This window comes from Pseudarthrobacter sp. AG30, from assembly GCF_003116525.1.
In the GTDB taxonomy this organism is placed as follows: domain Bacteria; phylum Actinomycetota; class Actinomycetes; order Actinomycetales; family Micrococcaceae; genus Arthrobacter.
In genome coordinates this window covers 33,036-90,706 of the sequence record NZ_QEHL01000017.1, presented here as the reverse complement: position 1 = coordinate 90,706, position 57,671 = coordinate 33,036, and the positions used below count along the sequence as shown (strand labels likewise).

The following is a 57,671-nucleotide window of genomic DNA, read 5'->3' as shown; positions in this document are numbered from 1 at the left end:
TCCTCGATGAAGTCTGCAACAAGACCTGGGAAGTGCACGACGGCATCGTGGACCCCTTCGAAGGTGGATACGCGGCGTACGTCCTGGCCCGTGCCGAGCGTGACCGGATGGCCTCCGTGGTCGAAGGCAAGCGCCAGCAGCTGGTCAAGAAGGAACTGGCCTGGCTTCGCCGCGGCGCCCCGGCCCGGACCTCGAAACCGAAGTTCCGGATCGAGGCCGCCAACGCCCTGATCGCCGATGTCCCCGAGCCCCGCGACTCCATGGCGTTGAACAAAATGGCCACTGCCCGCCAGGGCAAGGACGTCCTGGACCTGGAAAACATCTCCCTGAACTTCCGCGGCGGCGACGATGGCCGCAAGCTGTTCGACAACATCACCCTGCGCCTGGCCCCGGGAGAGCGGCTGGGGCTGGTGGGTGTCAACGGCGCCGGCAAGACCACCCTGCTGAAGCTGCTCAACGGTGAGATCACGCCCGACGCCGGGAAGCTGAAGCGGGGGAAGACCGTGGTCACCGCGGTTCTCACGCAGGAGGTCAAGGAGCTCGACGACGTCGCGGACTTGCGCGTCATCGAGGTGATCGAGCGGGAAAAGCGTTCCTTCAACGTGGGGGGCAAGGAGTTCACCGCCGGGCAACTGGTGGAGCAGCTCGGGTTCACCAACCAGAAGCAGTGGACCCCGGTCAAGGACCTCTCCGGCGGCGAACGGCGGCGGCTGCAGTTGCTGAGGCTGCTGGTGGGGGAGCCCAACGTCCTGATGCTCGACGAGCCCACAAACGACCTTGATACCGACACCCTCGCCGCCGTGGAGGACGTCCTGGACGGCTGGCCCGGCACGCTGGTGGTGGTGAGCCACGACCGCTACCTGCTCGAGCGCGTTACCGACCACCAGATGGCCCTCCTGGGCGACGGCAAGCTCCGCGGCCTGCCCGGCGGCGTGGACCAGTACCTTGAGCTGCGCGAGGCCGCCCTCGCCGGCTCCACGGTGTCAGGGGGCGGCAACCCCGTCACCAGCGCGGGCCAGGGCCCCGCGGCCCCAGCCACCGGCACAGGCCCCTCCGAGGCGGAGAAGCGGGAGGCCCGCAAGGCCCTCAACCGGATCGAACGGCAAATCAAGAAGCTCGATCAAGAGGAAAAGAAGCTTCACGACCTGATGCTGAAGACCACCGAGGCCGGCGATTTCGACAAGCTCGCGGACCAGAACAAACAGCTCAAGAACCTCACGGACGAAAAGGACGCCCTGGAAATGGAATGGCTGGAGGCGTCGGAGCTCCTGGGGGACTGACAAAGGCGACGCGGGCAAGAGCGAAGGGCCCCTGCGCCGCGTAAGTGACCACGGCGAAGGCGGCCTGGGCTTACGCCTCAGACTGCAGCTCCGGGTCCTTCTTCAGGCCGGTGAGGCCGTTCCAGGCGAGGTTGACCAGGTGCGCAGCGACGGTTTGCTTGTCGGGCTGGCGGCTGTCCTGCCACCACTGGCCGGTCATGGCCACCATGCCAACCAGCATCTGGGCGTACATGGCGCCATCCTCGCCGCTGAAGCCGCGGCGCGAGAATTCGTCGGAGAGGATGTGTTCCACGCGGGCGGTGACCTGGGAGAGCAGGGTGGAGAAGGCGCCCTCGGGCTGGGACGGGGGAGCGTCGCGCATGAGGATCCGGAAGCCCTCGGTGCGCTCCTCGATGTAGGTCAGCAGGGCCAGGGCGGCGCGTTCGACGAGGACCCGGGGTTTGGCTTCCTCGGTGAGGGCGCTATTGATGGCGTCCAGCAGGATGTGGAACTCGCACTCCACCACCTGCGTGTACAACCCTTCCTTGGATCCGAAGTGCTCGTAGATGACCGGCTTGGACACGCCCGCGCTGGCGGCGATCTCCTCAATGGTGGTCCCGTCGAGCCCCCGGACGGCAAAAAGCGCCCGGCCGACGTCGATCAACTGGCTACGCCGCTGCAGGCCGGTCATCCGCATCCGCGGCAGGTTGTTGCTCACAATCCCATCATGCCCCACCGGCCACGGGCCCGATTCCGCCCGGCAGGCAGGGGAGAACCGGCCGGTGTCGCGCGGTGCCCCGAACCCATGGCAAAATAGGGACTTGTGCCCGGGCCTTGAGTCCTCCGGCACGGTCCGCTCTGGTGTAACGGCAGCACCCCGGCCTTTGGAGCCGTGGAGTATAGGTTCGAATCCTATGGGCGGAACTGCTGTGCGAGGAGCGTTCAGTAGGATGGCACCCGGTGCCGGGCGGACATGGCCGCCGGACACCCCAATGCGCCAGCACAACCTAGCAAGGAGAGCCCGTACGTGATCCCCGAGAATGCCGGCCCGGCCGCTGTCATCGTTCTGGCAGCAGGCGCCGGTACCCGGATGAAGTCGCGTACACCCAAGATCCTCCACGAAATCGGCGGCCTCTCCCTGGTGGGCCACGCCCTCCGGGCGGCCCGCAGCATCCACCCGCAGCGGCTCGCCATCGTGGTGCGCCACGAACGTGACCTGGTTGCCGGGCATGTATCGGCACTGGATCCCGACGCCGTCATCGTGGACCAGGACGACGTGCCGGGCACCGGCCGCGCCGTGGAAGCCGCCCTCGAGGCACTCCACGCGGAACAAGGCCTGGCCGGTACCGTTGTGGTCACCTACGGCGATGTTCCGCTGCTCTCCGGGGAACTCCTGGGCGAACTCGTGGCCACCCACGAGCGTGACGGCAACGCGGTCACCGTCCTCACCGCCGTCCTCGACGACGCCACCGGTTACGGCCGCATCCTCCGGGGGGAGGACGGTTCCGTCACGGGCATCCGCGAGCACAAGGATTCATCCGAGGCCGAGCGGCTGATCCGCGAGGTCAACTCCGGTATCTACGCCTTCGACGCAGCCGTGCTCCGGGACGCCCTTGGCAAGGTCACCACCGACAACGCCCAGGGCGAGAAATACCTCACCGACGTCCTGTCCCTGGCGCGTGCCGCCGGCGGCCGGGTTGCCGCCGTCGTCACCGCCGACCGCTGGCAGGTGGAAGGCGCGAACGACCGCGTCCAACTGGCCGCCCTCGGCGCCGAACTGAACCGCCGCACCGTCGAGGGATGGATGCGCGCAGGCGTCACCGTGGTGGACCCGGCCACTACGTGGATCGACGCATCGGTCGCCCTGGACGAGGACGTCCGGCTGCTGCCCAACACCCAGCTGCACGGCGCCACCACCGTGGCCCGGGACGCCGTCGTCGGCCCCGACACCACGCTGACCGACGTCACGGTGGGCGAGGGCGCAACGGTGGTCCGCACCCACGGTTCCGGCTCGGTGATCGGGCCGCGCGCCGCCGTCGGCCCCTTCACCTACCTGCGACCAGGCACCGTGCTTGGTGAAAAGGGCAAGATCGGTGCGTTCTACGAAACCAAGAACGTCACCATCGGCCGCGGCTCCAAGCTGTCCCACCTGGGCTACGCAGGCGACGCCGAAATCGGCGAAGACACCAACATCGGCTGTGGAAACATTACGGCAAACTACGACGGCGAGAAGAAGCACCGCACGGTGATCGGCTCGGGCGTGCGTACCGGCTCCAACACGGTCTTTGTTGCCCCGGTCACCGTGGGGGACGGTGCCTACAGCGGCGCCGGCGCGGTGATCCGCAAGGACGTACCTGCAGGCGCGCTCGCACTAAGCGTCGCTGCCCAGCGCAACGCCGAAGGGTGGGTCCCCGCGAACCGTCCGGGAACCCGCTCCGCCGAACTGGCCCAGGCGGCCACCCAGAACTCCTCCAGTACCCCGGCATCTACAGAAGAGGGCAAGTAAGAATGAGCGAAATTACGGCGCACGGCGAAAAGAAGCTGGTGCTCGCCACCGGGCGGGCCCATCCGGAGCTGGCCCGGGAAATCGCCAAGGAACTCGGCACTGACCTGCTGCCCGTCGATGCCTACGACTTCGCCAACGGCGAGATCTACGTCCGCGCCGGTGAAAGCGTCCGCGGCACCGATGCCTTCGTGATCCAGGCCCACCCGGCACCGCTGAACAACCACCTGATGGAACAGCTGATCATGATCGATTCGCTGAAGCGGGCTTCCGCCAAGCGCATCACCGTGGTTTCCCCGTTCTACCCCTATGCGCGGCAGGACAAGAAGGGCCGCGGCCGCGAGCCCATCTCCGCCCGCCTGGTGGCAGACCTCTACAAGACTGCCGGCGCGGACCGCATCATGAGCGTTGACCTGCACACCTCCCAGATCCAGGGCTTCTTCGACGGTCCGGTGGACCACTTGATGGCCATCCCGCTGCTGGCCGACTACATCCGCACCCGGGTGGACGCCGAAAACATCACCGTTGTCTCCCCGGACACCGGCCGCGTCCGCGTGGCCGAACAGTGGGCCGAACGCCTGGGCGGGGCACCCCTCGCCTTCGTGCACAAGAGCCGGGACCTCACAGTCCCCAACCAGGCTGTCTCCAAGACGGTGGTGGGCCAGATCGAGGGCCGGACCTGCGTGCTGATCGATGACATGATCGACACCGGCGGAACCATCTCCGGAGCCGTGACCGTGCTGAAGAACGCCGGGGCCAAGGACGTCATCATCGCGGCCACGCACGCCGTCTTCTCCGAGCCGGCCGCCCGCCGCCTCTCCGAATCCGGTGCCCGCGAAGTGGTGGTCACCAACACCCTGCCGCTGACCGCCTCGCAGCGGTTCCCGCAGCTGACGGTGCTGTCCATCGCGCCGTTGATCGCCCGTGCCATCCGCGAAGTGTTCGACGACGGTTCGGTCACCAGCCTCTTCGACGGCAAGGCGTAGCGGCTGGTTGCCTGTCGAAACCCGGGATTGCGGTTTCGGCAGGCAACCACCGCCGCCTCACCGTTTTCAATATTCGGCTCCGGCGCTGGTAGGCTTGACCCCGATACCTTGGCGAGGGAGAGCAAAGTCTCCGTTATCGACTGGGTCTGCTTGTCCCTTGATGAGAGGGACTGCCTTCTTGAAGGGCCGCTTACCGGCCGCCCGGCGTTGAAGGTCACACCAGACCTCCGCCCTTGCTGAACACCGTTTCATCTTCAAGGAGATTTCCATGTCTGAGCAGAAGCTCGCAGCAGAACTGCGCACCGAATTCGGCAAGGGCTACGCCCGCCGCGCACGGATGGCCAACCTGATCCCGGCCGTCATCTACGGCCACGGCGCAGAGCCCATCCACGTCACCCTCCCGGCCAAGGCCACCACCCTGGCTGTCCGCACCCCCAACGCCCTGCTGTCCCTGGACATCAACGGCGAAGGCCACCTGGCCCTGGTCAAGGACATCCAGCGTGATCCCGTAAAGCAGATCATCGAGCACATCGACCTCCTGACCGTCCGCAAGGGCGAGAAGGTCACCGTCGACGTTCCCGTGCACGTTGAGGGCGAATCTGCTCCCGGCACCGTCCACAACCTGGAACTGACGGTCGTGTCCCTCGAAGCCGAGGCCACCCACCTGCCCGAGTCCGTCGTCGTGAGCATCGAAGGCCGCGGCGCCGGCGAGCACATCCACGGCTCCGACCTGGTCCTGCCCAAGGGCACCGTCCTGCTGACCGACGCCGAGGCACTGGTCGTCAACATCTCCGAGGCCGTTGAAATCGCCGAGGAAGAGGAAACCGAAGGTGCGTCCGAGGGCGCAGCCGAGGAAGCTTCCGAGGCAGCCGAAGAAGCAGCCGCAGAGTAAGCACTCCGCACTCCCTGACAGTGGCCGGACCCCGCACGGGGCCGGCCACTGTCGTGTCCGCACGGCGCCGTTCCCGCCCCAACCGCCCTCATAGGATTGATCCATGACTGATACCTGGCTGATCGTCGGCCTCGGCAACCCCGGGGCGCAGTACCAAGGCAACAGGCACAACATTGGCCAGATGGTCCTCGATGAACTCGCCTCCCGGTTGGGCGCGGGTTTCAAGGCCCACAAAGCCAGGGCCCAGGTCGTGGAGGGCCGCCTGGGAATCGGGGGCCCGCGGGTAGTCCTGGCCAAACCGATGACGTACATGAACGTCTCCGGCGGGCCCGTGTCTGCCCTCGCCAACTTCTACGGGATCGCCGCCGACCACGTGGTGGCCGTCCACGATGAGATTGACATCCCCTTCAACACGGTGAAACTCAAGCTCGGCGGCGGCGAAGGCGGCCACAACGGCCTGCGCGACATCTCCAAAGCACTCGACACCAAGGACTACCTGCGCGTCCGGGTGGGAGTTGGCCGGCCGCCCGGGCGGATGGATACGGCAGACTACGTCCTGCGCGACTTCGGCACCGCGGAACGGAAGGAACTGCCCTTCCTGCTCGACGACGCAGCGGACGCCGTTGAGTCCTTGCTCCGGGAAGGACTCACTGCCACGCAGCAGAAATTCCACCCCGCCAAGTCCGGATCACGCCAAGCAGAATCGTAAAAGTTCCCTTGTGCCCTGTTTCCTTGTCAGTGGCAAGGGGTACTCTTCTTCCTATGCGGGGGAGCAATGGGGCTACATCCCGCTATTGCAGGATGTAGGGGACAAGTTCATGTCAATCGAGCCACTCAGCTGGGGACGTGGGTCAACACCTCAGGGTGATGGGCTGGCCACGGGATCCTCCGCAGCGCCGGAGGGCCGGCAATGGTCCGTGCCGGCACGAAGTGCCAACCTTGACGCCGTCCGCACAGCGTTGACAAGCGAAAACTCCTTCGGAGCGGTCATCACAGGCGCCCGCGGGGTGGGGAAGTCCTCCCTGGCCAGGGCGGCAGTCGCCGACTTGGGCCCGGACATCTGGTCGCTGCAGCTCCGGAGCGCACCCTCGGGCTCCAATACCCCGTATGGCTGCCTCTCCTTCCTCCTGGCCCGGTTGCCGCAGGCCTACATGGGTTCACCCACTGCCATCCTGCGCGGGATCACCTCCCTGATCCGCAGCGATGCGGCGGGCAGGCCCTGCATCATCACGCTGGACACCTCCGGCACTGTCGACGACATGAGTGCCGGCGTGCTGTTGAACGTGTTGCTGACCGGCACGGCAAGGATCATCGCCGTCGCTCCCAAAGCCAGTGACCTGCCGGCGGATTTCCACTGGCTCCTGACGGACCGCAAGCTCACCGAAGTCAGGCTCAGCAACCTCAACGAATTGCAGACCCGGCAGGTCCTGCTGTCCCTGCTGGGGCACCGCGTCGCATCGTCCCTGGTCACCACCTACCACCAGATGGTGGGCGGCAACCCCCTGCTGCTCAAAGCCCTGGTTACCGAGCAACAGCTTTCCGGGAACCTCGTGCTGTCCGAATCCGTCTGGACGCTCCGGGACAAGGTGGTGCTCGACGGCGCCGCGAGCCTGGATGACATCGTCAGGTCGCGCTGGACAAGGGAAACACCGGAGACCCGCGAAGTCATTGAAATGTTGTCCTGCGCCCGCCGGGTGGAACTGTCCCGGCTGACTGCCATCTATGGCGCCGACGTCGTGGCGGACATGGAGGACGCCGGGCTGCTCGAGATCGACGACTCCGAGTACCGCTGGGTGTCGCTGCGGGAGAAGTACATTGGCGACGTCGTCAGGACCTGGCTGAGCATTTCCCGGCGGCGGGAGCTCCGCTCCGTGCTGCTGGGCGGCGAGGAGCCCGACCCCGCGGCCATGACCGTCGATGAACTGATGTCGTTCGCCGCGTGGACCCATGAATGCGAGGCGGAACTCAGCCCGGCACTGGCGCTTGCGGCCGCCCAGGCCGCCGTCCAGCTCTTCGACCCCCGGTTCGCGTTGACCTATGCGGAGATGATCCAGCGGACGGATGCCGTGTGGGCATCCGCGCAGCGGCAAAAGGCCGCCGCGTACCTGCAGCTGGACATGGCGGTCCAGGCCCTGGCCGCCCTTGAGGACATTACCCAACCTGAACTTGAGGCCCTCGACCTCGAAGAGTACGCCCAGGTGGTGGCCGCCAAGGCGCGGGTCATGCTCTGCCTTCCGGAACGGTCCGGCTCGGTCGGGGAGCTCTTCGCCTCGGCCCGCGAACGCCTGGCCACTGCGGGAGACCACCAGGACTGGCCTGCTCCTGCCGCGGTGGCGGCCAACCGCATTTCGCTAAGCGAATTCGAGTACCAGGCGCACGCGGGAAGGTACGCCGCCATGATTCCCGCCCTTGAGCGGGCCGTTGACCCAGCCGCCAACCCTGACACCGGCTACCGGCTCCAGTGCGCCATCATCCTGATGAGCGCCCTGGCCATGACGGGCCGGGAGATGGATGCCCTGGGCCTCGTGCGCCAGGTCGGTGGCCAACTCAGCGATGCCTCGCACATTGTGGGCCTGCGGGAACGGTACACGCGGGAGGCCTACTTCGTTCTTTTGATGGCCGGCCAGTGGCGGCGCTGCATTGACCTCATGGCCCCGTTCAGCGCCGGCCAGCCCTTCCGGCTTCCTTACCGCAGCGCGGCCACGGAAATCGCTGCCGGAATAGCTTTCGCGTTTTCCGGCCGGGGCGAAGCTGCCCTGGAACCCCTGATTTCTGCCGCAGCGCAGCTGGAGCTGCAACCGGTCCAGGGTGCGCTGCGCACCGCGTACGCGGCCACGGCCCTGGCCTACGCCCAGACCGGAAACGCCGCGCTGTCACGCAAGTACCTGACGAAAGTCCAGCGGATGCCCGGCAGGTCAGGGTTTGCCGTGGAGAGCATCATCGAGTTCTGCACACTCGTGGCCGGACGGTGGCTGGGCGACTCCGACGCCGTCACCAGCCTCAAGCAGGGGGCCCGCGCGAACGCAGAAGCGGGCCGGTATGCCATGGCCGGGATCTACCTGCTGGCGGCAACGGTGAACGGCAGCGATGCCGACTTCCGCTTCCTGGAGGAGATCGCGGGCCACCGGCAAGGCCCGCTGGCCGAAGTATCCCGGCTGATCGCCGTGGGAAGCCGGACAAAGGACGCCAAGGCGCTGCTCGCCGGCGGCGAACTCGCGGCCACCCTGGAACTCGACGCCGTCGAAGCCCGCTGCATGGCACTGGCGGTGGACTTTGCGCGCCAGGACGGGGATGCCCTGTCGGCCCGGACCGCGCAGGCACGGCTGGACATCCTGGCCGCCACGGTAGCCAACCTCCCCATCGTGCCCAGCAGCGGCAGCCCGCTGTTGACCAGCCGTGAGCGGCAGATTGCACGAATGGCCGGCAGGGGTGCCTCAAACCGTGACATCGCCCTGGAAATGGGTGTCTCAGTCCGCACCGTCGAAGGCCACCTGTACCAGGTGTTCACCAAGCTGGGCGTAACTTCAAGGGGTGATCTGACTGGACTCGTCTAATGGCCACAAACCCACATCTGCCCATCGGCTCCTGACCGGACGGCGGGAGCCCGTGGACCGGATCTGCAACCTGGTGCGCAATGGCACCAGCCATGCGGTCTTCGTCATGGCAGGCCCGGGGATTGGAAAATCGGCGGTGACCGACGCCGTCACCGAACGGCTCGCCGGGCACCTGAACGTGGTGCGCATCCATGCCAGTTCCGCGCTCTCCGGGGTGCCCTTCGGGGTCCTGACCCCCTATACCGGGGAACTCACGGCTGAGGAGTCGGTCTCGCCGGTGGCCGTGTTGCGGTCAATGTGGTCCTACTTTGAAAAGCTGAAAGCCGGTAACGGCTCGGCAGTCCTGCTCGCGGTGGACGACGCACATCACCTGGACGAGGCCTCGGCAGGGGTACTGGCTGAGCTGATTTCGGCGGGCTGGGCAACCGTGCTGGCGGCCGCGCGGCCCCGGCCCGGCCTTCCGCAGCCGCTGGAGCAGCTCTGGTACGACGGCCTTGCCGAGCGCGTCGATCTTCGGCCCCTGAACCGCGAGCAGATAGAGGAAGTCCTGGCCCACGTCCTGGACGGGACCGTTCCGGCTGCCACGGTGGATGCCATGTGGAGCGCTTCGAGCGGAAATCCACGGATCCTTGACGCCTTGTTGCATGACTCCGCGGAAGCCGGGGTACTGGCCAAACGCAACGGCATCTGGATCCTGCTCGGGGACCTTCCTGCCGACGGGCCCCGGCTGGCAGCGGTGGTTGCCAAGGACCACCTGCGCCGCGGACCCGAGGAACAGGAAGCCCTGAAGCTTATTGCCCTGGCCGGCCCGGTGGGCCGCAAGGTCATCGAAGACATCAGTGGGGCAGCGGTGGTCCGGTCCCTGCTGGACCAGCAGATGATCGTGGAGACCCCCGGCGTTCCCGCGGAACTTTACCTCTGGAACGCGCTCTTCGCCGGCGCCATCAGGAACACGGTATCGGTCTCCCGGAGCCTCCAGCTCTTGGAGAAGGTCAAGGCACACCAGGACCCCGGATTGCTGCAGGGGGAAGGCCGGCTCCGTTCGGTGGAATGGGCGCTGGAGTGTGGCCTCCGGGTCGGCGACGACGAGTTGCTGGCCGCCGCCAAAGTGGCGTTGCTCGCGTACCGCAACCACAGCGCGCGGTCCATCGCGGCCAAGATCCGCAACCCCGCCTTGATCCCCTTGGCCCAGGCGGTCCAGGCCCGGGCCCTGTATAACGAGGGCTCCTACCAGGAAGCAGCAGCCCTCCTGGACGAGTGCTGGCTCCCGCTGGCCGGGGACCCGCAAGGGCCGGCAGCCCTGGTGCTCCGGGTTTCGGCACACCAGGCCAATGGCCGGCTGCTGGCAGATGTAGCGGAGGACGTGGAGCGGGCCATCGCCCAATTCGGCCAGGATGGCAGCTGGCAGGCGGAGCTTCTGCACGTGCTGCAGCTTGGGGCCGAGGCCAACGTCCAGGCACTTGGCGAGGAAGTCGACAGGATCAGGAAACGCGGCGCAGCGGGCTCCGGGGGAGAGCCGCTGCGTGCCCTGGCTGAGGCGCTCCTGGCCCATGCCCTGGCCGCTGCAGGGCGTCCCGTCCAGGGCTTGGATGCTGCCATGATGGCGGCGTCGGAGCTTCCTCCGCTCGAAGGCAGCCTGTTCTTCTTCCCTGAGTTCGTGCTGGGACGGCTGGTCTCCAACTACCTGGCCATGGGCGAATGGGAATCGGCCGAGCGGGAACTGAACGGCTACGCGGCAGGCCACGGCGCCAGTGCGGCCATTTTCGACGGGAGCCTGAACGTACTCCGCGGCTACTCCCTGCTTCGCCAGGGCCGGATGGAGCGGGCCTACCAGGTCCTGCTGCCCGCCGTGGAAGCCCTGAGGCTCAACGATCCGTTGCAGCTGTACCGGTTCGGTACAGCGCTGGGCTATTACGTGGCGGCCCGTCTCGGGGATGCTGAACAGGCAAGACGGCTGGAACAGGATCACAAGGACGCCTTCGCCGGCGGCCCCGCACATGACCTCCTGGCCGAGGCGTACGTGGCAGCGGGGGCAGAGTACACCGCCCGTGACGGCAAGGGGCTGGCTGCGTTGCAGACGCTCATGACGACGCCGGAGGCAGCCGCAAGGGCCGGCAACCTCCTCGAAGTCCTGGCCATGTGCTGGGACCTCGGGGACCCCTCGGTGATCCCCATGGTCCAGACGGTTGCCCGCGGCGTGGAAGGCCGCTGGGCGGAGGCGCTGCTGACCCTGGCCACGGCGTGGGAAAACGCCGACGGCGACACCCTGATGGCAACGGCTGCCTCGCTGGAGGAAGCAGCCTTTGTCAACCTGGCCCGGGAGGCTTATGCCCGTGCCAGCACGGTGCTGGAACAGGCAGGCGAACGCCGCCGGTCCCGGCAGGCGGTGGCCCAACGGGAAAAGTGCGACCACGAACTCGGCGAGCGCTTCCGCGAGGGACGCTTCATCGCCGCCGCACCCGCGGTCCACCTCACCCGCCGGGAGCAGGACATCGTCGAACTTGCCGTCCAGGGACTGACCGACCGGGAGATCGCCCAGCGCCTGATGGTGTCGGTGCGCACGGTGGAAGGGCACCTGTACCGTACTTACGTCAAGCTTGGCGTCCGCAGCCGCGATGAGCTGGAGACGGCCCTGCCCAAGTAGTCCCGGCCGCCCTTCCCCGGTACCTGCCCGCGACGGCCGCCGTCGGCCGCCCCCTCGCCGTTGGTGCCCTGCGGCGCCGTTCCCACGCGCCGTACGTCACCGTGCCGCGGGTGCCCTGTGACCGCCGTTCCGCTGGCGGCGGAACCACACCCCGGCCGCAGCATGCGCCTGTGCATGGCCACCTGGCCGCGGCCCGGTAGTGCACCCCCGAGGATTCGAGTACACCCTACTCGTGTACGGGAGGGCGCTACCGGATTTACTTAAGGAGGCAAAGCAAAGCGGCAGGCTGGAAGCCGCGGAGCAGCCGATCAGGACATTGAGGCCCCTCATATTTCCGGTCCCCACGGACCGGGCACAGACGGGGCCGGCGACGTCAGAGTCTTCTGAGACCGAGACTCTCCCCCCAGCCGTCGCCGGCCCTCTGCTCCCTCGGCCGAAGCCCGGGGCAGCGGTGGCGGCAGCCCCTCCGGGCGGCCGCCACAGCCGTGTTGTGGGACAATTGGGTGTCAAACATTGGCAGCCCAAGGAGTTCGTTTTGTCCGTAGTATCAACGCCAGCCACGCTGGAACGTGCCCTGCCGGCCATGGACAACGCGGAAGTGCTGCGCATCCGCAACGACTTCCCCGTGCTGAACCAGCTGGTCAACGGCCAGCCGCTGGTCTACCTCGACTCCGGCGCCACCTCGCAGAACCCGGTCAGCGTCATCGAAGCCGAACAGGAGTTCTATGAACAGCGCAATGCTGCCGTGCACCGCGGCGCACACCATCTTGCGGTGGAGGCCACCGAAGTCTTCGAAGATGCCCGGCAAACCATCGCCGACTTCATCGGGGCCGGCTATGAAGAGACCATCTGGACCTCGAACGCCACCGAGGGGCTGAACCTCATCAGCTACGCCCTGTCCAACGCCGCCCTTTGGGCTGCCCAAGGCCGCGGCGATCGCGGCCTGCGGGAACTGGCGCTGGGGCCCGGCGACGAGATCGTGGTGACGGAGATGGAGCACCACGCCAACCTTATTCCGTGGCAGGAGCTGGCTTTCCGTACCGGGGCGAAGCTCCGCCATATTCCCATCAATGACGACGGCAGCCTGCGCATGGACGCTGCGGCCTCAGTCATCGGACCCCGGACAAAGGTCCTGGCCTTCACCCATGCCTCCAACGTGCTGGGCATCATCAACCCGGTGCAGGAATTGACGGACCTGGGCCGCGCCGCCGGCGCCCTCGTGGTCCTGGACGCCTGCCAGTCCGCCCCGCACCTGCCCTTGAACGTCAAGGAACTGGACGTGGACTTCGCGGTCCTCTCGGGCCACAAAATGCTCGCCCCCACGGGCATCGGCGTGCTGTACGGACGGCAGGAACTGCTGGACATCCTGCCGCCGTTCCTGACCGGCGGATCCATGATCACCACCGTCACCATGGAGCGGGCAGAGTACCTGCCGGCACCACAACGCTTCGAAGCCGGTACCCAGCGCATCTCCCAGGCCGTGGCATTGGCCGCCGCGGCCAACTACCTCACCGAGACCGGGCTGGACCGGATCCACGCCTGGGAGTCCGAACTCGGCCAGCGCATGGTGGTGGGCCTTGAGGCCATTCCCGGTGTCAGGGTCCTTGGCCCGGCCGCAGGCAGGGAGCGGATCGGCCTTGCCGCGTTCGATGTCGAAGGCGTCCACGCCCACGACGTCGGGCAATTCCTGGACTCCCGCGGGATCGCCGTGCGCGTCGGGCACCACTGCGCCCAGCCGCTGCACCGGCGGCTGGGACTGACCGCCACCACCCGCGCCAGCGCCTACCTGTACAACACCACCGACGACGTGGACCGCTTCCTTGAAGCCGTGGCCGGCGTCAGGGCCTACTTCCGCGCCTAGCGGAGAACACGAAGGGTGACACCATGAGCCTCGACCAGTTGTACCAGCAGATCATCCTGGACCATTCCAAGGCCCGCCACGGCAGCGGGCTGGCCGCCATCGACGCCCCGGCCGGCGCGGCAACAGGCCAGTCCCACCAGCTCAACCCGGTATGCGGAGACGAAGTCACCCTGCGGCTGGCGGTGCAGGACGGCACGGTGGTCCAGGTGGCGTGGGACGGAGCCGGTTGCTCCATTTCCATGGCCTCGGCGTCGGTTCTCTCCGAACTCGCCGACGGCATGACCGTTGCCGAACTGCACCAGGTGATCGAGAGCTTCCGCGAGGTGCTCCGCTCACGCGGCAAGGTCCAGGCCGATCCCGAACTGCTGGGGGACGCCGCTGCCTTCGAGGGGGTTGCCCGCTACGCGGCCCGGGTCAAGTGCGCCATGATCTCCTGGGTGGCGGCGGAGGACGCGCTCAACCAGGCGGCATAACCGCAGGGAACAGAACAGCCCGGGCCTTCCTCGTTCCGGAGGAAGGCCCGGGCTGTGTCATGCCGGAGCCGTGCTGCCGCGCGGAAGGGTCAGCCCAGCAGTCCCAGGACGCCGATGACTGCGGTGGCGAGTCCCAGCACCATGGAGATGCTGACCAGCACCACGTGCACGGTCAGGAATTTGGTGGCCTTGCCGGCAGTGTCGCGGGCACGGGGATCGTTCATGACCCGGCGCAGGAACTGCGGCCAGACCACCAGCGACCAGACGCCGGCGACAATCAGGACCAGCGCAGCGAAGACGGGCAGCTCCATGTACTAGTGGCTTTCCAGCCAGGCCTGCGCCTGCGTGGCCTGCAGGTTCAAGGCCTTGGCCACCATGGGCTCGGCGGCATCGGCGATCTTGCCGCCCAGGAACGGAACGGAGGACTTCACGGCGCCCTCAAGCTCCACCCGGGTTCCACCGGCGTCGGCCACCAGCCGCTGCACGGCCGTGACATCCACCGGGGCGCCGGCGACCTTCAGCGAGATGTTGCTCTGGCGGGAGCCATCAGCGGCGGGGGCGTCCCAGTTTTCCACCTGGGTCACTTTGAGGTGCTCGCCGACAAACTTGCGGGCAATCTCGGGCAGCCGGGTGGTGGGCAACGTCCGCACCGACGTGGCGCTGAACGCCCCGGCGGTGTCGCCGTCGACCTTGAAGGACTCCAGTTCGCCGCCCACCAGCCGGCTGACGTGGCGCTGGAAATCCTCGTTCACCAGCACAGCGGCAACGCTGTCAACGGAGTGCGGAAGGGTGGTGGTTGCGCTCAGCGCCATGGGTCCTCCTGGGACGTCGGGAAAGGATTTACGCCTCCAACATCCTACGGGGTCACCTCTGCGCGCTCCGCATCGGCCAGTTTTTGGGCTGCCGCGGTGATGTTCCGGGCCATGGCCGGGAAGATCAGGCTGTGGAAGGGAAGTACGGCCAGCCAGTAGAGCCGTCCGCTCAAACCCTTGGGGAAGAAAATGGCCCGCTGCCTGTACCGGCTGCCTCCGCCGTCCGGCTCCACGGAGAGCTCCAGCCAGGCACGGCCGGGCGCGCGCATTTCTGCCCGCAGCCGGAGCAGCCTGCCGCGGTCGATCCGCTCCACCCGCCACCAGTCCACCACCTCGCCGGCGGCCAGGGAGTGCGGGTGCCGGCGGCCCCGCAGCAGCCCGGCGCCGCCGGTCAATTTATCCAGCCAGCCCCGCACCTGCCAGGCCAAGGGCAGCGAGTACCAGCCGTTGCGGCCGCCGATCCCCTCGATGATGGTCCAGACGTGCGCCGGGTCCACGTCTCCGTGGAACGTCCGTTCGTCGATGTAGACCTTGTGCCCGGCCCACTCGGGGTCGCTGGGCAGCGGGTCGGAATCCGCGCCGGCGTTCGCCCACGTGGTCTCCACCTGGCCGTCCCGTTCCTTGCCCAGCGCCAAGGCCACCGCGGTGCGGTAGGGCGTGAGGCCGCCGTCGGGCTGCGGAATGAACTGGTCGATGTCGTGCTCGTTGGACACGGCGTCATGTTGCAACGACTGGACCAGGGGGACCGCCATGGACCATGGGATGGGGGTTGTCAGGGCCACCCACATGCCGGCCAGCTTGGGCGCCGGCACAGGCAGCGCCAACACCACCCGGTAAGGCAGGCCGGCCACGGCTGAGTACTCCTGCATCATCTTGGCGTAGGTCAGCACCTGCCGGCAGCCGATGTCGAAGGTCCGGTTGATGGGACCCTCCAGCGACGCCGCAGCCACCAGGTAATAGAGCACATCGCGGACGGCGATGGCTTCGATCCGGTTGCGCACCCAGCTTGGTGCGGGCATGAGGGGCAGCGTCTCGGACAGGTGCCGGATCATTTCGAAGGAAGCGGAGCCGGAACCGATCACCACGCCCGCCTGGTACACGATCGAATCCACCGGGCTGTCCAGGAAGACCTTGCCCACGGCCTCGCGTGAGCGCATGTGGGTGGACAGCTCCACCCCCTTCGGGTGCAGGCCGCCCAGGTAGACAATCCGGTGGACGCCCGCCGCCGTGGCAGCATCCGCCGCCGTCCGGGCCATCGCCTTTTCCTTCGCCTCGAAACCGGCCCCTGCCGCCATGGAGTGCACCAGGTAGTAGAAGACGTCGACGCCGGTAAGGGCTGCGCGGAGGGCGTCGCCGTCGTCAAGGCTGCTTTCCACCACGTCCACCTCGGTGCGCCAGGGCACACCGGCGATCTTGTCGGGGGAGCGGACCAGGACCTTGACCGTATGGCCCGCTTCCAGCAGCCGTGGCACGAGCCGGCCGCCGATGTACCCGGTGGCACCGGTGACAAGGACGGTCTTTGATGTAGGCCGGGCAGTCATTTCGCTCATACTGGCTCCTGTTCGTCCCTTGTGGTTCGGAGCGGCGGCTTGTCCGGACGGCTGCTCCGACGCCGAATGCGATGGCACTGCCAGCCTAGGCCCGCAATCGCGGGACTGCCATGTCGGTCCCGCGCGGTAGGCTGGAAGTTCCCCGGGATTCGCAGCGAATTTCGGGTTTTCGCGTTGCCTGCGATTTTGATGAACAGCACAGGAGCTACTGCCATGAGTCTTTCCGGCCAGTCCGCCGCCGGCACGTCCAGCACCGGCAAAACCCGCGCCGGCACATCCGGCGCGGTCCCCACGCTGGATGGCCTGCGCCGTGCCTTGGAGCCGGACCGGACATTCGGCCGGGTCCGGGCCGAGGCCGCACGGGGCTTCGAGGTCCGTGGACAGGATTACCAGATCAGCGCCCCTGCGGGCTTGCGGCCCGTGCTGCTGGCGGAGATGGCAGACGGCCTGGCAGCAGCGGCGGACAGCGGTGAACCGGGCGTTGTGCTTGCCGTGACCGCCACGGGCAGGGAAGCCGAGGACCTCGCCGCGGCCCTGCGCGCGTACCTGCCGGCGGACACCGTGGCCGAGTTCCCCAGCTGGGAGACCCTTCCGCACGAGCGGCTCTCGCCGCGCTCGGATACCGTGGGCCGCCGGCTCTCGGTCCTTCGCCGCCTGGCCCATCCGGAAAGTTCGACGACGGCCCGGCTGCGCGTCGTCGTCGCGCCCGTCCGCGCCGTGGTCCAGCCGGTGGTGGCCGGCCTGGGGGACCTGGTTCCGGTCACGTTGAAAGTGGGCCAGGAGGTACCGTTTTCCGATGTGGTGAAGAGCCTCGCGGACGCTGCCTACGCCCGCGTGGACATGGTGACGCACCGCGGCGAATTCGCCGTCCGAGGTGGCATCATCGACGTCTTCCCGCCCACCGAGGACCACCCCATCCGGGTGGAGTTCTTCGGGGACGAAGTGGACCAGATGCGCTGGTTCGCCGTGGCCGACCAGCGCTCGCTGTCCGCACCGGGCATCCACCACCCCACGGAACTGCATGCGCCGCCATGCCGCGAAATCCTCATCACGCCGTCCGTGATGTCCCGCGCCGCCACGCTGAAGGCCGAGCTGCCGGCCGCGGCGGACATGCTCGAAAAGATCGCCGGCGGCATCGCCGTGGAAGGCATGGAATCCCTGGCCCCGGTGCTGGTGGACGCGATGGTTCCATTCGTGGACCAGCTGCCCGCCGATTCCATCGCGGTGGTCATCGAGCCCGAGAAGGTGCGCACCCGCGCCCACGACCTCGCCGCCACCAACGAGGAGTTCCTCGAGGCGGCCTGGTCCACGGCTTCGGACGGCGGGACGGCCCCCCTTGACCTCAGCTCCCAGGCCAGTGCGGCGCTGCACTCGGCGAGCTTCCGGTCGCTGGCCGAAACCCGCGCGTCCGCCCTGGGGCACGGGGTCTCCTGGTGGTCAATCACCTCCCTGGCCCAGGACGCGGAGTTGCTCCCCGAGATCGACGTATTGAACCTGCATGCCCGCGAACCCCGCGGCTACCAGGGCGATGTGGCGGAAATGATGGAGTTCATCGGCTCACATGTCCGCGACCAGTGGCGCATCGTGGTGGCTACCGAAGGTCCCGGCCCGGCCCAGCGCCTGGCCGAGCTCTTCCATGACGCGGACATTCCGTGCGCCCGGGTGGACAGCCTGGACCACGAACCCCAGGCGGGCATCATTGAAGTGACCACCGCCGCCGTCGGCCGCGGTTTTGTCCTTGACGGGCTTAAACTGGGCCTGCTGACGGAGGCCGACCTCCTGGGCCGGACTTCTGCCGGGTCCACCAAGGACATGCGGCGGATGCCCTCCAAACGGCGCAATGCGGTCGACCCGCTGCAGCTGGTGGCCGGGGACCATGTGGTGCACGAACAGCATGGCATCGGCCGGTTCGTGGAACTGATCCAGCGGAAGGTGGCCGGCGGCGGTGACGGCGTGCGCGAGTACCTGGTGCTGGAGTACGCGCCGGCCAAGCGCGGGGCGCCCGGCGACCGCTTGTTCGTCCCCACGGACCAGCTCGACCAGGTGACCCGGTACGTGGGCGGTGACGCTCCCGTCCTGAGCAAGATGGGCGGCGCCGACTGGGCCAGCACCAAGTCCAAGGCCCGGAAGGCCGTCAAGGAAATCGCCGGTGAACTGATCCGGCTCTACTCGGCCCGGATGGCCTCCCGCGGGCACGCGTTCGCCCCGGATACGCCCTGGCAGCGGGAACTGGAGGAGGCCTTCCCATACGTCGAGACCCCGGACCAGCTCACCACCATCAACGAGGTCAAGGCGGACATGGAACGGGAGATCCCCATGGACCGCCTGGTCTCCGGCGACGTCGGCTACGGCAAGACCGAGATCGCGGTGCGGGCGGCGTTCAAGGCCGTCCAGGACGGCAAACAGGTGGCTGTGCTGGTGCCCACCACCCTGCTCGCGCAGCAGCACTATGAGACGTTCACCGAACGGTTCTCCGGCTTCCCGCTGCGGGTCAAGCCGCTGTCCCGGTTCCAGGCTGCCAAGGAGGCCAAGGAGACGGCCGAGGGCGTGAAGAACGGCACGGTGGACGTAGTGATCGGCACGCACCGGCTGCTCTCCAAGGATTTCGAATTCAAGGACCTGGGCCTGGTGATCGTGGACGAGGAGCAGCGGTTCGGCGTCGAGCACAAGGAAGCGCTGAAGAAGATGCGCACCAACGTGGACGTCCTGGCCATGAGCGCCACCCCGATTCCGCGAACCCTGGAGATGTCCCTGACCGGCATCCGGGAAACCTCCACCCTGGCCACCCCGCCGGAGGAACGGCACCCGGTGCTGACCTATGTGGGCCCGTACACGGACAAGCAGACCTCCGCCGCGATCCGCCGCGAACTGATGCGCGAAGGACAGGTGTTCTTCGTCCACAACCGGGTCTCCACGATTGAACGCACCGCCGCGAAGATCCGCGAACTTGTGCCGGAGGCGCGCGTGGAGGTGGCGCACGGCAAGATGTCCGAGAGCCGGCTGGAGCAGATCATCGTGGACTTCTGGGAGAAGCGGTTCGATGTCCTGGTCTGCACCACCATCATCGAGACCGGGCTGGACATCTCCAACGCCAACACGCTGATCGTCGATGGCGCGGACAAGTACGGCCTGTCCCAGCTGCATCAGCTCCGCGGCCGGGTGGGCCGTGGCCGGGAGCGCGCCTACGCCTACTTCCTCTACCCCTCGGAAAAGCCGCTGGGCGAGGTGGCCCTGGAGCGGCTCAAAGCTGTGGCCGCGCACAACGAACTGGGCGCCGGCATGCAGCTGGCCATGAAGGACCTGGAGATCCGTGGCGCAGGCAACCTGCTGGGCGGTGAACAGTCCGGGCACATCCAGGGGGTGGGCTTCGACCTGTACATCCGCCTGGTGGGCGAGGCCGTGGCGGACTTCCGCGGCGAAGCCGAAGAGAAGGCTGCGGAGATGAAGATCGAACTGCCTGTCAACGCGCACCTGCCGCACGACTACGTCCCCGGCGAGCGGCTGCGCCTGGAGGCCTACCGGAAGCTCGCCTCCGCGGTCACCAACGAGGCCATCGACGAGGTCATGGCGGAACTCGTGGACCGTTACGGCGAACTGCCGCTCCCGGCGCAGAACCTTGTGGCCGTGGCCAGGTTCCGGGTGGGTGCACGCGAGGCCGGCCTGACCGACGTCGCGCTGCAGGGCAACTTCATCAAGTTCTCCCCGGCCACCCTGCCGGAATCCAAGGTGATGCGACTGAACCGCATGTACCCGGGCGCCCAATCCAAGCCCGCCCTGGACGCCGTCCTCATCCCCAAACCGAAAACCGCACGGATCGGCGGCCGGGACCTGCAGGACGCCGAGATCCTCGACTGGGCCAACGGCGTGATCCGGAACATCTTCTCCGATGCTCCCCTGACCGTCGGTTAGGGGATGATGGGAGGACACCACGCCGCGTCGGGAGCCGCGGCGTGGGTTGCTGTTGCGTCCACGGGACCGTACACGCTGGGCTGGTATCCGCTGGATCCCACCGGCATCCTCATCGGCGGGATGGCGACGGCGGGCACGGCCCTGGTGTGCGACTGGGACCACCGCTCCAGCACGGTGGCGCACTCGCTCCCGCCGCTGTCCAATGTGATCGCGCGTGGCATCGAGAACGCCAGCGGCGGCCACCGGCAGGGCACGCATTCCATTGTGGGCGCCGCCCTGTTCGTGTTCCTGGCCGGCCTGGCATCGCAGGTCCATATGGACACCCCGTGGGGCCGCCTGTCCGTCGGCGCCGGGCTGCTGTGCATGTTCCTGATCAACATCGCGGCCAAGGCGCTGAAACTTTTTCCCAAGAGTGGATTCATCTCGAACTGGATCTTCGCCCTGGCGATGGCCAGCCTGGTCACGTTCTTCGCGCCGGACCAATGGACCTGGCTGCCCACCTCGATGCTGATCGGAGTGGCGGTCCATATTGTCGGCGACCTGGTCACCACCGGGGGAGTGCCACTGCTGTGGCCGCTGGTCATCAGGCCACCCCGGCTGCTGCGCCGGCTGCCCCTGCTGCGGAACGTCTGGCGCCCCAACGGCGCCCTCTCGGTGCCCCTGCTGGGACGGGCGGGATCCAAGCGGGAGTGGCTGGTGCTGATCCCGGTCAGCGCCTACGCCATGGTGGGCATGTCCATGGCCGGCTGGGCCATCGCCAGGGACCACTGGGGCCCGGTGGCCGCCGCCGCGGGGGCTTGGATCAGGCTGTGGTTCTAGCAGCAGGAAGGCCTCGGGCAGCAGACAGCAAAGGACCCCGGACGGCGTGTCCGGGGTCCTTTGCTGTCTGCGTGGGGATCAGTGCTCGCCTGCGGAGTCAGACCGTCCGAGGATGGTCTGCGGGATCCAGAACGCCAGGGCGAACAGGACCAGGCACACCGCCATCGGCCAGGGGTTGTCCAGGCTGAGGAAGGACAGGGAGTAGATGGCGCCCAGGAACAGGGCGAAGCTGACCACGAAAAGGACAGCGCTGGTGGCCGTGTTGTTCTCGTTCTGCGGGGTGCGGACCATGTCCTGGTTCGACGTCGTGTCCCGGCTGGACGCGTTGATCTTGCTGGACATGTGTTCCTCCTCGGCCCCGCGGGGCTTGGTCTGTGGCGGCCGTCCGGTCCCGGTCAGTAAGCGGCTGAACCCTGTTCACCCTTGACGATGGCAATCCCGGAGCTGGCGCCGATTCGTGTTGCACCTGCAGCAATCATAGCCTGAGCGTCGGCCAGGGACCGTATACCGCCGGAGGCCTTGACCCCCACGTTCGGGCCCACGGCCTTGCGCATCAGCGCCACGTCTTCAACGGTGGCGCCGCCACCGTTGAAGCCTGTGGACGTCTTGACGAAGTCCGCGCCGGCCTCCACTGCCGCCTGGCACGCCAGGACCTTTTGTTCGTCGGTCAGGAGCGCGGTTTCGATGATGACCTTCAGGATGGCGCCACCGGCGTGCACGGTCTCGGCCACGGCGGCGATGTCATCGGCCAGGGCGCCCTTGTCGCCTGCCCGGGCAGCGGCGATGTTGATCACCATATCCACCTCGTCAGCGCCGTCCAGTACCGCGCCGCGGGCCTCGAAGGACTTCACGTCCGTGGGGGTCGCCCCCAGCGGGAAGCCGACCACGGAGCAGGTGAGGACCCCTGAGCCCTTCAGCGCGGTGGTGACGGTCTTGACCCAGACAGGGTTGACGCAGACCGACTTGAACCCGTACTCGGCGGCCTCGGCGCAGACTTTCAGCACCTCGGCTTCCGAGGCTTCGGGCTTGAGCAGCGTGTGGTCGATGTAGGAGGCGATGTTCCCGTCACCGGCCGGTGTGGCGGTGCCTGCGTGAACGGTGGCTTCATTGCTCATGGATGGTCCTCTCGAGGGGCTTTGTGGGCCCGGCGCGTCGGTGACTCGTTGCTGAAACCATCTTGTCACAGCGCGCCGGGGCCGCACCGGCGGCCCGGTGGCGGACGCCGCGGGACAACCCCGGCCGGGCCGGTCAGGCGGCCACCTGCAGTGCCGGCACGGCGGCGGCGGACGGAACTGCGGTGGCAACGGCGGTCAGCAACTGGGTGGCGCAGGCCCCCGCCGCGGACGCGGCCGCCACCAGCAGGCCCAGCCGCACGCCGTCGAACGCCGCAGCATCACCGATGGCCCAAATGCCGGGGACCGACGTGCGGAAGTCGCGGCTGATCACGATGCCGCCGCCGGCGGCCGTCCGCACCCCGGCCGTGGCGGCGAGGCTGTCACGGGAGACCCGTTCCTCGGCCAGGACCACCAGGTCTCCGGTCATGCTGCTGCCGTCCTCGAAGACGACGGCGGAGGAGGCCAGGCCGGAAGCGGATCCGCCCGGAACAACGGAAGGAACGACGGCGGCGGGCCGGGCCGTTGTGCGGATGGGCCGCACGCCTTTGGCCCGGAGGACGGCTTCGGCTTGTCCGGCGGCCGCGCCCGTGCCGACGAGGATGCCGACGGGCCTGCGTCCCAGTTCACGGGTGACTTCCTGGACGCCTTCGGCGATGCGCGGGGCGTCGTCGATGGTGGAGTAGCTCAGGCACTGGGCGGCGCCGTCCACGGGGCTGGCAGCGGGGGCGGAGCCGGTGGCGATGACCAGCTGGTCGTAGGCGAACTCCATGCCGTCGGCGGTGGCCACGGTGCGGTTGGCGGCGTCGATGTGGCTTGCGGGCTGGCCGAAGCGCACGGAAACCTGGGGCAGCATGGCCAGTTCCAGCAGTTCGGCGGGAGTGTCGTCCCGGTTGCTCAGTACGGTAATGCTTCCGGTGAAACGGGCGCGGTCCAGCTGCGCAACCAGGGCTTGGGCGGCCGGTCCGGCCCCGGCGATGACGATGCGGGTTGCCTCGGAGGTGGACGGGGAGGGTGCCGGAGCGGACATGTGCTGGCCCTTTCGCTGGTGGCCGTTAACCGGCCGGAACTTCGTGATGCACCCCAGCGTAGGGGCCTGCTTTTTCGGTTGTGTTACCCGTCCATTGCTGTTTCGGAGGGTGTTGTTCGCCAGTATTTACCGGCCGGTAACAGAACCCGTGACGCACCTCTCATCCGGGAGCCGGCGGACACATTCGGCCGCCCCCGGACCTCAAACGCGGATCCGGTAGCCCCGCTTCACCACGGTTTCGATGAGCTTGCCGTCCGGCAGCGACGACCGCAGCCGGCTCACGGTCATGTCCAGCGCGTGGACGGAACCACGGAGCTCCAGCAGGTCCGAAAGGGACTCGCGGGACAGGACCGCGCCCCCGGCACCGAGCAGCGCCCGCAGGAGCAGCAGCGGGGCGGGGGCCAGTTCCACCTGCCGGCCATCGATGCGAAGGCTGCGGCCCCGGAGCTCGATGTTTCCGGAGCGGGTGTCGAGCCGCCGGACGTGGTTCAATGCCAGGTGCTCGCACACCAGGCGGATGAGGGCTCCCATCCGGAACCGTTCCGGGATCAGCGGGGTCACCCCGGCGTCCAGCAGGGGCTGCGCCGTGACGGGACCCACCACCGCGGTAGTGACATTCAGTTTCAGGCTCTCCACCAGCTGCTTGTACAGGCCCATCTCGTGGGCCGTGCTCCACATCGCGTCCACCGCGGGGGCGCTGGTGAACGTGAGGACATCCAGGTTTCCGTTGCAGGCAGCCTCGATCAGCCGCGGCAGCTTGTCCTCGCCGTCGGGCTTGACCCAGCGGTAGGGCGTCACGGTCAGGACCGTGGCGCCGGACATCCGGAGCCGTTCGATCTGGCGGACGTCGGTGTAGCCGTGCAGCTGCATGGCGACGGTCTTGCCCCGGACGCCTTCGGTGAGCAGCATGTCCACCAGCGTGGCAGTGGTTTCGTCGCTGCTGATCCCGACGTCGGCGAGGCCGGCCGCACGCACGGCCCCGCGGGCCTTGGGTCCCCGGACGAACATCCGGCAGCTTCCCAGCGTTTCCAGCAGTTCGTCGCCGATTCCGAAGGAGTCAGCGGCCTCGCACCACCGGCGCATGCCGTAGGCGGTGGTGGCGATGCACAGGTCCGGTTTGGCGGCGATGATGGCCCTGGTGTCTTCGATCAGGCGCATGTCCTCCTGGACGGGGGCGATCTTCAGCGCCGGAGCATGCAGCACTTCGGCACCCCGTCGCTCCAGGGCCTCGATCAGGTCGCGTGACCGCCGGTCCGAGGTGACGCCGATGCGGAACCCCTCAAGCGGCGATTCCGCGGCATCTGTTGTTTCTTCAGCCTGCGTGGGTTCGGCCGGTGCAAGTGCAGTCATGGGGGTCAATCCTTTCATGATCCCAGCAGCGAGGCCGCCAGCATGTCCAGGTCGGCGGCGGCTCCGGCGTGCTGCCGGTTGGCTTCGGCCACCCGGACCACCTCACCGATCACCAGTACTGCGGGATTGCTGCAGCCGGCAGCGGCGGAGGTGATGGTGCCCAGGTTTGCGATGGTGGTGCGCTGGCCCGGCCGGTAGCCGCGTTCCACCACGGCCATGGGCATGTCCGGGCGCATTCCGGCGCGGCGCAAGCCCGCTGCCAGCTGGTGCAGGGTGCCAATGCCCATGAGCACCACGATGGTCCCGCCCAGGCCGGCCAGGTGGTGGTGCTCCTTCTCAGTCAGCGGCGCGTGTCCGGAGACCACGGTGAACATGTGGCTGACCTCGCGGTGGGTCACCGGGATGCCTGCCGCGGCCGGGACCGAGATGGCGCTGGTAACGCCGGAGATGACGTGCACTTTGACACCGGCGGCCACGCACGCGGCAACTTCCTCCCCGCCCCGGCCGAAGACGTAGGGGTCCCCGCCCTTGAGGCGCACCACGTTGTTGCCGGCCAGGGCGCTTTCGACCATCAGTTTTTCAATGTCCGACTGGCTGACTTTGTGGTGGCCCGGTTTCTTTCCGACGTCCACCAGCTCCGCGGAGGTCAGCAGCGGCAGCTCCTGGTACGGGGCCAGCCGGTCGTAGAAGACGACGTCGGCGTCCCGGAGCGCCTTGACGGCAGCCACGGTGAGCAGGTCGCCCGTGCCGGGGCCGCCGCCCACCAGAGTGACGTGGCCGGCCGGGCCGGCGGCGGGCTCGGCAGCGACCGGGATGCCGGCGTTCCGGCAGCGGTCAAGGAAAGCGCCCCAGCCGTTCTGTCCGTCCTCGACGGCGGCGACCAGGAACAGCCGCTCCGGTACGTGGACGAGCCGCGCCTCTGCGGGGCTTCCAACGCGGTGGACGACGGCGCCCGCGGCTTCGTACCGCCGCACCGCCTGCCGCGCGGCATCCGGGGCGCCGGCCACCAGGACGTTCCGGCCGGTGAGGTCGATACTGAGCTGCATGGCTATGCCTCGTTTCCAGGGGTTTCCGTGGTGGCGGAGCGGACCGGGATGGAAGCGCCGATCAGGACCTTGGTTTTTTCCTCCGGGGTGGCGGGGCGCATCTGGCCGCGCTCGTCCGGGACGAAGGTGATGGAGTCGTCCTTCTGGTCGGGAGCGTTGACGAAGGAGCGGAACCGGCGGAGGCGTTCGGGGTCCTTGAGGGTGTCTGCCCATTCATCCACATACGTGTCCACGTGCTTGGCCATGGCGGCTTCGAGTTCGTTGGCGATGCCCAGGGTGTCCTTGACCACCACGTCCTCAACGTGCTTGATGCCGCCGTCGAGCTCTTCCTGCCAGCGGGCCGTGCGCTGCAGGCGGTCCGCCGTGCGGATGTAGTACATGAAGTAGCGGTCGATGTACTTGATCAGGGTTTCGTCGTCCAGGTCCTTGGCCAGCAGCTGGGCGTGGGCCGGGGTGGCTCCGCCGTTGCCGCCGACGTACAGGTTCCAGCCGTCGGCGGTGGCGATCACGCCCACGTCCTTGCCGCGTGCTTCGGCACACTCACGGGCGCATCCGGAGACGCCCATCTTCAGCTTGTGCGGGCTGCGCAGGCCGCGGTAGCGCAGCTCCAGCTGGATGGCCATGGCCACCGAGTCCTGGACACCGAACCGGCACCAGGTGGACCCGACGCACGACTTCACCGTGCGCAGGCTCTTGCCGTACGCCTGGCCGGACTCGAAGCCGGCGTCCACCAGTTCCTTCCAGATCTCCGGCAGCTGCTCCAGCCGGGCACCGAACATGTCGATCCGCTGGCCGCCGGTGATCTTGGTGTACAGGCCGTACTTTTCGGCGACGGCGGCGATCACGCCGAGCTTCCTGGGGGTGATTTCACCGCCGGCGATGCGGGGCACCACCGAGTAGGTGCCGTCCTTCTGCATGTTGGCCAAGGCGCGGTCGTTCGTGTCCTGCAGGGTGCCGCGGCCGGCGTCGAGGACGTAGGCGCTGTTCTGGCTGGCGAGGATGTTGGCGATGGTGGGCTTGCAGATGTCGCAGCCGTCGCCGGTGCCGTACTTGGCCATGATCTCTTCGAAGGAGGTCAGTTCCAGGACGCGGATGGCATCGAAGAGTTCCTGGCGGGACAGTTCGATGTGCTCGCAGAGGGCCTTGGAAACCTCGACGCCGGACTTGGTCAGCTCGGTTTCCAGCAGCTTCTTCAGCATTGGGACACAGGAACCGCACTGCGTGCCGGCCCGGGTGCAGCCCTTGAGCTCGCCGAGCTCCTGGACGGGCGCGTTGCCTTCGCAGGCGCCGCAGCCGTTGATGGTGTCCCGGATGGTCCCGGCCGTGACGTTGTTGCAGGAGCACAGGGTGGCGTCGTCCGGGAGCTCGGTTTCGGGAGCTTCGCCGCCGCCGGCCGCGGTCAGGAACGCGCCGGGCTCTGCGGGGAGTTCACGGCCCAGGAGAGGCCGCAGGCTCATGTAGGGAGAGGCATCGCCGACGAAGATGCCGCCCAGGAGGGTCTTGGCGTCGTCCGTGGTGACGATCTTCTGGTAGACGCCGCGGGCGGGGTCCGCGTAGACGATTTCGAGGGCGTGCTCGGTGCGGGCAAAAGCGTCACCGAAGCTGGCCACGTCCACGCCGGAGAGTTTCAGCTTGGTGGCGGTGTCGAAGCCGGGGAACGTGGCGTCGCCGCCGTGCAGCCGGTCGGCGACGATCTCGGCCATGGTGTTGGCGGGCGCCACCAGGCCAAGGCACATGCCGCCGAAGTTGGCTACCTCGCCAATGGCCCAGATGCCGGGGACTTCGGTGGCGCAGTAGTCGTTGATGACGACGCCGCCGCGCGGGCCCAGGCTGAAAAGCTGCTCTTCGCCGTCGGCGGCGCGGAAGAGTTCGTCACGGGGCTTGACGCCGACCGCGACGATGACCAGGTCGGCCGGGATGATCCTGTTGTCGGCCATCAGCACTCCGGTGACCTGGCCGTCGTCGTCCGCCAAAATCTCCGACGGGAAGACACCGCCGTGGACCTCGAAGCCCTTGGCTTCGATCAGGCGGCCCAAGGCCTGGCCCGCGCCCTCGTCCAGCTGGGTGTTCATGAGCCAGGGGGCGCCGTTGATGACCACAGGGGTGGCGCCGAGCTGTTCCGTGCCGGCTGCGGATTCCAGTCCCAGGAGCCCGCCGCCAATGGTGACCGCGTTGATCTTGCGGCCGAGTTTCGCGGTGAGGTCGGCGACGGCCTTGTTGATGGCCCACACGTCCTCCAGCGTCCGGTAGACGTGGGCGTGCCCGGCGCCGGGGATGGGCAGGCGGACGGCGTCCGAACCCGTGGCCACGACCAGTTCGTCATATTCGTAGGTGTTGCCGGCGGCCGTCTCCACGGTCATGGCCTCAGCGTTGACCTTCACGACGCGCTCGCCGGTCTTCAGGGTCAAGGAGCCGTGCTCCCACATGGAGGTCGTTCCCAGCGTCAGGTCCACACCGGTGTCCGTGAGGGCCTTCGAGAGGGCCACGCGGTCGTAGGGGAGGTGGGCTTCCTCGGTGAGGACCGTGACATCCCAGCCGTCGAGGCCGCGGGCATGCATGGCGTCCGCGAAACGGTGGGCCGCAGGGCCGCCGCCGGCGACGACGATGCGGCGCGGAGTCTCGGTGCTTGAAGTCTGTTCGGTCACTGTGGGCCTTTCGCATGGGCCGCAGACGGTGCTCTGCAGCTTGTGCTCCCAGCCTAGGGAGGGGCAGTTTCGCCTCAGTTTCCCTTTTGTTTCGTCAACTTAACTTCTGCATCACGAGCGCATTTCCGGCCGCGTGAGGTCTCTTTTACCCGCCGGACACATTCACCGCACTCCTTTGAAACACCCGGAACCTAGCGTTGGACACGGCATCACAAGCAGCCGCTTGCAGGGATGACAGGCACAGGAGAGGAGCCGGACATGACGGCAACACTGGAACTTGGGGCGCTCGCCGCCGAATCAGACACCGCCGGATCCGGGACCGGTTGGCACCGCGTCTGCGCGGTGGAGGACCTTGAGCCCGCCTGGGGCGAGGCAGCGCTGCTTGCCGGCCGCCAGGTGGCGCTGTTCCGCACCGGTCCACGCAAAGTCTTCGCCGTGGCGCATGAGGATCCGGCCACCGGAGCCCACGTCATGGCCCGCGGCATCCTGGGTTCCAAGGGCACGCGCCCCACGATCGCCTCGCCGCTGCATAAAGAGGTCTACGACCTCGAGACCGGTGAATGCTTCACCACTCCGGGCCTGCGCCTGGCCGCCTTCAACACCCGGATCACCGACGGGTTCGTCGAGGTGGAACTCTAGGACTTCCCGCACACAGGAAAGGGGCGCCAGGCGGCGCCCCTTTCCGCGGTTAAAGTCCCAGTGCCTCGCTGACGTCGTGCAGGACCTCGTCCAGGGAGGCACGCGCCGCCTGGCGCGCCTCCGGCAGTTCGGCGGCGGATCCCACGTGGTGGATCACTTCGAGGTAGCACTTGAGCTTGGGCTCCGTGCCGCTGGGCCGGATGATCACGCGGGTCAGGTCCCTGGTGATGTACAGCAGGCCCTCCGTGGGCGGCAGCTGGCCGCTTCCCTCTGCCAGGTCGGTGAAGACTTCCACCGCGGACTGCCCGAACGATTCCGGCGGCGAAACCCGCAACCGGTTCATCATGGCGTCCAGGAGGCCCAGGTCTGCGACCCGGATGCTCAGCTGGTCGCTGGCGTGCAGGCCGTGCTGGAGGTACAGCTCATCGAGGGTGTCGAAGACGGTCTTGCCGGCGGCCTTGGCGGCGGCAGCAAGTTCGGCGATCAGCACGGCGGCGGAAATGCCGTCCTTGTCCTTCACCAGGTCCGGCGCGACGCAATAACCCAGCGCTTCCTCATAGCCGTAGGTGAGGCCGGGAACCCGGGAGATCCATTTGAACCCGGTCAGGGTTACTTCATGGGCGAAGCCCGCGGCAGCGGCGACGCGCGCCAGCAGGCGGGAGGACACGATCGAGTTGGCAAAGACACCCTGGTGGTCCGCTTCGGTGCCGGCGTCCGCGAGCCGGGCGGCGATGTGGGCCCCCAGGAGGGCGCCGACTTCGTCTCCGCGGAGCATCCGCCAGGCGCCGGTGTCCGGGTCCTTGGCGGCGACGGCAGCCCTGTCGGCGTCGGGATCGTTTGCGATGACCAGGTCGGCGTCGAGCCGTTCGGCCGCTTCGAGGGCGAGGTCGAGTGCCCCGGGTTCTTCCGGGTTGGGGAAGCTGACGGTGGGGAATTCGGGGTCCGGTTCGGCCTGTTCGGCCACCATGGTGACATCCGTGAAACCTGCCGCGTTCAGGACCTCCAGTGCCGTCCCGCCACCCACGCCGTGCAGCGGGGTCAGGACGATCCGCAGGTCGCGGGCGGGGAAGCGGTCCGGCATGGCCAGTGCAGCAATCGCCCGCTGGTAGTCGGCGGCCAGCGAGCCGTCCAGCACGGTCCACCCGCCGGCCGCCAGTTCGATGGAGTCGACGGGGCCCACGGCGCTGATCCTCGCGGCGATGCGGGCGTCGTAGGGGGCCACGATCTGGGCGCCGTCGCCGTCGGCGGACACTGCGTGCCGGCCCAGGTAGACCTTGTACCCGTTGTCCTGCGGCGGGTTGTGGCTGGCGGTGACCATGACGCCGCCGTCGCATTCCAGGGCGCGGACGGCGTAGGCCAGCAGGGGAGTGGGGAGGGCTGCCGGGAGCAGGAAAGTCTCGATGCCGGCAGCGGTGAAGATGGCGGCCGTTTCGGCCGCGAAGACATCCGAGTTGTGCCGGGCGTCATAGCCGACGACGGCGCGCGGCCGGGTGCCGGACGCAGCTTCGGCCACGGCGTCCACCAGGAAGGCCGCCAGTCCGGCTGCGGCGCGGCGGACCACCACCCGGTTCATCCGGTTCGGCCCGGGTCCGAGGGCGGCGCGCAGGCCCGCCGTGCCAAACTGCAGCGTGCCGCGGAAGCTGTCTTCCAGCTCCTGCCGTGCCGCGGGGTCGCCCTCTTCAACGAGCCCCACGAGCCCAAGCAGCGATGCTTGTGTTGCGGGATCCGGATCCAGGGCGGCCCATTCCCGGGCCTCGGCAAGCAGGCGAAGTTCGGCATCGGAAGACGTCATGGGCCTAACGCTATCGTCATTGCAGGTCCGTTGCCCGCACCCCGGCGGTCAGGGGCGTTCAGAGCCGGGCGATGATGTCAGCCAGCAACCGGGAGATGCGCGGGCCCGCGGCCTGGCCGGATTCGATGACTTCCTGGTGGCTGAGCGGCTGGGGGCTGATGCCCGCTGCCAGGTTGGTGACCAGGGAGATGCCGAACACTTCCATTCCGGCGTGGCGGCCGGCAATGGCCTCCAGTGCCGTCGACATGCCGATCAGGTCCGCCCCGATCCGCTTGGCGTACTGCACTTCAGCCGGGGTTTCGTAGTGCGGGCCGGGGAACTGGGCGTAGATGCCCTCGTCCAGGGTGGGATCCACCTCGCGGGCCAGTCCACGGATGCGCGGTGAGTACAGGTCCGTCAGGTCCACGAACGTTGCGCCCTCCAGCGGGGACGCAGCGGTGAGGTTGATGTGGTCGCTGATCAACACGGGGGTGCCGGGCGTCCACGCCTCGTTGAGTCCGCCGCAGCCGTTGGTGAGGACCAGGGTCTTGCACCCGGCGGCCGCAGCGGCCCGGATCCCGTGCACCACTGCCCGGACGCCCCTGCCTTCGTAGTAGTGGGTCCGCGCACCCAGGACCAGGGCGCGTTTTCCGTCCTTGGCCAGTACGGACCGGATGGTTCCCACATGGCCTTCCACGGCGGGGGCATGGAAGCCGGGGACCTCCTCCGCGGAGAGGGTGGCGGTGGTCTCGCCGATCAGGTCGGCGGCCTCGCCCCAGCCGGAACCGAGGACGAGGGCGACGTCGTGGCGGTCCACCCCGGTCTCCTCGGCGATGTAGTCAGCGGCGGCCCGGGCGGCGGCAAACGGGTCAGTGTTCAGGAAGTCTGTTGTACTCACCAGTACAAGTTATCCTGCCGCCACTGTTGCCCTCATCACGGCCGGCCCGGAAAACGCCCTGTTTTCTTGGTGGTCAGGCCGGAGATGGGCGAGAATGGATGACTGTGACTACGCATCCAGATTTCAGTTCCCCCCGAATCGCGATCCTGGGAGGCGGTCCCGGCGGATACGAGGCGGCCATGGTCGCCGCCTCGCTGGGGGCAACGGTCACCATCATCGAACGTGCCGGGCTCGGCGGCTCCGCGGTGCTGACCGACGTCGTTCCCTCCAAAACCCTCATCGCCACGGCAGACCTCATGGCCCGGGTGGCCGAGGCGGGCGAGCTCGGCGTGAAATTCGACGTCGACGGCGGCGATTTCGTGCCGGTGATGCACGCTGACCTTAAGCACATCAATGACCGCCTCCTCACCCTGGCCCGCACCCAGTCCCATGACATCCGCGAGGGCCTGGAGAAGGTGGGTGTGCGGATCATTGCCGGGTCCGGCCGCCTCGTGGATAACCACACCATCGAGGTCCTGACCGCTGACGGCACCGAGACGGTGGAAGCCGACACCATCCTGCTGGCTGTTGGCGCGCACCCCCGCGAACTGGAAACTGCCCGCCCGGACGGTGAGCGGATCCTCAACTGGACCCAGATCTACGACCTTGACGAACTTCCCGAGGAACTGATCGTCGTCGGCTCCGGCGTGACGGGTGCCGAATTCGCCTCCGCCTACAACGGCTTGGGATCCAAGGTCACCCTGGTCTCCAGCCGCGACCGCGTGCTGCCGGGCTCCGACGTCGACGCCGCGGTGGTACTGGAGGAAGTCTTCGAGCGCCGTGGGGTCCGGGTCCTGTCCCGCTCCCGCGCCCAGTCCGTGGAGCGTACGGACGACGGCGTCGTGGTGACCCTCGCCGATGGCTCCACCGTGACCGGCAGCCACTGCCTGCTCTGCCTGGGCTCCATCCCCAACACCGCCGGACTGGGCCTTGAAGAAGCCGGCGTGGCCGTCAGCGACAGCGGCCACATCAAGGTTGACGGGGTATCCCGCACCACGGCCCCGAACATCTACGCCGCCGGCGACTGCACCGGCGTCCTGCCGCTGGCCTCCGTGGCCGCCATGCAGGGCCGCATCGCTGTGGCGCACTTCATGGGCGACGGCGTGACCCCGCTCAAGCTCCACCAGGTGGCGTCGAACATCTTCACGTCCCCGGAAATCGCCAACGTGGGAGTGTCCGAGGCGGAGATCGAGTCCGGCAAATACCAGGCGGACATCATCAAGCTTTCGCTGCGCAGCAACGCCCGCGCCAAGATGCGCAACGCCAAGGACGGCTTCGTGAAGATCTTTGCCCGGAAGGGCTCCGGAACCGTCATCGGCGGCGTGGTGGTGGGGCCCAACGCGTCCGAGCTGATCTTCCCGATCGCCATCGCGGTCAAGCAGAAGCTGCACGTGGACGACCTCGCCAGCACCTTCACCGTGTACCCGTCGCTGACCGGCTCCATCTCCGAGGCCGCCCGCCGCCTGCACGTCCACATGTAGGGCAAGGCCGAGGCCCCGTGTGGCCTTGCGGGCTTAGGGGAGGGCCGGGGAGAAGTGCTTCTCGATAAGCCCCTTGATGTCCTCGTGACAGCCGCCGCAGCCGGTGCCTGCCCGGGTGGCCTTGGACACGTCCGCCACCGTTGAGCAGCCGCCCTCCACAGCGCCCTGGATCGCCGCTCCGCTGACACCGGCGCACCGGCAGACGGTGCCTGCGGGGTCGGCGGCGCCGGGGACCAGGTCCGGCCCGTCCAGGCGCAGGAGCAGGGAACGGTCGGCGGGCAGTTCGGCGCCGCGTTCAAAAAGGCCCACCAGTTCGGCCGCGGTCCGCGGCATTCCCACTGACACCAGGCCCTCCAGGACGCCGCCGCGGGTGGTCATCTTGACGTAGCGGCCGTGCTCCGGATCGGCCCACTGGGCGATTTGCAGGCGCGGCCTGCCGTTGACGGCACCTGCGGTGAGCGCTTCTTCGTCCCAGGGGTCGGCGCCGTTGTTCCCGGCCACCGCCATGTTCAGGCCACGGGCCTTCAGCACCACGACGGCCGGTTGTTCCGGTGGCAGGGCCGGCAGCAGGTCCGCCTCCGCCGCTGCCCCTTCGGCCAGCAGGGTGAGGTAGCCGCCCAACCATTCGGCCTGGCGCCAGCCGGGCCCTACCAGCCCGGACGGGCCCATGGCGTTCCTGCATTCGGCGCAGCCCGGATCCGGGCAGCGAACCTCCGCGCAGTCGCCGATGGCAAAGATGTGCGGTTCGTGGTGCGCCCGCAGCCGGTGGTCCACCAGGATCCCGGTGCCGGTGGACAGTCCGCAGCCTTCGGCCAGTTCGGTTCGGGGACGGACCCCGCACGAGATGACCAGGAGGTCGCCGTCGATCGCGGACCCGTCGTCGAGCAGCAACGCGGAGAAGCCGCCGTCGGGCGCGTTGTGCTCAACGCCCGTGGAACGGGCGTTGCCTGCCACCCTCACGCCGCACCGGCGCAGCCCGGCGGCCAGGACGGCCCCGCCGCCGCGGTCGATGCTGCGGCCCAGGGGGTGCGGCCCGTTGTGGACCACGGTGACCGTAGCCCCTTCTTCCGCGGCCGCGAGTGCCGTCTCCAGCCCGAGGACGCCGCCGCCCAGGACCACCACCCGCTTGCCGCCGTCCACCGCCTGGCGGAGCACGTCCGCGTCGCGGAGGTCGCGCAAGGCCGTGACCCCGGCGGGAAGCACGGGGGAGGCGGGATCGGGGTTGATGCCGGTGAGGTTGGGGATGACGGGCCGTGATCCGGTGGCAAATACCAGCCTGTCGTAGTGCACGGCGGTTCCGTCGGAAAGCAGGACCTGCTGCCGCGCCCGGTCCACCCGCTTGACCCGCACGCCCAGGCGGACGTCCACTCCCTCGGCTGCCAGGTCGGCGGCGTCGGCGAGGGCCAGGGCGCCGGCGGTGGTGCGGCCGACGCCGAGGTCCGCCACCAGGACGCGGTTGTAGGCGGCCTCGGACTCCTCACCCACTACGGTGAGCCGGGCGTGCCCGCCGCGGACGGCGGGCAGGAGCTCGTCCACCAGCCTGGCGGCCACGGGGCCGAATCCCACGATCACAATCTGCTCGCTCATGAGGCCTCCGTCTTTTGCAGCATGCGGGCGGAATCGGGGGCGGCCACGGGCCGGACCCACACGGTGTTGAACTTGAATTCAGGCATCCCGGAGATGGGGTCGGTGGCGGCTTCGGTCAGCCGGTTGGCGCTTTCGAATCCCGGGAAGTGGAAGGGGAGGAAGACCGTTTCGGGTCGGATGGCGCTGGTGATTTCCGCCCGGCACACCACCTCGCCGCGTGCGTTGGCCACGGAGACCAGCGAGCCGGCGGTGATGCCGAGTGCCTCGGCGGCCGCAGGGTGGATCTGGGCCTTCGCTTCCGGCTGGGCGGCGAGAAGTTCCTGGACCCGCCGGGTCTGCGCGCCGGACTGGTAGTGCTCCATGAGGCGCCCGGTGATGAGGGTCATTTCCTTGGCGCCGGCCGCCGCGTTTGCGCCGGGGCCCGCAGTGGCAGGGCTGTGGCGGCGTGGAACCACCGGGACCATGACCGCCTTGCCGCCGGGGTGCGCGAAGCCGTCCCCGAAGAGCCGCGGCGTGCCGGTGCTGCCGGCAGGGTAGGGCCAGTAGGCGGCTTCGCCCCGGTCCAGCATGGCGTAGTCGATGCCCGAGTAGTCGGCCAGCCCGCCTGCGGAGGCAAGCCGCAGTTCCTCGAAGACCGTCTCGGGGTCCTCGCTGTAGGTGGAGGGGGCGTCCAACCGCTCAGCCAGCCGGGCCATGATCCACAGTTCGCTGCGGGCACCGGCGGGCGGGGAGATGGCGCGGCGCCGGCGCAGGACGCGACCTTCCAGGTTGGTCAGGGTGCCTTCCTCCTCGGCCCACTGGAGGACCGGAAGGATGAGGTCGGCCTCCGCGGCGGTCTCCGACATGAAGAAGTCGCACACCACCAGGAAGTCCAGGCTGCGCAGGCCCTTGATGACAGTGTTGGCGTCGGGGGCGGCCACGGCGATGTTGGAGGCGTGCACGAAAAGGCACCGGACGCCGTCGGGCTGTCCCAGCGACTTCAGCAACTGGACGGCGGGCAGGCCGGGCCCGGGGATCAACGCTTCGGGGACGCCCCAGACAGCGGCGACGTGGGCCCGGGCGGCGGGGTCGGTGATCTTGCGGTAGCCGGGGAGCTGGTCCGCCTTCTGGCCGTGCTCGCGGCCGCCCTGGCCGTTGCCCTGGCCGGTGAGGGTTCCGTAGCCGCTGCGGGCAGAGCCCGGCAGGCCCAGCAGGAGGCTGAGGTTGATGGCGGCCGTCGCGGTGTCGGTGCCGTCCACATGCTGTTCCACGCCGCGGCCGGTCAGGATGTAGCTGCCGCCTGCCTGCGCCCCGGCGGCCAGCCTGCGGGCGGTTTCCCGGATCAGGTCCGCGGGCACGCCGGTGAGGGATTGCACGCGCTCGGGCCAGAAGGCGTTGACGCTGCGGGCTACGGCGTCGTAGCCCGTGGTGCGCTCCCGCAGGTATACAGTGTCCGCCAGGCCTTCGTGGATGACCACGTGGGAGAGCCCGAGCAGCAGGGCCAGGTCAGTGCCCGGCAGTGGCTGGAGATGGATGCCGCCGCCGTCGGCTGTGAAGGCTGCCGTGGCGGAGCGGCGCGGATCCACCACGATCAGTCCGCCGGCATTGCGGGCACCCTGCAGGTGCTGGACGAAAGGCGGCATGGTCTCGGCGACGTTCGAACCCAGCATGAGGATGGTGCCGGCGGCATCCAGGGCCTCGAGCGGGAAGGGCAGGCCGCGGTCCACGCCGAAGGCGCGCATTCCGGCGGCCGCTGCCGAGGACATGCAGAACCTGCCGTTGTAGTCGATCCGGGAGGTCCCCAGTGCCAGCCGGGCGAACTTGCCCAGCTGGTAGGCCTTCTCGTTGGTGAGTCCGCCGCCCCCGAAAACACCTATGGAGTCGGCCCCGTGGCGGGCGCGGGCATCCCGGACTGCCGAGGCGGCCAGGTCCAGGGCCTGGTCCCAGCCGATCGGCCGGTGGACGCCGTCGGGACCCTTCAGGAGCGGCTCGGTGATCCTGCCCGCGTGGTTCAGGAGCGTGGGGGAGGTCCACCCCTTGCGGCAGAGTCCGCCGCGGTTGGTGGGGAAGTCCCGGCCGGCAACTTCCAGGGCTGCCGCGGGGTTCAGGGCAGGCACGGGGCCTGGCCCCGGCTGTTCAGCCGGGGCCAGGTCCGCGGGGGACGTGAGCGTCATGGCGCACTGCAGGGCGCAGTAGGGGCAGTGCGTGTCGGCGCTTTTGGTCATGTTAGACGTGCCCCATCGCGTTCCGGCCGGCGTTGCGGATGTAGCAGGTCCAGCAGACCACCAGCATGAGGACATACGCGCCGACGAATCCGTAGAAGGCCGGAGTGTAGGAGCCGCTGGCGGTGCTGGAGGCATTCAGCACCTGGGGGATCACGAAGCCCCCGTAGGCTCCGATCGCGGAGATCAGTCCGAGGGCCGAGGACGCCAGGCGCTGGGTGGCAACCGGGTTGGCACCGTTGCGGGCAGCCCGGCTGGAGGTGGCGAAGATGACCGGGATCATCCGGTAGGTGGCGCCGTTGCCGAAGCCGCTGGCGGTGAACAGCATCAGGAAAAGGACCAGGAAGAGCAGGAAGTTCTTCAGCGGGAGGGTCCAAACCATGGTCAGCGTGATCACGGCCATGGAGGCGAAGGCGGCAACGGTCATCCGGGCGCCGCCCATCCGGTCCGCCATGCGTCCGCCGTACGGGCGGGCCAGCGAACCCACCAGGGGGCCCAGGAAGGCCAGGGACAGGGCCACGGTCCCCACTCCGATGGAGGAGAACGCGGGGAAGTAGTCCTTGATGAGCTTGGGGAACACGCCGGCGAAGCCGATGAAGGAGCCAAAGGTGCCGATGTACAGCAGGGCCATGATCCACAGGTGCGGTTCCTTCAGCGCCGCGACCGAGCCGGCCACGTCGCCCTTGGCGCTGGTGAGGTTGTTCATGTACTTGAAGGCGCCGAATGCTGCCAGCAGGATGAACGGGACCCACATCCACCCGGCCATAGGCAGGTTGACGGTGCCGGCTGCGAGGAGGGTGATGACGATCGGGACGGCAAGCTGTGCGACGGCGGCGCCCAGGTTTCCGCCGGCGGCGTTCAGGCCCAGCGCCCAGCCCTTTTCCCTCGCCGGGTAGAAGAACGTGATGTTGGCCATGGAGCTGGCGAAGTTGCCGCCGCCGAAGCCGGCGAGGGCGGCCACCAGGAGCATGACGCCGAACGGCGTGTCCGGGTTGGAGACACACAGCGCCAGTCCGGTGGAGGGGATCAGGAGCAGCAGTGCGGAGACGATGGTCCAGTTCCGTCCGCCGAAGCGGGGGACCATGAACGTGTAGGGAATGCGGAGGGTGGCGCCCACGAGGCTGGGCATCGAGATGAGCCAGAAGATCTCCGAGGTGGAGAAGGTGAAGCCGGCGGCGGGAAGCTGGACCACCACGATGGACCACAGCTGCCACACCACGAAGCCGAGGAACTCGGCGAAGATGGACCAGTTCAGGTTGCGGCGGGCGATGGCGCGGCCGGCGGTTTCCCACTGCTCCTTGTTCTCGGCATCCCAGTTGGCGATCCAGCGGCCGGGGCGGAATTCAAGGGCAGGGGCGTCTGTGGTGCGGGTACGGCCGGGCTGTGCGCTGGCGGATGCGGCAACGGCTGCCGGTCCAGTGGCCTCTTCGAGGTCAAGGGTATTTCCGGCGCCGGCATCAACGGTGCGGTCAACAGTCACGGGTTACCTCCTTCAGGGGATGTTGTTCCTCCAAGGTAGGGACGGCTCGTTTCGCGGACGGACGATGTTTGTTAACGCGCTGTGACTTTTGCCTATCCGGGCCTGTACGCCGGCGTGAGGCCCGGTGTGGAGGCCCGCATGGTGAGACACACAACACGTGTCCGCATGATGGACGATTCGTCCATTGACTGGACGCAGCGAAGTAAGATCGAACTCTAATTATTCGAGCCGGGAGGCGGCCCCGCCTGTGCCCGGCCGGTCTCACGAAAGCGCTTACCTATGTCATTCCCCGATACCACCACGGTGCCCGGTTCGCACCAGCCGGTGAACTCCCGCGGCCGCGTCATCGTGGCGAGCCTGATCGGCACCACCGTGGAGTTCTACGACTTCTACGTCTACGCCACTGCCGCCGTGCTCGTCTTCCCGAAGCTCTTCTTCCCGGGCCAGAACGAGACCACCCAGCTGCTGAGCTCCTTCGCCGTCTTTGGCGTGGCGTTCGTCGCACGTCCACTTGGCTCCATCGTGTTCGGCCACTTCGGTGACAAGTTTGGCCGCAAGGGAACCCTTGTGGCGTCGTTGCTCACCATGGGCATTGCGACCTTCCTGATCGGTTGCCTCCCCACCGCCCTGGTACCGGGCTGGGAATTCTGGGCACCGGCCCTGCTCGTCATCATGCGCTTTGCCCAAGGCCTGGCCCTGGGCGGCGAATGGAGCGGCGCGGCCCTGCTGGCCACGGAAAACGCGCCCGCCAACAAGCGCGCCATCTACGGCACCTTCCCGCAACTGGGCGCCCCCATTGGCTTCATCATCGCCAACGTCATCTTCCTCGTGGCCAGCTACACGCTCTCGCCGGAGGCCTTCGCGGCCTGGGGCTGGCGCGTACCGTTCCTGCTCAGCGCCGTCATGGTCATCCTGGGCCTGTACGTCCGGCTCAAGCTGATCGAAACCCCCGCCTTTACCAAGGTGGTGCAATCCAACGAAGTGGCGAAACTTCCGCTGGGCCGCGTCTTCAAGACCAGCTGGCGCCAGCTGATCCTGGGCACCTTCATCATGCTGGCCACCTACGTGCTCTTCTACCTGATGACCACGTTCACCCTCACCTACGGCACCAAGCCCACGCTGGCCGGTGCGCAGGCGGCCGCCGAAAAGGCAGGAAAGCCCATGACGGAGGCGGCCGCTGCCGCGTTCGTCCCCGGCCTGGGCTACACCCGCAACGACTTCCTCTGGATGCTGATCGCCGGCGTCGTCTTCTTCGGCATCTTCACCCTGGTCTCCGGCCCGCTCGCCGAGAAGTACGGCCGCCGCAAGATGCTGATGGCCGTCACCGCCGGCATCTTCGTGTTCGGCCTGCTGTTCGTCCCGCTGTTCAGCGGCGGGTTCGTGGGCACCATGGGCCTGCTGATCCTTGGTTTCTCCCTGATGGGCCTGACCTTCGGGCCCATGGGGGCGCTGCTGCCGGAACTGTTCCCCACGAACGTCCGCTACACCGGCTCTGCCATCAGCTACAACTTCTCCAGCATCCTGGGCGCAGCCGTGGCGCCGTTCATCGCCGTCGCGCTGTGGGAAGCGGCCAAGGGCAGCCCCGTCCTGGTCGGCGTGTACCTGACGTCCATGGCCGTGCTGACCCTGATCGCGCTGTTCCTCACCCGCGAAACCCGCGACCTTGACTACGAGAACAACGTGGCCTGATTCTCCAACGCCACAATGCCCGGCGAGGCCATCCGGCCCGCCGGGCATTTTCATGCTCAGCGGGCGTAGCGTGCCACGAAGTTCTTCAGGACGGTCATGGGCTCGGTCACGGTGGACCGGCGTGCCGCCGCCATCAGTTCCCCGGCGGATTCCGGCGGGAAGTACCCGGCGTGCCGGTAGATATCGATCCGGGTCACCAGCCCCTCCGCGTCCAGTTCGGGGTGGAACTGGGTGGCGTAGAGGTTTGCCTTGATGCGGAACATGTGGACCGGGCAGGTGGCGGAGCGCGCCAGCAGGACGGCGTGCGCCGGCAGCGACCTGACAGCCTCCTTGTGGCCGGTGAAGCCCGTAAACGTCCGGGGCAGCCCCTGCAGGAGGGGATCCTGCAGCCCCGCCTCCGTCAGTTCGATCTCCACCGCTCCCAGCGGTTCCCCGTAGGTCCGGTCGATCACCGCGCCCTGGTGCGTGCCCAGGGTGCCCACGCCGTAGCAGGCGCCCAGGAACGGAAAGTCGAGCGCCACGAGCTGGTCCAGCAGGCCCGAAAGTTCCCGTTCCACCCGGTGCTGTACTGCGCTCTTGTCCCCGGGCGGGTCGCTGGAGGTGAACGGGCTGCCGCCGACGATCACCCCGGAGTACCGCGAAAGGTCCAGTTCGGGCAGCGGTGCGGCCTCCAGCCTGACCCGGTGAAGTTCGCGCTCTTCCAGTCCGCCGTACCTCAGGTAGGCCGCGTATTCGTCGTCAGCGGCGGCATCCTCGGCGCGGGATGCGAGAAGCAGGAAAGGCAGCATCTGCTAAGTCTGCCTGCTGTTGCCGAGCCCTGCCAGCACCCCGGCCGTCCCGACGGCGAACCGGGTGCGGGGGGCAGGTCAGGCGGCGGGCTGCGTCAGGGAGCGCCGGGACTGGGGCCGGGCGGCGGGGTCCGCGTGCCGGTGCACCAGCTTCCAGTAGCCTTCCTCGCGGCGGAAGATGCTGGTGACGCGCAGGGCGAATTCCTCCGTGGCGGCCGCGGCGTCCAGCCGCGCCCGGAAGTGCTCGGTTTCCACCAGGTAGGCGGTGTCGCGGGCCGTGTAGGAGGTGACGGTGTCGAAGCCCAGCATCTCGCCGTCGCGGAACTGCCGGGCCGCCTGGTCAAGACGGGCCTCCACTTGTGCCCAGCCGCGGGCGATGCCGCCGAACGGGTTGGCCAGGGTCACATCGTCCTGCCGGGAGTACAGGTCCTTGATCGGGGCCGGGTTGCCCCGGGTGATTTCGGGAACCGCCTGGTGGTAGCGGTCCACTTCTTCCTGGAAGCTTGGTGCGAGCATGTCCGGCGCAGCGCTTTCTAGTCTTCGATCGTGGCGATGATGGCGCCGGCGGACACCGTTTCGCCCGCCGTTGCCGTCAGGCCCGTGATGGTGCCGGAACGGTGCGCCGTCAGCGGCTGCTCCATCTTCATGGCCTCCAGGACCACCACCAGGTCGCCCTCGGACACCACGTCACCGTGCGAAACGGCGACCTTCACGATGGTTCCCTGCATGGGGGAAGTGAGGGCATTGCCCGTGGCTGCGGCGGGACCTGCCGAACGTGAGCGCTTCTTGGACTTGCCGGGCTTGCCGGCGGCTGCGGCGGTGCCGGGGGTGCCCAGGGATGCGGGGAGCACCACTTCCAGGCGCTTGCCGCCCACCTCGACGACGACGCGCTGGCGTTCGCCGGCGTCGGCTTCTTCTTCCGTGGCGCCGCTGGGTGTCCAGGCGGGGATGTCGTTGACGAATGCGGTCTCGATCCAGCGGGTATGGACCTTGAACGGGCCCTCCGCGGGAGCGAAGTCGGGGTTGCTGACCACGGCGAGATCAAACGGGATGACGGTGGGAATGCCCTCGACCACCATTTCCTCCAAGGCACGCCGTGAGCGCTGCAGTGCCTGGGTGCGGGTGGCGCCGGTAACGATCAACTTGGAGAGCATCGAGTCGAAGTTGCCGCTGATGACATCGCCCTGCTCCACGCCGGAGTCGATCCGCACGCCGGGCCCGGTGGGGTTCTTCAGGACGCTGATGGTGCCGGGGGAGGGCAGGAAGTTGCGGCCCGGGTCCTCGCCGGTGATGCGGAATTCAAAGGAGTGGCCGCGGACCTCGGGGTCGCCGTAGCCGAGTTCCTCGCCGCGGGCCAGCCGGAACTGCTCGCGGACCAGGTCGATTCCGGTGACTTCCTCGGAGACGCAGTGCTCCACCTGGAGGCGGGTGTTGACCTCAAGGAAGGAAATGGTGCCGTCCTGGCCCACCAGGAACTCGCAGGTCCCCGCGCCCAGGTAACCGGCTTCCTTCAGGATGGCCTTGGAGGATTCGTAGAGCCGCTGGTTCTGTTCCGGGGTGAGGAACGGGGCCGGGGCCTCCTCGACCAGTTTCTGGTTGCGGCGCTGCAGGGAGCAGTCGCGGGTGGAGACCACCACGACGTTGCCGTGTGCGTCGGCGAGGCATTGCGTTTCCACGTGCCGGGGAGCGTCCAGGAAGCGCTCGATGAAGCACTCGCCGCGGCCGAAGGCGGCGGTGGCTTCACGGACGGCGGACTCGAAGAGCTCGGGGATTTCCTCGCGGGTGCGGGCCACCTTGATGCCGCGTCCACCGCCGCCGAAGGCCGCCTTGATGGCCACGGGCAGGCCGAACTTGTCCACGAACTCGAGGATTTCCTCGGCGGATTCCACGGGGTTGGCGGTGCCGGGGACCTGCGGGGCGCCGACCTTCTCGGCGATGTGGCGGGCCTGGACCTTGTCGCCCAGGGCGGAGATGGCCTCTGGGGAGGGGCCGATCCAGGTGATGCCGGCGGCGATGACCTTGGCGGCGAAGTCGGCGTTCTCGGCCAGGAAGCCGTAGCCGGGGTGGATGGCGTCGGCGCCGGACTGGCGTGCGGCGTCAATGATCTTGTCCATCACCAGGTACGACTCGGCGGCCGTGGTGCCACCCAGGGCATAGGCCTCGTCGGCGAGTTTGACGTGCAGGGCGTCCCGGTCGGGGTCGGCGTAGACGGCCACGGAGGCGATGCCTTCGTCCCGGGCCGCACGGATGATGCGGACGGCGATTTCCCCGCGGTTGGCGATCAGCACCTTGGTGAGGGTCGTCGACTGCGTGGGACCTGCGGACTGCTCCAAATTTGCTGACAAGGCGTCTCCTTCTTTCCTTCAGGGAGCCTAGCGCGGTTTTGAGGGTTCCGCCGATATTACTTGCGGAATCCGCGTGTAAACCAGGCTTCCTTTGTAGGGAAGCTACAAGGCGTCCCGAAAATGGAGGACTTACCGCGCGGGCCAGAGATCCGTGATGCGCACATTGGCGGCGGCCAGGAGGCCACGGAGGGTGGAGACGGACAGGCCGACGACGGCGTGCGGGTCGCCGTCGACCTTCCGGATGAAGGCCCCACCCAGGCCGTCGATGGTGAACGAACCGGCGCAGTGCAGCGGCTCGCCGGTGGCGATGTAGGCGTCGATTTCCGCCGGCTCCATGTCCATGAAGGTGACCTCGGCAGAGGCGACCGCCCCGAGCGTGGCGCCCGAACCGCGGCCGCCCGGGCCGTCGTCGTCCGTGTCCCTGCAGTCCACCAGCCAGTGTCCCGTGTGCAGCACCCCCGCGCTGCCGCTCATCCGGAGCATCCGGTCCCGGGCGACGTCGGCCGTGTAGGGCTTGCCGTGCGCCTCGCCGTCGAACTCGAAGACTGAATCGCAGCCCAGTACCAGGGCGCCCTCCGCTTCCGGCAGGGACGCCACGGCCTCGGCCTTGGCCCTGGCGAGCAGCAGCGCGGTGTCATGCGGGTCGGTGACGCCGTACCGCTCCTGGACGGCTTCCTCGTCGACGTCGGACACCAGGACCGTGTGCCGGATGCCGGCCTCGGCCAGGAGCTTGGTGCGGGCGGGGGACTGGGACGCGAGAATCAGGTGGTGCACGGTTCCAGCCTAGTGGACCAGTTCGCCCGGGGTGGGGGCGGCCTGCCCGCGGTTGAGCTTGGCCCCTTCGACGTCCACGTCCGGCAGGATCCGGTCCAGCCAGCGCGGCAGCCACCAGGACTTGGCGCCCAGCAGGTACATCACGGCCGGGACAATGATCATGCGGACCACGAAGGCGTCGAACAGGACGCCGAAGGCCATGGCAAAGCCCAGTGGGCGGACCATGGTGAGGTGGCTGAAGATGAAGCCGGAGAACACGCTGACCATGATGATCGCGGCGGCCGTGACCACGGCGGCTGCGTGCCGGAAGCCCACCCGGACAGCTTCCTTGGCTTCGGAGCCGTGCATGTACGCCTCGCGCATGCCGGAGGCGATGAACACCTGGTAGTCCATGGCCAGGCCGAACAACACGCCGATCAGGATGATGGGCAGGAAGCTGAGCACGGCTCCCGGGTTGGCGACGTCGAAGACGCTGCCCAGCCAGCCCCACTGGTACACCGCCACCACCGCGCCGAAGGCCGCGGACAGGGACAGCAGGAAGCCGCCGGTGGCCAGCAGCGGGACAACGATGGAGCGGAAGACCAGCAACAGCAGGATCAGGGAAAGCCCGACGACGATCGCCAGGTACGGCGGCAGGGCGGCCCCGAGCTTGGTGGAGACATCCACGTTGCCGGCCGTCTGCCCGGTCAGGCCCATGGCCACGCCGTAGTCCGACTGGATTTCGCCGTTGAGTCCGCGCAGTTCGGCGACCACCTTGACGGTGCTCGCGCTGGCGGGGCCTTCCTTGGGGATGACCTGGAACACGGCGGTCCGGCGGTCATCGCTGAGGGCTACCGGCACGGCGGCCACCACGTTGTCAACGGCGCGAAGCTTGTCCGCGATGTCGTACTGCAGCTTCTGTGCCTGGGCCGCGTCGAGGTTCGCCGGGAATTCGCCCACTGCCACGATCGGACCTGTCACGCCCTCGCCGAAGCTGCGCGCCGTCAGGTCGTAGGCCTGGTATGCCTCCGAGTCGACGGGCTCGGAGCCGCCGTCCGGCAGGGCCAGCTGCAGTTGCGTGGCCGGCAGCGCCAGGGTGCCGAGCACCAGGACGCCGGCCACCAGTGCCACCCACGGGTGCCGGGTGACGAGTCCGCCCCAGCCGCGGGTGCTGCGCTGGCGGTCGGTGGCGAGGTCCGCGGCTTCATGGCCCGGCTCGGCGTTGTGCGCCTCGGCCTTGGCCCACGCCCGCCGGGAGATGATGCGGCGGCCGATCAGGGACAGCATGGCGGGGGTCAGCGTGATGGCCACGAGCACGGCCACGGCTACGGTCCCTGCTGCGGCAAGGCCCATGACGGTGAGGAACGGCAGCCCGGGGACCACCAGGGCGGCCAGGGCGATGATCACGGTGAGGCCGGCGAAGACCACCGCGTTGCCCGAGGTGCCGTTGGCCCGGGCCACCGATTCCTCGGCGTCCATCCCGGCGAGGAGCTGGGTCCGGTGCCGATTGACGATGAACAGCGAGTAGTCGATGCCGACGGCGAGGCCGAGCATGAGGGCCAGCATGGGGGAGATGGAGCTCATGTCGAACAGGCCGGAGAGTGCGAAGGTGATGCCGACGCCAACTCCGACGCCGATGATGGCCATCAGCAGCGGGAGGCCGGCGGCGATCAGGGTACCCAGCATGAGGATCAGGACCAGCGCGGCGACGGCGATGCCCACGATCTCCGCCGTGCCGAACAGGGCCGAGATGTCCTCCGTAATCTCCTTGCTGGCCAGTGCCGTGACGCCGGCTGAGGACGTTTCATGGGCGATGTCCTGGACCTGTTTCCGGACCGCCGGGGAGAGCCCGTTGATGGAGGTGTTGAACTGGACCTGGGCTACGGCGGCCTGGTTGTCCTCCGAGACAAAGCGGATGGCGGAGGCCGCCTGGGCCTGGCGTTTGCCGAGCTCCAGCTTGGCCTTGCTGGCCTCCAGGTCCCGGGTTCCGGCGTCGAGCTTGGCCTGGCCTGCTGCCAGTGCCGCCTTCTGCTGGCCCAGTTGCGCGTCGATCACCGCAGCCGGTGCCCCTGCGGCCGTGAGCTGCTGCTCGGCCGCGGCCAGCTGGGCCTTGCCTGCCTCCAGCTGTGCCCGTGAGGAGTCCAGCTGGGCCTGGCCGGCGGCCAATTGCTGTTCACCGTCGGTGATCGCCTTGGCTGCCTGGTCCACCTGGGCCTGGGTGGCGAACGGGTCAACCGTGCCGCGGACCTCGGGCAGGGCCTGGAGCTTCTTCAGCGCGTCCGTGACGGCTGCGCGGCCCTGGTCCGTGAACCCGCCGGGCGGGGCTTCGAATACGATCGTGGCGCTGCCGCCGGAAGCCGACGGCAGGTCCTGCTTGAGCTTGTCAGCGATCCGCTGGGTCTCTGTGCCCGGGATCTGGAAGTTGTTGGACAAGGTGCCGTGGAACGCTGCGGCCGAGCCGCCAACGGCCACCAGCACGGCGAGCCACAAGGAGATGACAAGCCAGCGCCGGCGGTAGGAGAACTTGCCAAGGCGGTAGAGGAGGAGTGCCATGCGGGAACCGATCTGATCAGGAGGAGCGGACAGCGGAAGGTGAAGCAGGGGGAGCGAAGCCTGTGCCCAGCAGGGCAATCGAATCAATTAACAGTTGGCGCAGCTCGGTCAGGGACCCTGTTGTGAGGTCGGGGCCGCGCCGGCTGAACCAGACCTCCATGGCAGCTTTGCCGCAGGAGATGATGGAGCCGGCCAAGGCATGGACATAGAGTTCGTCCTGCCCGCCCGGGGTGCCGGCGAGGCGCTCGCGGGCGACGGCGAAGACCTGCGCCCGGCAGTGGTCCCATGCCTCCAGTTCGGAGTGGGCCATCAGGGGGCTTTGCTGGGTCAGGGTAAACAGTTCCGCCAGTGGAGCGACGGCCTCGGGATCGGCCAGGGCCGACAGGGCTGCCTGGGCCGATTCGAGCATGGGCTCCTCTGCCGGGCGGAGCCGGAACTGTTGGATGGCAGTGTCCAGGAAGCCGTGCACGATGGACGCCAGCGCGGCGTCGGTGCTGCTGAAGTAGTTGAAGAAGGTGCGGCGCGAGATCCCGGCGGCGTCGGCAATATCCTCCACTGTGAAGTTTCCCGGACCTTTTGTGCGCAGCAGTTCCAGGGCGGCGTCCGTGATGGCCTGCCTGGTGGCTGCCTTGTTCAGTTCCCTCCGTGATGGGGGTGCCTGCTGGTCGTGGGGGGAGGTGTTCGGCACAGGATTACACTACGTGCAACTTTGCACTACATGCAAGTATTTTTCACGTGCATTCACAGGAGATCGAAAGGTTCCCAACAGCCTTTCCTGAAGCTCGCGGTGGATGCTTGGTGTGTCTCAGTGAGAGAGGCATAAACCTACAGCCGTCGCAGGACGGCGAATCAGGAGACGGAAGATGTCACGTACCAAGAAGATGACCCTGGGCCTGTCAGCGGCTGCGCTGGTCCTCGGCGCCGGGATCGGGGTGGCCGGCATGGCCTCCGCAACCACCACGACACCCGCGCCCGCGCCCAGCGCGAGCTCAAGCGCCCCGGCTGACTCAGGTAATGGCGGGGCCCCCGACGGCATGGGCCGGCATGGTGGCCGTGGCGGACACGGCGAGGACCGGGCTGCTGCGCTGGCCGCGAAGCTCGGCGTGGACCAAACCAAAGTCCAGGACGCGCTGAAGGCCTTCCGCGATGCCAACAAGCCCACTGCCCCGGCCGAGGGGCAGAAACCGGACCCGGCCGCCAGGGAAGCGGCGCTGGCGAAGTCGCTGGCCGGCGCGTTGGGCATCGACGAAGCGAAGGTGACGGCGGCCCTCCAGGAGATCCGCAGCGATGAGCAGTCTGAGCACGCTGCTGAGCTCAAGACCCGCCTGGACAAGGCTGTGACGGACGGGAAGCTGACGCAGGCTGAAGCCGATGCCGTGACCAAGGCGGTCCAGAATGGTGTGATCGGTGGCGGCGGGCGCTGACTGATTCCTCCGGTCGGGCGGGCCTGCGTTTCCCTTGGCCGGTGGACGCCCCGGGCAGTAGGAAGCCCTTAACGGCATGAAGTCCCCCGGGAAGTTTTCCCGGGGGACTTCATGCTGTGCGGCTGCCCTTACGCCTTGGCGTCCTGCAGCTCGCGCGGTGCCGTGTCGGCAGTGGTGCCGTCGGTGGGCTCACCGGCTGCGGTTTCGTGGTCGTCCACGAACGGGGTGCCGTTGCGCGGTGCGTTGTACAGCGACTCGTCGAGGATGCCCTGGCGCTTGGCCACGATGGTGGGAACCAGCGCCTGGCCCGCCACGTTCACCGCGGTCCGGCCCATGTCCAGGATGGGGTCGATGGCGAGGAGGAGTCCGACGCCGGCCAGCGGGAGTCCCAGCGTGGAGAGCGTCAGCGTGAGCATCACTACGGCGCCGGTGGTGCCTGCAGTCGCTGCGGAACCCAGCACGGAGACCAGGGCGATCAGCACGTACTGGCTGAAGTCCAGGTGGATGCCGAAGAACTGTGCCACGAAGATCGCGGAAACGGCCGGGTAGATGGCGGCGCAGCCGTCCATCTTGGTGGTGGCGCCCAGCGGCACTGCGAAGGAAGCGTAGGCCCGGGGGACGCCAAGGCTGCGTTCGGTGACGCGCTGGGTCAGCGGCAGGGTACCCACCGAGGAGCGGGACACGAAGGCCAGCTGCACGGCCGGCCATACACCGGAGAAGTACTGCTTGATGGACAGGCCGTGGCTGCGGACCAGGATGGGGTAGACCACGAACAGGACCAGGGCCAGGCCCACGTAGATCGCGACGGCGAATTTGCCCAGGGAACCGATGGTGTCCCAGCCGTAGACTGCGACGGCGTTGCCGATCAGGCCGATGGTGCCAAGCGGGGCGATGCGGATGATCCACCACAGCACCTTCTGGATGACGGCAAGGGCCGAAGCGTTCAGGTTCAGGAAGGGTTCAGCGGCCTTGCCCACCTTGAGGGCCGCAACGCCCACGGCGATCGCGATCACCAGGATTTGGAGGACATTGAAGCTGACCGACGTGGTGACTGCGCCGGAGTCGGCAACCGTGGAGCTGGCGCCGAGGCCGAGGAAGTTCTTCGGGAAGAGGCCCACGAGGAATGCCCACCAGTCACCGGATTTGCCGGTGTATTTGGCTTCCTCGGTGATGCCGGTGTTGGCGCCGGGCTGCAGCAGCACGCCCAGGCCGATGCCGATCAGCACGGCGATCAGGGACGTGATGGCGAACCACAGGAGCGTGTTCCATGCCAGCCTTGCCGCGTTGGATACCTGGCGCAGGTTGGAGATGGAGCTGACGACGGCGGTGAAGATCAGCGGAACCACGGCGGTCTGCAGCAGCGAGACGTAGCTCGAGCCGATGGTCTGCAGCGTGGCGCCGAGGGCGTTCGGGTTGGTCTTGGTGCTGCCGGTGTACTTGGCGAGCAGGCCGAGGCCCAAGCCCACGATGAGGGCGGCGATGATCTGGAAGCCGAAGGAGGAAGCCCACTTGGGCAACTGGAATCCGGTCTTCCCCGCGGAGGATGGGGTGCTTGTCTGAGTGGTCACCAGAACAAGCTAGACCTGCACCGCATACCACGTCGAAAGAATATTGAGAAATATTACGCGGCAACAATTGTGCTATGCGCTGGAAACACCCGTGAACACAAGGCAGGCAGCGGTATTTGTTACTTATTCCCACGATGGGTGTGCTTAATGTCTCCCGCGGAGGCAGCAAGGGCCCATCCGGCAGCGCGTGTCAAAGCGAGGAACGAGCAGCGCGCAGAGGATGGGCCCCTTGGGGCCGCGCAGTTCAGGGTCAAGACAAGAGCGCCCGGCGGAGGGTGTCCAGTCCTATGGAGCCGATGTTGAGGGCCTTGGTGTGGAACTCCTTGAGGTCGAACCCTGGGCGGGCTTCGAGCTCGGCGCGGATTTGTTCCCAGAGCCGCTGGCCCACCTTGTAGGAGGGTGCCTGGCCGGGCCAGCCAAGGTAGCGGGTGAACTCGAAGTTGAGCTGGCCCTCACTGATGGGGAGGTTTTCCTTGAGGAAGCCGTAGCCCGTCTCTGCTGTCCAGGTGCCGGATCCCCAGCGCCCGGGCATGTCCAGTTCGAGGTGGACGCCGATGTCGAAGACGACGCGGGCAGCCCGCATGCGCTGCATGTCCAGCATTCCCAGGTGGTCGCCGGGATCCGTGAGGTAGCCCAGCTCCTGCATCAGCTTCTCGGTATAGAGGGCCCAGCCTTCGCCGTGCCCGGAGGTCCAGCAGACGTTGCGCCGCCAGTTGTTGAGCAGTTCGCGGCGGTAGGTGGCAGTGGCTACCTGGAGGTGGTGGCCGGGGACGCCCTCGTGGTAAACGGTGGTGGTCTCGGCCCAGGTGGTGAAGGTGTCCTCGCCGGCCGGGACGGACCACCACATGCGGCCGGGGCGGCTGAAGTCATCTGACGGGCCGGTGTAGTAGATGCCGCCCTCGTCCGTGGGGGCGATCCGGCATTCGAGGGTCTTCATGGCGTCGGGGATGTCGAAGTGGACGCCGGCGAGCCCGGCCATGGCCTTGTCCGAGAGGTCCTGCATCCAGGCCTGCAGGGCATCGGTCCCCTTGAGCTGCCGGGCGGGATCGTTGTTGAGGATGTCCTTGGCCTCCGCGATGGTGGCGCCGGGCTTGATGCTGTCGGCGACGCGTTCCTGTTCGGCGATGAGGCGGTCCAGTTCCTGGACGCCCCAGGCGTAGGTTTCTTCCAGGTCCACTTCGGCGCCGAGGAAGGAACGTGAGGCAAGTGCGTACCGTGCCCTGCCCACGGCGTCCTTTTCGGGTGCTGCCGGGAGCAGTTCGGTGCGCAGGAACTCTGCCAGCCCCACGTAGGCGCTCCGGGCCGCGCCGGTTCCGGCGTCGAGCTTTTCCTGGAGCGGCGCGGGCAGGGGGCCGCCGGCGGTGGCTGCACCGGCGGCCAGCTTGGCGAAGAATCCGTCGTCGGCGGCGTACTTGGTGACCTGTTCAATGACGATCCGGACCTGCCTCGCGGCGGCCACTTTGCCGGCGTCCCTGGCGACGCGGAGGGATTCGATGTAGCCGCTGATGGCCGCCGGCACGTTGCCGGCGCGGCCCGCGATGTGCTCCCAGTCCTGCGCGGTGGCGGTGGGCATGAGGTCGAAGATGGCCCGGATGTCCTGGGCGGGGGAGGCGATGTTGTTGAGCTCGGCATACTCCCAGCCGGAGGCGTGGATCAGCAGTTGCAGCCCGAGCCGCTCCCGCATCGCGTCCAGGGTGACGGCGTCGACGTCGTCTTCCGGCTGCAGGCCCTCCAGTGCGGCCAGCGCGTCTCGCGCGGCCTCGGCGAAACCTGCGATGCCGGCAGGAGAGAAGTCCTGGTATTCCGTCTCGTGGCCCGGCAGGCCGAGAGTCGTGGCGAAGGTCGGGTTGAGCCTGATGAGGGTGTCGGTGTAGTCATCGGCGACGGCGTCGATGCGGGTATGCGGGCGCGCGGCGGGTGCAGTGTCTGTAGTCACATTCCGAGACTACCCGGCCGGGCGGACAGGGCGGGCCCACGCGGCCGCGGGTTCCCTGGCCGAGCGAAGCGAGGTGAGGGAGGCGCTGGGGAGCGTCAGCCGTGGCTGCGCTTCCACGCGCCGGGGCCGGGCGACGGCGCGAGCCGCAACTGCTGCCGGCGCACCCAGTGCCGCACGCTGGGTGCGGCAGGCTTGGCAGGCGCCGGGCCGCCGAGGGTCAGGACGACGGCGGCCAGCGCGGCGAGTTCCTCGGCGTTCGGTTGTCCTTTGACGACAGAGAACAGCGGCGCGGTCGGGGTTTCGGCAGGCTCAACCACCGGCATCTGGTCAGGCGTCACAGCGGGATGTTCCCATGCTTCTTGGCCGGGAGGCTGGCGCGTTTGTCGCGCAGTGCCCGCAGTCCCTTGATGATCTGGACCCGGGTGTCGGAGGGGGCGATCACGGCGTCCACGTAGCCCAGCTCTGCCGCCTGGTAGGGGTTGAGGAGTTCTTCCTCATACTGGCGGATGACCTCGGCGCGGCGCGCTTCGACGTCCCCGCCGTTTTCCGCAACGGCGGCAAGGTCGCGGCGGTAGAGGATGTTGACGGCACCCTGGGCGCCCATGACGCCGATTTGCGCGGTGGGCCATGCAAGGTTCAGGTCGGCGCCGAGCTTCTTGGAGCCCATCACGATGTAGGCGCCGCCGTAGGCCTTGCGCGTAATCACCGTGAGCTTGGGGACGGTCGCCTCGGCGTAGGCGTAGAGGAGCTTGGCGCCGCGGCGGATGATCCCCTGGAACTCCTGGTCCTTGCCCGGAAGGAAGCCGGGAACGTCCACCAGGGTGATGATGGGAATGTTGAAGGCGTCGCAGTGGCGCACGAACCGGGCCGCCTTTTCGGAGGCGGCGATGTCCAGGGTGCCGGCGAACTGGAGCGGCTGGTTGGCCACGATGCCCACCGTGTGGCCCTCGACGCGGCCGTAGCCGATCATCACGTTGGGGGCGTACAGGGCCTGCATCTCCAGGAAGTGCCCGTCGTCCACGATCTGTTCGACGACGGCCCGCATGTCGTAGGGCTGGTTGGCGGAATCCGGAACCAGCGCATCCAGGGCGAGGTCGTCGTCGTCGACCTCCAACTCCTGCTGGTGTCCCAGCACGGGTGCCTCGGACAGGTTGTTGGAGGGCAGGAAGTCCAGCAGTTCGCGCACGAACTCGATGGCTTCGGTTTCGTCGGAGGCCAGGTAGGTGGACGTTCCTGTGGTGGCGTTGTGCTGCCGGGCACCGCCCAGCGTTTCCATGTCCACGTCCTCCCCGGTGACGGTCTTGATGACGTCCGGGCCGGTGATGAACATATGGGACGTCTTGTCCACCATCACCACATAGTCGGTGAGGGCGGGGGAGTAGGCGGCACCGCCGGCGGAGGGGCCCATGATGAGCGAGATCTGCGGCACGACGCCTGAGGCGTGCACGTTGTTGCGGAAGATGTCCGCGAACATGGCAAGGGATGCCACGCCTTCCTGGATGCGTGCGCCGCCGCCGTCCAGGATCCCCACCACGGGGCAGCCGTTGCGGAGGGCAAATTCCTGGACCTTGACGATCTTTTCGCCGTTGACCTGGCTCAGCGAGCCGCCGTAGACGCTGAAGTCCTGGCTGTAGACGGCCACCAGCCGGCCGTCCACGGTGCCGTAGCCAGAGACCAGGCCGTCGCCCAGCGGTTTCTTCTTTTCCATGCCGAATGCCGTGGAGCGGTGCACGGCGAGGGCATCGAATTCAACAAACGAGTCTTCGTCCAGCAGCAGCTCGATGCGTTCGCGGGCCGTGTTCTTGCCGCGGGCATGCTGCTTTTCGATGGCCTCGGGGCCGGAGGGCTGTGCGGCACGCGCCTGGCGGTCGCGGAAATCTGCGATCTTTCCCGCTGTCGTTGTCAGATCGTGGCTCATCAAGTGTCTCCGGCTCTGTAGCAAGTCAGTTCTGTTGGCAGTCGGTCCGCATTCGCAGGAGCTTTAAGTAGCATCCACACAAAAGAAGGACCCTGGTGGCAAGTCTAATGACGGTTTGTGCACCCGCAGCTGTAGGGAACCTACAATTTTCTGCGGTTCCAGCACCCTCTCCGTTATGTTACCCGCCAGTAACTTAGTTGGGCTACAGTGTTTCCATGACTTCAAGCGACGAGGCTTTGCAGGCACCCCGGAGCCCCTACCGGGCAGCCGGTTCCCTGGCAGGACGCACCATCCTCATCTCCGGCGGAAGCCGCGGAATCGGCCTGGCCATCGCCAAGAGGGCGGCCCGGGACGGCGCCAATATCGTGCTCCTGGCCAAGACCGGCACGCCCCACCCCAAACTGGCGGGCACGGTCTTTACCGCCGCCGAAGAACTGGTGGAGGCCGGCGGCCAGGCGCTGCCCCTGGTGGGCGACGTCCGCCGGGACGAGGACGTGGCCGGAGCCGTCGCTGCCGCCACGGAGCGCTTCGGCGGCATCGACGTCGTCATCAACAACGCCTCTGCCATCGACCTGTCCACCACGGACGCCGTCGACATGAAAAAGTACGACCTCATGCAGGACATCAACGTCCGCGGTACCTTCCTGCTCTCCAAGCTGGCGCTCCCCGCGCTCCGGGCCTCGGCGCACGGGCACATCCTGACGCTGTCCCCGCCGCTGAACCTCCACCCCTCATGGGCGGGAAAGCACCTCGCCTACACCATGGCCAAGTACGGGATGAGCCTGACCACGCTGGGCCTGGCCGAGGAATTGAAGGCCGACGGTGTCCGGGTGAACTCGCTCTGGCCGTGCACCCTGATCGACACGGCCGCCATCCGCAACATGCCCCACGGCTCGACGATGGTGCTGGCCGCGCGGGGCCCGCAGATCATGGCCGATGCCGCCCACGCCGTCCTGACCGGAAGCCACCTTGCCGCCGGAGACGCGGAATCGGGCAACTTCTACACGGACGAGCAGGTCCTGGCGGGCGCCGGCGTCGCTGATTTCCGGCCCTACAGCCTCGGTGCGGCCGAGGACCAACTGGTTCCGGACATCTTCCTCTAGGCCGGTGGTTCCGCCCGGACCGCCCGGCCACCTCCCTGTTGTTGCGGGTGGTGGACGGCCCCGGGAGGAATCCGTGCTGATGGGTAGTCTCCAGCTTCGCTCGGTAGGATTCAGGTATGGATGACACGCACGTACCGGGCACCCCCCTGAACCGAGTGGACCTGGCCGACCAGCGTTTCCTCTCCGCCACAGGCATTTCCCGGATCGACGTCGTGGACTCGACGGGCTCCACCAACGCTGACCTTCTTCGTGCCGTCACGGTGGACCCTTCGGCCTGGCCGGACCTTTCAGTCCTGACGGCCGAATACCAGACCGCCGCCAGGGGCCGGCTGGACAGGCGCTGGGAAGCGCCGCCGCTGAGCTCGGTGTCCGTCTCCGTGGTGCTGCGTCCCGTCAACGCGGAGGGCCGGCCGCTCCCCACCCAGAGCTACTCCTGGTTGTCCCTCATCGCCGCCCTCGCACTGCGCGAGACGCTGCTGGATACCGCCGGCATCCCGGCCGAGCTCAAATGGCCCAACGACGTCCTGGTGCGCGGCCGGAAGATCGCCGGCATCCTGGCCCAGCTTGGTCCGATGGCTGACGGCAAGGTGCCCGCGGTGGTCCTGGGCACCGGCCTGAACGTCACCCTCCGCGAACGCGAACTCCCGGTCCCCACCGCAACATCGGTGGCACTTGAAGGCGCCCGGACCACCGACCGCACCGTCCTGCTCAAGAGCTACCTCACCCACTTCGCCACCTTGTACCGCAGTTTCTGCAACGCCGACGGCGACCCCACGGCCGGGATGGCCGGCGGCCCTTCCCTGCACAAGCGGATAGAGGCGGTGATGGTCACGCTGGGCAAGCAGGTTCGTGCACAGCTGCCCGGCGACCACGAGATCATTGGACACGCTTCCCGGCTGGATGACTACGGCTCCCTGCTGGTGGTGGACCGCGATGGGCGGGAGCATGTGGTGACGGCCGGCGACGTGGTGCACCTGAGGCCGTGGACAGCACCGGAAGACTCCGGCCAAGGCGGTTATGCGTAAGAGCCTCCTTCCCGGGGAACAAGTCATCGTCACCACCCGCCCGCAGCCCAGGAAGCTCGCCGGTGCCGCCGCAGCCTTCGTGCTCGCCCCCGCGCTGGCAGCCTTTGCCAGCGCCTGGATCATCCGCGGCGGCGCTGCCCGGGTGGCGCCGGTCCTGAACCGGCAATCGACATCATGGCTCGTGGCCGGCTGCGTCCTTGCTGTCGCCGCCGTGTGGCTGGGCTACTGCCTGCCGCGGCTCCTCCGCTGGCAAGGAACCCGGTACACCCTGACCAGCCAGCGGATGGTGGCCCGGTACGGCATGCTGAACAGGCGTGACCAACAAGTGAACCTGGTATCCGTGCGTAACCTGACCGTCCATGAATCGCTCCTTCAGCGGTTGGTGCGCTCCGGGAATATATCCTTGGAAACCGGGTACCAGGGCGTGGTGACCTTTCCGGACGTGCCCGAGGTTGCCCGGTTCCGCGACTTTATCCTCGACGCCATCGGGGAACTGCCGGACCAGGCCGATGCCCTGCCGGATGCGACGTTTTATCCCGCCGGTGCTTTTCCGGAGGACATGAGAGAAGGTGGACGGGATGACCGATGAGGACCAGCAGGAACGCGTCAACAGCATCGATCCCGGCATCGGTGCCACCGACACCGCTGCCGCCGTTGACGCGGCCGCGCCCGGCACCTCCGCGCCCGGCACCTCCGCTCCCGACACCGGCGCAGACAGGCACCCGCCCACCGGTGCCATGTCCGCCGAGCGCCTCGCCATGAAGGCCCTGGAAGCACGGCTCCTTGGCGGGGAACGCAAGCTCCGTCGTCGTGAAGTGGCCGCCGGCGCCGGTCTTTCCCTACTCTCCGCCCGCAAACTTTGGCGCGCCCTTGGCTTCCCGAACTTTGGCGACGAAGACGTTGCCTTCACCGAACGCGACCAGGCGGCTCTGTCCACCGTGGTGGACCTGGTCCGCGCCGGCAAACTCACCGAGGAAGCGGCGATTTCAGTCACCCGGGCAATCGGCCAAATGACGGATCGCATGGTCGTGTGGCAGATCGAGGCCCTGGTGGAGGACATGGTCCACGAGCAGGGCGTCACGGACGCCGTGGCCCGCAAGCGCCTGGTCAACGAACTTCCCGCCCTCGTGGATGCGCTTGAGGAAGTGCTGGTGTACTCCTGGCGCCGCCAGCTCAACGCAGGCGTCCAGCGGCTCGCAGTCCGCGCCGAGGCGGGCCTCCAGGCCAGCGAAGAAGGCCGGGAAGGCGACGAAGACGATGCGCCGTTGCCCTTGGCACGCGCGGTTGGTTTCGCCGACCTGGTGTCCTACACCAGCCTGTCCCGGCGGATGAACGAAAAAACCCTGGCCCGCCTGGTGCAGCGGTTCGAAAACAAATGCGCTGAAATCATTTCGGTAGGCGGTGGCAGGCTGGTCAAGACCGTGGGCGACGAAGTTCTGTACATCGCCGAAACACCCGCCGCAGGTGCCGAGATCTCCCTGGCGCTCGCCGAAGCCTTCACCGCAGACGAAATCCTCCCCGAAGCCCGGGTGGCCATGGTCTGGGGCAGGATCCTCTCCCGCCTCGGTGACATCTACGGCCCCACCGTCAACCTGGCAGCCAGGCTGACCACGCTCGCGGACCCGGGGACCGTGCTGGTGGACTCGATGACCGCCTCCGCCCTGGAGCACGACGAGCGGTTCGTCATGATTCCCCAGGACCCGGAAAATGTCCGCGGTTTCGGCGAAATCAAACCCGTCCGCCTCACGCGCGGACGCGGCAAGGGCCTGGTCCTGGACTAGGGGCGCCACCCGGCGACGGGTGACCCGGGGCTGCCCGAAAACAATTTGTCCACTTGTTGGCGGATAGCGGTATGGTTGTGATGCCCGGGGTCCTGTGCCACCGGCTGCCGGCAGGGGCAGAGAGCTATCGGGGGATAACACTTCATGGAACGTCGCGACCAATCGCGCGCTGAAAACCCTGGTTTTGCCATGCCCTCGAAACGCCGGCTGCTGCGCTCGCGGTGGTCCGCCGGGGCTGCGTTTGGTG

At 67.9% G+C, this 57,671-nt stretch carries 44 protein-coding genes and 1 tRNA gene (1 of these 45 only partly in view); 20 read left to right on the top strand and 25 right to left on the bottom strand.

Annotation, left to right across the window (positions count from 1 at the left end; all coding sequences use genetic code 11):
- Positions 1 to 1,280: the 3' portion of an ABC-F family ATP-binding cassette domain-containing protein gene (locus tag DC347_RS14540; RefSeq protein WP_109863437.1), read on the top strand. 553 nt of this gene lie to the left of the window's left edge; only the last 1,280 of its 1,833 coding nucleotides appear in the window; its start codon lies beyond the left edge, outside the window; it ends in the stop codon at positions 1,278 to 1,280.
- Between the two features lie 70 nt (positions 1,281 to 1,350).
- Here DC347_RS14540 and DC347_RS14535 read toward each other — a convergent pair whose 3' ends face one another.
- A complete protein-coding gene (locus tag DC347_RS14535) occupies positions 1,351 to 1,977 on the bottom strand; it encodes a TetR/AcrR family transcriptional regulator (protein ID WP_109863436.1) in 627 nt (208 codons plus the stop codon).
- 134 nt (positions 1,978 to 2,111) lie between these two features.
- Between DC347_RS14535 and DC347_RS14530 the strand changes: the two genes are divergently transcribed.
- The 9 genes from DC347_RS14530 to sufU all read left to right on the top strand — a co-directional run bounded on the left by DC347_RS14530 (position 2,112) and on the right by sufU (position 14,172).
- A tRNA-Gln gene (locus DC347_RS14530) sits at positions 2,112 to 2,183 on the top strand.
- Positions 2,184 to 2,286: 103 nt separating this feature from the next.
- On the top strand, positions 2,287 to 3,765 hold the full coding sequence (gene glmU, locus DC347_RS14525) for a bifunctional UDP-N-acetylglucosamine diphosphorylase/glucosamine-1-phosphate N-acetyltransferase GlmU (RefSeq protein ID WP_109863435.1): 1,479 nt from the start codon (positions 2,287 to 2,289) through the stop codon (positions 3,763 to 3,765).
- A gap of 2 nt (positions 3,766 to 3,767) precedes the next feature.
- On the top strand, positions 3,768 to 4,748 hold the full coding sequence (locus DC347_RS14520; protein WP_018762958.1) for a ribose-phosphate diphosphokinase: 981 nt from the start codon (positions 3,768 to 3,770) through the stop codon (positions 4,746 to 4,748).
- 268 nt (positions 4,749 to 5,016) lie between these two features.
- A complete protein-coding gene (locus DC347_RS14515; RefSeq protein ID WP_018762959.1) occupies positions 5,017 to 5,640 on the top strand; it encodes a 50S ribosomal protein L25/general stress protein Ctc in 624 nt (207 codons plus the stop codon).
- Positions 5,641 to 5,743: 103 nt separating this feature from the next.
- On the top strand, positions 5,744 to 6,349 hold the full coding sequence (pth, locus tag DC347_RS14510) for an aminoacyl-tRNA hydrolase (protein WP_109863434.1): 606 nt from the start codon (positions 5,744 to 5,746) through the stop codon (positions 6,347 to 6,349).
- A 109-nt stretch (positions 6,350 to 6,458) separates the two neighbouring features.
- A complete protein-coding gene (locus tag DC347_RS14505) occupies positions 6,459 to 9,194 on the top strand; it encodes a LuxR family transcriptional regulator (RefSeq protein WP_165838045.1) in 2,736 nt (911 codons plus the stop codon).
- Positions 9,195 to 9,246: 52 nt separating this feature from the next.
- Entirely contained in the window at positions 9,247 to 11,838 is a 2,592-nt protein-coding gene (locus DC347_RS22130; RefSeq protein WP_109863432.1) for a LuxR family transcriptional regulator, read from the top strand.
- Positions 11,839 to 12,373: 535 nt separating this feature from the next.
- Complete coding sequence (locus DC347_RS14495) at positions 12,374 to 13,699, top strand: SufS family cysteine desulfurase (RefSeq protein ID WP_109863431.1); 1,326 nt, start codon at positions 12,374 to 12,376, stop codon at positions 13,697 to 13,699.
- Between the two features lie 23 nt (positions 13,700 to 13,722).
- The gene (gene sufU / locus DC347_RS14490) at positions 13,723 to 14,172 is read left to right on the top strand and encodes a Fe-S cluster assembly sulfur transfer protein SufU (RefSeq protein ID WP_109863430.1); all 450 of its coding nucleotides are present in this window, start codon (positions 13,723 to 13,725) and stop codon (positions 14,170 to 14,172) included.
- Positions 14,173 to 14,261: 89 nt separating this feature from the next.
- On the opposite strand, the gene DC347_RS14485 is transcribed toward sufU, so the two are convergent.
- The 3 genes from DC347_RS14485 to DC347_RS14475 are packed head-to-tail and all read right to left on the bottom strand — an operon-like array spanning position 14,262 to position 16,534.
- Positions 14,262 to 14,483 carry an SCO4848 family membrane protein gene (locus tag DC347_RS14485; RefSeq protein ID WP_018762965.1) on the bottom strand — a complete coding sequence of 74 codons (222 nt, stop codon included), beginning with the start codon at positions 14,481 to 14,483 and terminating at the stop codon, positions 14,262 to 14,264.
- Between the two features lie 3 nt (positions 14,484 to 14,486).
- The gene (locus tag DC347_RS14480) at positions 14,487 to 14,984 is read right to left on the bottom strand and encodes a DUF2505 domain-containing protein (RefSeq protein WP_109863429.1); all 498 of its coding nucleotides are present in this window, start codon (positions 14,982 to 14,984) and stop codon (positions 14,487 to 14,489) included.
- 44 nt (positions 14,985 to 15,028) lie between these two features.
- Positions 15,029 to 16,534, bottom strand: a complete 1,506-nt coding sequence (locus tag DC347_RS14475) for an SDR family oxidoreductase (RefSeq protein WP_109863428.1) — start codon at positions 16,532 to 16,534, stop codon at positions 15,029 to 15,031.
- Between the two features lie 213 nt (positions 16,535 to 16,747).
- Here DC347_RS14475 and mfd point away from each other — a divergent pair, with 213 nt between their 5' ends.
- Complete coding sequence (mfd, locus tag DC347_RS14470) at positions 16,748 to 20,443, top strand: transcription-repair coupling factor (RefSeq protein WP_240617803.1); 3,696 nt, start codon at positions 16,748 to 16,750, stop codon at positions 20,441 to 20,443.
- Between the two features lie 6 nt (positions 20,444 to 20,449).
- Positions 20,450 to 21,262, top strand: a complete 813-nt coding sequence (locus DC347_RS14465) for a metal-dependent hydrolase (protein WP_043424301.1) — start codon at positions 20,450 to 20,452, stop codon at positions 21,260 to 21,262.
- 78 nt (positions 21,263 to 21,340) lie between these two features.
- Here the strand turns inward: DC347_RS14465 and DC347_RS14460 are convergent, their stop codons facing one another.
- From DC347_RS14460 to nirB, 6 genes are all read right to left on the bottom strand, one after another.
- A complete protein-coding gene (locus tag DC347_RS14460) occupies positions 21,341 to 21,604 on the bottom strand; it encodes a hypothetical protein (RefSeq protein WP_018762970.1) in 264 nt (87 codons plus the stop codon).
- 53 nt (positions 21,605 to 21,657) lie between these two features.
- Entirely contained in the window at positions 21,658 to 22,377 is a 720-nt protein-coding gene (gene deoC, locus DC347_RS14455; RefSeq protein WP_018762971.1) for a deoxyribose-phosphate aldolase, read from the bottom strand.
- 133 nt (positions 22,378 to 22,510) lie between these two features.
- Positions 22,511 to 23,404 carry an FAD-dependent oxidoreductase gene (locus tag DC347_RS14450; RefSeq protein WP_109863427.1) on the bottom strand — a complete coding sequence of 298 codons (894 nt, stop codon included), beginning with the start codon at positions 23,402 to 23,404 and terminating at the stop codon, positions 22,511 to 22,513.
- Between the two features lie 201 nt (positions 23,405 to 23,605).
- A complete protein-coding gene (locus DC347_RS14445; RefSeq protein WP_018762973.1) occupies positions 23,606 to 24,754 on the bottom strand; it encodes a uroporphyrinogen-III synthase in 1,149 nt (382 codons plus the stop codon).
- A gap of 14 nt (positions 24,755 to 24,768) precedes the next feature.
- Entirely contained in the window at positions 24,769 to 25,800 is a 1,032-nt protein-coding gene (gene cobA, locus DC347_RS14440) for a uroporphyrinogen-III C-methyltransferase (RefSeq protein ID WP_109863426.1), read from the bottom strand.
- 2 nt (positions 25,801 to 25,802) lie between these two features.
- Positions 25,803 to 28,445 carry a nitrite reductase large subunit NirB gene (gene nirB / locus DC347_RS14435; RefSeq protein ID WP_109863425.1) on the bottom strand — a complete coding sequence of 881 codons (2,643 nt, stop codon included), beginning with the start codon at positions 28,443 to 28,445 and terminating at the stop codon, positions 25,803 to 25,805.
- 258 nt (positions 28,446 to 28,703) lie between these two features.
- Here nirB and nirD point away from each other — a divergent pair, with 258 nt between their 5' ends.
- A complete protein-coding gene (gene nirD / locus DC347_RS14430; protein ID WP_109863424.1) occupies positions 28,704 to 29,084 on the top strand; it encodes a nitrite reductase small subunit NirD in 381 nt (126 codons plus the stop codon).
- Positions 29,085 to 29,133: 49 nt separating this feature from the next.
- Here nirD and DC347_RS14425 read toward each other — a convergent pair whose 3' ends face one another.
- The gene (locus tag DC347_RS14425) at positions 29,134 to 30,876 is read right to left on the bottom strand and encodes a phospho-sugar mutase (RefSeq protein ID WP_109863423.1); all 1,743 of its coding nucleotides are present in this window, start codon (positions 30,874 to 30,876) and stop codon (positions 29,134 to 29,136) included.
- Positions 30,877 to 30,934: 58 nt separating this feature from the next.
- A complete protein-coding gene (locus DC347_RS14420) occupies positions 30,935 to 31,753 on the bottom strand; it encodes a purine-nucleoside phosphorylase (RefSeq protein WP_018762978.1) in 819 nt (272 codons plus the stop codon).
- 104 nt (positions 31,754 to 31,857) lie between these two features.
- Here DC347_RS14420 and DC347_RS14415 point away from each other — a divergent pair, with 104 nt between their 5' ends.
- Positions 31,858 to 33,273 carry an NAD(P)H-quinone dehydrogenase gene (locus tag DC347_RS14415; protein WP_026264929.1) on the top strand — a complete coding sequence of 472 codons (1,416 nt, stop codon included), beginning with the start codon at positions 31,858 to 31,860 and terminating at the stop codon, positions 33,271 to 33,273.
- Positions 33,274 to 33,306: 33 nt separating this feature from the next.
- On the opposite strand, the gene DC347_RS14410 is transcribed toward DC347_RS14415, so the two are convergent.
- From DC347_RS14410 to DC347_RS14400, 3 genes are read right to left on the bottom strand one after another with little or no spacing between them, the layout of a single operon-like run.
- Positions 33,307 to 34,860: an FAD-dependent oxidoreductase gene (locus DC347_RS14410; protein ID WP_109863422.1), complete on the bottom strand. Its 1,554-nt coding sequence runs from the start codon at positions 34,858 to 34,860 to the stop codon at positions 33,307 to 33,309.
- Entirely contained in the window at positions 34,857 to 37,064 is a 2,208-nt protein-coding gene (locus tag DC347_RS14405; protein ID WP_109863421.1) for a molybdopterin oxidoreductase family protein, read from the bottom strand. The genes DC347_RS14410 and DC347_RS14405 overlap by 4 nt, the downstream gene beginning before the upstream one ends.
- A gap of 1 nt (position 37,065) precedes the next feature.
- Positions 37,066 to 38,541: an MFS transporter gene (locus DC347_RS14400; RefSeq protein WP_018762982.1), complete on the bottom strand. Its 1,476-nt coding sequence runs from the start codon at positions 38,539 to 38,541 to the stop codon at positions 37,066 to 37,068.
- A gap of 279 nt (positions 38,542 to 38,820) precedes the next feature.
- Here DC347_RS14400 and DC347_RS14395 point away from each other — a divergent pair, with 279 nt between their 5' ends.
- Positions 38,821 to 40,230, top strand: coding sequence for an MFS transporter (locus DC347_RS14395; protein ID WP_109863420.1), 1,410 nt, complete (start codon positions 38,821 to 38,823; stop codon positions 40,228 to 40,230).
- A gap of 56 nt (positions 40,231 to 40,286) precedes the next feature.
- On the opposite strand, the gene DC347_RS14390 is transcribed toward DC347_RS14395, so the two are convergent.
- From DC347_RS14390 to DC347_RS14365, 6 genes are all read right to left on the bottom strand, one after another.
- Positions 40,287 to 41,018, bottom strand: coding sequence for a glutamine amidotransferase (locus DC347_RS14390; RefSeq protein ID WP_109863419.1), 732 nt, complete (start codon positions 41,016 to 41,018; stop codon positions 40,287 to 40,289).
- Positions 41,019 to 41,096: 78 nt separating this feature from the next.
- Positions 41,097 to 41,534 (bottom strand): nuclear transport factor 2 family protein, encoded by a 438-nt coding sequence (locus DC347_RS14385; protein WP_109863418.1) that lies wholly within the window; start codon positions 41,532 to 41,534, stop codon positions 41,097 to 41,099.
- Between the two features lie 17 nt (positions 41,535 to 41,551).
- Positions 41,552 to 43,363 carry a biotin carboxylase N-terminal domain-containing protein gene (locus DC347_RS14380; protein WP_109863417.1) on the bottom strand — a complete coding sequence of 604 codons (1,812 nt, stop codon included), beginning with the start codon at positions 43,361 to 43,363 and terminating at the stop codon, positions 41,552 to 41,554.
- Positions 43,364 to 43,492: 129 nt separating this feature from the next.
- Positions 43,493 to 44,137: a nucleoside triphosphate pyrophosphatase gene (locus DC347_RS14375; protein WP_018762987.1), complete on the bottom strand. Its 645-nt coding sequence runs from the start codon at positions 44,135 to 44,137 to the stop codon at positions 43,493 to 43,495.
- A gap of 9 nt (positions 44,138 to 44,146) precedes the next feature.
- Positions 44,147 to 46,669 (bottom strand): MMPL family transporter, encoded by a 2,523-nt coding sequence (locus DC347_RS14370; protein ID WP_109863416.1) that lies wholly within the window; start codon positions 46,667 to 46,669, stop codon positions 44,147 to 44,149.
- Positions 46,670 to 46,685: 16 nt separating this feature from the next.
- On the bottom strand, positions 46,686 to 47,357 hold the full coding sequence (locus tag DC347_RS14365; protein WP_109863415.1) for a TetR/AcrR family transcriptional regulator: 672 nt from the start codon (positions 47,355 to 47,357) through the stop codon (positions 46,686 to 46,688).
- Positions 47,358 to 47,532: 175 nt separating this feature from the next.
- On the opposite strand from DC347_RS14365, the gene DC347_RS14360 reads away from it, so the two are divergent.
- A complete protein-coding gene (locus DC347_RS14360) occupies positions 47,533 to 48,093 on the top strand; it encodes a hypothetical protein (RefSeq protein ID WP_018762990.1) in 561 nt (186 codons plus the stop codon).
- A 128-nt stretch (positions 48,094 to 48,221) separates the two neighbouring features.
- Here DC347_RS14360 and DC347_RS14355 read toward each other — a convergent pair whose 3' ends face one another.
- From DC347_RS14355 to DC347_RS14340, 4 genes are all read right to left on the bottom strand, one after another.
- The gene (locus DC347_RS14355) at positions 48,222 to 49,661 is read right to left on the bottom strand and encodes a dicarboxylate/amino acid:cation symporter (RefSeq protein WP_026264930.1); all 1,440 of its coding nucleotides are present in this window, start codon (positions 49,659 to 49,661) and stop codon (positions 48,222 to 48,224) included.
- Positions 49,662 to 49,911: 250 nt separating this feature from the next.
- Positions 49,912 to 51,597 (bottom strand): DUF885 domain-containing protein, encoded by a 1,686-nt coding sequence (locus DC347_RS14350; RefSeq protein ID WP_109863414.1) that lies wholly within the window; start codon positions 51,595 to 51,597, stop codon positions 49,912 to 49,914.
- Between the two features lie 95 nt (positions 51,598 to 51,692).
- A complete protein-coding gene (locus tag DC347_RS14345; RefSeq protein WP_043424302.1) occupies positions 51,693 to 51,920 on the bottom strand; it encodes an acyl-CoA carboxylase epsilon subunit in 228 nt (75 codons plus the stop codon).
- A gap of 11 nt (positions 51,921 to 51,931) precedes the next feature.
- Positions 51,932 to 53,515, bottom strand: a complete 1,584-nt coding sequence (locus tag DC347_RS14340) for an acyl-CoA carboxylase subunit beta (RefSeq protein ID WP_109863413.1) — start codon at positions 53,513 to 53,515, stop codon at positions 51,932 to 51,934.
- Between the two features lie 215 nt (positions 53,516 to 53,730).
- Here DC347_RS14340 and DC347_RS14335 point away from each other — a divergent pair, with 215 nt between their 5' ends.
- The 4 genes from DC347_RS14335 to DC347_RS14320 all read left to right on the top strand — a co-directional run bounded on the left by DC347_RS14335 (position 53,731) and on the right by DC347_RS14320 (position 57,424).
- Positions 53,731 to 54,618, top strand: coding sequence for an NAD(P)-dependent oxidoreductase (locus tag DC347_RS14335; protein ID WP_109863412.1), 888 nt, complete (start codon positions 53,731 to 53,733; stop codon positions 54,616 to 54,618).
- 116 nt (positions 54,619 to 54,734) lie between these two features.
- Positions 54,735 to 55,643 carry a biotin--[acetyl-CoA-carboxylase] ligase gene (locus DC347_RS14330; RefSeq protein ID WP_018762996.1) on the top strand — a complete coding sequence of 303 codons (909 nt, stop codon included), beginning with the start codon at positions 54,735 to 54,737 and terminating at the stop codon, positions 55,641 to 55,643.
- A complete protein-coding gene (locus DC347_RS14325; protein ID WP_109863411.1) occupies positions 55,636 to 56,232 on the top strand; it encodes a PH domain-containing protein in 597 nt (198 codons plus the stop codon). Before DC347_RS14330 ends, DC347_RS14325 begins: the two co-directional genes overlap by 8 nt.
- On the top strand, positions 56,222 to 57,424 hold the full coding sequence (locus tag DC347_RS14320) for an adenylate/guanylate cyclase domain-containing protein (RefSeq protein ID WP_109863606.1): 1,203 nt from the start codon (positions 56,222 to 56,224) through the stop codon (positions 57,422 to 57,424). Before DC347_RS14325 ends, DC347_RS14320 begins: the two co-directional genes overlap by 11 nt.
- Positions 57,425 to 57,671 lie beyond the last annotated feature (247 nt).

Excerpts from the sequence above, each read along its gene's own strand:
- DC347_RS14520 (WP_018762958.1), top strand. The coding sequence starts at position 3,768 with ATGAGCGAAATTACGGCGCACGGCGAAAAGAAGCTGGTGCTCGCCACC.
- DC347_RS14515 (WP_018762959.1), top strand. The coding sequence starts at position 5,017 with ATGTCTGAGCAGAAGCTCGCAGCAGAACTGCGCACCGAATTCGGCAAG.
- pth (WP_109863434.1), top strand. The coding sequence starts at position 5,744 with ATGACTGATACCTGGCTGATCGTCGGCCTCGGCAACCCCGGGGCGCAG.
- DC347_RS14505 (WP_165838045.1), top strand. The coding sequence starts at position 6,459 with ATGTCAATCGAGCCACTCAGCTGGGGACGTGGGTCAACACCTCAGGGT.
- sufU (WP_109863430.1), top strand. The coding sequence starts at position 13,723 with ATGAGCCTCGACCAGTTGTACCAGCAGATCATCCTGGACCATTCCAAG.
- DC347_RS14485 (WP_018762965.1), bottom strand. The coding sequence starts at position 14,483 with ATGGAGCTGCCCGTCTTCGCTGCGCTGGTCCTGATTGTCGCCGGCGTC.
- DC347_RS14480 (WP_109863429.1), bottom strand. The coding sequence starts at position 14,984 with ATGGCGCTGAGCGCAACCACCACCCTTCCGCACTCCGTTGACAGCGTT.
- DC347_RS14475 (WP_109863428.1), bottom strand. The coding sequence starts at position 16,534 with ATGAGCGAAATGACTGCCCGGCCTACATCAAAGACCGTCCTTGTCACC.
- mfd (WP_240617803.1), top strand. The coding sequence starts at position 16,748 with ATGAGTCTTTCCGGCCAGTCCGCCGCCGGCACGTCCAGCACCGGCAAA.
- DC347_RS14465 (WP_043424301.1), top strand. The coding sequence starts at position 20,450 with ATGGGAGGACACCACGCCGCGTCGGGAGCCGCGGCGTGGGTTGCTGTT.
- DC347_RS14460 (WP_018762970.1), bottom strand. The coding sequence starts at position 21,604 with ATGTCCAGCAAGATCAACGCGTCCAGCCGGGACACGACGTCGAACCAG.
- deoC (WP_018762971.1), bottom strand. The coding sequence starts at position 22,377 with ATGAGCAATGAAGCCACCGTTCACGCAGGCACCGCCACACCGGCCGGT.
- DC347_RS14450 (WP_109863427.1), bottom strand. The coding sequence starts at position 23,404 with ATGTCCGCTCCGGCACCCTCCCCGTCCACCTCCGAGGCAACCCGCATC.
- DC347_RS14445 (WP_018762973.1), bottom strand. The coding sequence starts at position 24,754 with ATGACTGCACTTGCACCGGCCGAACCCACGCAGGCTGAAGAAACAACA.
- cobA (WP_109863426.1), bottom strand. The coding sequence starts at position 25,800 with ATGCAGCTCAGTATCGACCTCACCGGCCGGAACGTCCTGGTGGCCGGC.
- nirD (WP_109863424.1), top strand. The coding sequence starts at position 28,704 with ATGACGGCAACACTGGAACTTGGGGCGCTCGCCGCCGAATCAGACACC.
- DC347_RS14425 (WP_109863423.1), bottom strand. The coding sequence starts at position 30,876 with ATGACGTCTTCCGATGCCGAACTTCGCCTGCTTGCCGAGGCCCGGGAA.
- DC347_RS14410 (WP_109863422.1), bottom strand. The coding sequence starts at position 34,860 with ATGAGCGAGCAGATTGTGATCGTGGGATTCGGCCCCGTGGCCGCCAGG.
- DC347_RS14405 (WP_109863421.1), bottom strand. The coding sequence starts at position 37,064 with ATGACCAAAAGCGCCGACACGCACTGCCCCTACTGCGCCCTGCAGTGC.
- DC347_RS14395 (WP_109863420.1), top strand. The coding sequence starts at position 38,821 with ATGTCATTCCCCGATACCACCACGGTGCCCGGTTCGCACCAGCCGGTG.
- DC347_RS14390 (WP_109863419.1), bottom strand. The coding sequence starts at position 41,018 with ATGCTGCCTTTCCTGCTTCTCGCATCCCGCGCCGAGGATGCCGCCGCT.
- DC347_RS14385 (WP_109863418.1), bottom strand. The coding sequence starts at position 41,534 with ATGCTCGCACCAAGCTTCCAGGAAGAAGTGGACCGCTACCACCAGGCG.
- DC347_RS14370 (WP_109863416.1), bottom strand. The coding sequence starts at position 46,669 with ATGGCACTCCTCCTCTACCGCCTTGGCAAGTTCTCCTACCGCCGGCGC.
- DC347_RS14360 (WP_018762990.1), top strand. The coding sequence starts at position 47,533 with ATGTCACGTACCAAGAAGATGACCCTGGGCCTGTCAGCGGCTGCGCTG.
- DC347_RS14345 (WP_043424302.1), bottom strand. The coding sequence starts at position 51,920 with ATGCCGGTGGTTGAGCCTGCCGAAACCCCGACCGCGCCGCTGTTCTCT.
- DC347_RS14340 (WP_109863413.1), bottom strand. The coding sequence starts at position 53,515 with ATGAGCCACGATCTGACAACGACAGCGGGAAAGATCGCAGATTTCCGC.
- DC347_RS14335 (WP_109863412.1), top strand. The coding sequence starts at position 53,731 with ATGACTTCAAGCGACGAGGCTTTGCAGGCACCCCGGAGCCCCTACCGG.
- DC347_RS14330 (WP_018762996.1), top strand. The coding sequence starts at position 54,735 with ATGGATGACACGCACGTACCGGGCACCCCCCTGAACCGAGTGGACCTG.
- DC347_RS14325 (WP_109863411.1), top strand. The coding sequence starts at position 55,636 with ATGCGTAAGAGCCTCCTTCCCGGGGAACAAGTCATCGTCACCACCCGC.
- DC347_RS14320 (WP_109863606.1), top strand. The coding sequence starts at position 56,222 with ATGACCGATGAGGACCAGCAGGAACGCGTCAACAGCATCGATCCCGGC.